A 56,300-nucleotide genomic window follows, 5' to 3' on the forward strand; every position below is an offset into this window, starting at 1 on the left:
GCTTATGTACCTCCTAATATATGCGAACTATTAATTAGCCAATAATTGTCTTATACATTATATCAGCTAGGGTACATGTGAATATAACGGATTATTTGTATAACTTATTTTTAAAATGGATATATTAAAAAAATATACCTAATAATTCCTTGGCGTACGAAATTCTTGTTATGTTGGCAGGACCCCATCGCTATCAAGCTAAGAAAATATAACTACCCCCAGAACAAGATTTTATGCTAATTTGTAATAAAAAAGCTCATTTTTTCGTTTTGGGGCTGATTTGTATTCTTAAGTTGAAGGGGATGTGGGGTAACCCCTATAACAAGATTGAATAATATTATTCAATCTTCTTGGGCGTTTGCAAGTAGAGGTTAATATGTTGTAAAAGCAAAAAAAATAGGGAGGATTGACGAAGCACTTTGTCCGAAACTGGGTGTTTCTGCCCATCCCCCGAAAAGGGGGAATAAGACAAAATATAGCATATTAATATACAAAAGAAAAGACACCCTAAGGTGCCTTCCTCCGACTTGAACCACTTTAATTTTAATAATATGTATTGGACGCCAATCCAAATATTATTTTACCATGTTTAGTTGTTTCGTACATTGAGAAATGTTGTTTAAAGCTATATTTTATTGATACCTTTTTGTTATGTATTTTGCTATATTGTCATAATCCCCATAAATAAAATTCCCATTAATCCCTATAAAATTAAGTTCCTCTAGAATTTTTTCTTTGTTGTTAATGACAACTACTTTATCGGGTACAATCCTTTGTATGCCTTCAATATAAGGATTCTTTATAAATTCTCCACTCTGAAGATAATTTTGATATATAAATAACCCTTGTTGGTTACGTCCTCGTTCAAAAGTCAATATAGGAGCATATTTAAAATTAGGAAGTATATTTAACCATGCACTCTTATTCACTACTGGTCGATAAGATATACCTTGTAATATTTTTTGCAGATAGGCAGTGTAGATAAATACCGGCCAAGAAGGATTTTGTATTTTTTTATCTACTTTTTTAAATCTATCTAATTCTAACAGTTTCATAAAAGAATCAAAGAATGCAGTTTCATATCTACCTTCTTCATAAGGAGGGAACTTATTTATATCCAAGATAGGCATGTACGGCATAGGGAAAATTTTAATATGTTCATGAAAATCAGTATTTAGTTTTTTAAAGTACTTATAAAATAACTCGGGATATTCTGTTTCGAATATTAAAAACGCACTATACATATCTAGGAAGATATCGTCATTATCAGATGCAAGTAGTTCTAATACATTTACATCTTCAAATTTAGTTAAAATATTTGTAATGTCAATAAATTGATCTTTGAATAAATACAAAAATCCCCTTTCTTCATCAAGCTGAACTTTATTTGTATCTTTCGGATTTTTATAATCTTGACATGCGAAATATAGTGCTACTAAGGGTGATGTAGTTACATCAATGAGGTTTGTTGGAATCCCATGATGTTGGGAAAAAGCAGAAAAATGGGTACGTTCATCAGGTGTTAATTTGTACCAAACTTCCTTTTTAAACTCTTTTTGCATATTAAGAAAGGTACTTGCACCTTTAATTCCTTGTTCTGAATTATAACCAGGGTGTGTTGTATTTCTTAAGCCAGAAGAGAAGGTTTCATCATAATTGGTCGGTTCTCCCCTAAATAAATAATTTGTAAATTCCCCGCTAGCTAATAAATCTATATAGGGGTTCAGCCGAGATATGTGTAAAACTAGGTCACAGGGATACATTATTTACCATTAAGCGTTTTTTGAGGATATTGGGACCTACAATATGCGAAAAATGTTTAAATATATTGGTTTTACAAGCAAACAAAGGATATTGCTATGCTACAAGAAACTCGCAACCATAGCACACCACAAATTAAATTAAAATATATTGGCATATAAAGAAGAAAAGGATAATATACTTGATACATTCCGCATCTAATTTTAATTATATGCTTCTTTATTTTTCAAATACATCTCACAATTATATTAATTTTTAACTATTTCAAAAAAATGTTTACCTATTTCTAATGAAAATATGTATTTTAGTATATAGTGTATTGATTTCTATATTGTTTTGGAGTAGCCTCGGTGTATTTTTTGAAAATCTTAGTAAAATAGCTTTGACTATTAAAATTGAGCCAGGTACTGATATCCAATAAAGAATAGTTAGTTAAAGTTAAAAGTTTTTTTGCTTCTTCCACTTTTTCTCGTTGAATATATTCACTTAAAGGCATCCCTACCTCTTTTTTGAATAATGTAGATAAATACATGGGATTCTTGTCGGTAATATAGGCAAGTTGTTTGAGGGATATCTCTTGATATATGTTTTTTAAAATATAATTTTGACAAGTAATAATGGTTTTCGAATAATTTCTCACGCTATATGTTTTTACGTGTTCTGTAAAAATACAAAAAGCTTTTTCTACTAAAACTAATATGGAGTTTACATCATTTAATTTTTCAAGGTTTTGTATGTATAACTCACTAAGTGAAAAAGCGATCTCTGAAGGCAGACCTCCATCTATTGCATATCTAGTAGCTATAGCAATTCCAGCAATCGCTTGATTTTTTCGATTTCTTAACTCACTCGTTACGCAAAAAACTCCAATTTTTTTACGAGGAAATGAATTCCAATATTTTAGTAATTTTTCTTTGTTCCCAGCTTTAATTGCCTCAAACATTTTGGTTGAAATTGATACCTCATTACGCACATAATCATTTTGATGACAAACTGAAATATATAAATCAGGATTTTCCACCTTACAGGTAGTACTTTTAAGATATTTATTTCTTTCCACAACGGTGTTAACGTCAATTTTTTTAAAATAAATCATGTAATACAGTAAAATACTAACATGAATCAAGGTTGATTTTTTTATGATTGGTATTGACTGATAATAATGCATTACTTCTTGTTTACTTGTAATGACATGGAAATCATTCATTATTCTATTTATTATTTTTTCTAATCGTTCTGAGTATACAGCGGGCCCGATGATAAAAGTTCCTTCCATAGCGTCCTTATTTCTCATGTGAATTAAAATGAAATGTTCGAGACAATCAGTTGTTCGAATAACCGGAAAATTAAAAGGATCGTCATCCCAATAAAGCTCATTTAGCTGTTCTTCTACAGAGGAATAAAACGGGTTAGGGACAGCACTTGATATATATTCATGAACAATATTCTTGTTTTCATCTAAAAAACGAACAGGTATCTCGAATGTTTGAAATAACAAATGGCAAATATAATCTTTATTAATCGAATAATTAGTATTTTTCATAATATACACCTCTTAGATAATTATAATTTTAAGAATTATGGTTACTATACAATTTATTTAATGATTATAATTACTAACTTAATCTCGTATAATTACTAAATTTAAGTAAAAATAGTTATAAATTTCTAATTATTTTACCAAAAAATAACTAAAATTTCATGTAATATTTGTAATGCCAGTAAGTATTGATAAAAGGAGGAGTAATAATGGCTATTACAGATATTGAAAAAGCAACTATTGGGAGATCAGTGAAAAAATATAATGCAATCCCTGGTATATCTTTTACATTAGTAAGCCCAAAAGTGAATACAACCAATAACATCAGCATTAAAATGGAGTGAAATTTGAAGTGAGGTACTGCATAATGAAATATAGCGGTTTTCCTACAGTGAGTGATTATAGAAAAAATAAAATTTCTTCTAATAGGAGTCAAGCTAACAAAATGTGAATCTTAAATATACTGGTATTTGATTTTGTTTATCTTAATATATTGTTATTATTAATAAATTCGTATTGTTTTTATAAAAAAACAAATATTAGGGAGTGGATTGGATATGAAAAAGAAAACAATATTATGTAGTATAATAGCTAGTACCTTACTAGGTGGTGGTACTTTGGTTAATACCGCAAGTGCTGCTGAAATCCCTAAAGAAAACAATAATATTGTAAATTATAAGGATATTCGACAACAAGGAGCAATAATAGACATTGATCAAAAAATTGACAATATGCTAAAAGCCATCCCTCTAGATCTTTTTGGTTTTAGCGCTTTTCGTGATGACGAGAGGGAAGAAAAGTTTAATGTAAGTGGAATAAATATAAAAGAAACGAATGCTACAAATATAACACCTTTATTTTTAGGACAAAATACATTTAACAACGCTTCAGATTTAGAACAAACATATAATACTAGTGAGTTTAGTCAATCCATTACTCAAGAAACATCTACCACAACACAGTTAGGATTTAATGCTTCAACAACTGCAGGAGGAAAAGCAGGCATACCTTTTGTAGCTGAGGGTGAAGTATCAGCTACACTTGAATTTAATTATTCTCACACAGGTACAGACACTTCAAGTACAACTAACACTATTACAGCACCTTCACAATCTGTTAAAGTGCCGGCACATAAAATATACAAAGCTGAAGTTTATTTTGAAAAGAAAAAAACTTCAGGTCAAGTAGAAATGTATGCTGACATTCTGACACATGCAAACCAAGGACGTAACCGCATGACTATAGGCGAAGCTCTAGATAAAACAAAAAATAAATATGGCTTAATTAAATCACCTAATGATCCAGATCAAGTTCGTGCAAAAGGAAATGGTCATTTCACTATTGAATATGGTACAAACTTAATAGTAAAAACATATGATATAACATCAGGTCAAAAATCAGCAAAATTAATAGATACAAAAACAATTTCTTTAAAATAAAAAATAATTATTAAAAAGTACGAAGTCTATTAATATTAATAGACTTCGCATCAAACACTAAATAGCAATCTTTGAATTAATAACATTGATAAGAAGACATTGCGTATATTTTTACAGTATTATACTAGCAAAAATAAGAAAGGGTCTGCTCAAACTTAAGCAGACCCTTTTCCTACTTGGAGTACAGACAGCAAAACGGAAAAATTGCACGTTAAATCTTTAAACCTTGATATTCTTTGGTGGGAATGGAATTATTACTGAAAATGATCCAGTAGAACAAGAAAAACGTATTAAGTATAAAGATCTCGTTGCTTATGCAGTCATTTTTCAAGATGGTATTGCTATAACTATGATTTTATGAGACCTCAAAACAGAGGGATATCGATTCTCACGAGAAAATCTGGTGATGTTAAGCCCATATATGACGAAGCATCTAAAACGTTTTGGCGATTATGTGATTGATTTACAAAACATTCCGTAACCAATAGAAGAGAATATAGCTGTATAAAAGATAAACAGGTCAATCGTCGGAAATAAATTCCAGTCTATAACCCATATTTACACGTATCTCGGCTGAACCCCTATATACCCATCCAAGTATTATTTTTCCTAATGAATAATTGGTATATTCTGTCTTAATCCGCCTTTTCGTGGGATGGGCAAAAACACCCAAACTACAATTTTAAGCTGATTATTCTCTTCTTTGCAGGAATTCCTACTAGTGTGAAATTATCCTAGGAGTGATGCGGAATGTGAAATTTCAGTTACCGAATTTTTTAGATTCTAATTCTCTCCAAAATACAACATAACGATGAAGGGCTTCTATGCTTTTTAATCCTAGGTATCGTTGTATTTCTAATGGTTTCATACCTTTCTGTAAAGAGTTTAGTATCCAACGATTCCGTAACATCGTAGCCGTTACATGGATACCTGCGCGCTTTATTTCCTTCTGTAACATTCTTTGTATAGCGATTTTTGTTAATGCTGCAGGCGCATCTTCGCTATAATCCCAACGGAAAGTCTGAGGTGCGAAATCAAATGCGACAAAAAGAGGATCGTTACTCTGGTGTCTTGGCCGGATACTTTCTGGAATGTCATATATATAATCCATAATTAGTTTTTGGTCCTCTTTTAATAACGTAATAGGGCGTTTGTGAGCGCTGGTTTGTCCAGGAGTAATAATACCTTCAGTGAGTTTTAAATCTCGCATGGAAAGTGTACTGATATCCTGGATAGATAAACCATACTGGATCATAAAACGGATTAAAAGTATGTTTCGGTTTAAAATATGTACTCTTCCGGAAGATTGGTATTCACTCAATCCTTCTAAACTTTGTATCGTTTTCATAAGCTTTTTTATTTCTTTATCTGAAGCGAAATTTTTAGCTGTAAGAGGTGTTGGTGTTATATCACTCTTGAGATCAGCTGTAGACCCATGGAATTGTAAGTAATTAATGACCACGCCTTTAATTCTTTTAATGTTACTTGCAGAAGACTTACGCTCTTTTTGTAGCTTGTTTAAGAATTTGTATAGTGCATTTGCATCAAATTGGTAAAAAACATCTTGTGAAGGCTCTGAGAAGCGTTCGCTGATCCAGGCAATGAATAGGGATAAATCGTATTTGTATCGATTTACTGTAGAGTTTTTGCGCCCTGAGGTGAGAAGAAAACTCAAGAAAGCATCAACAGTATCTTGCCAATTCATTTTTCAAACCCCACTTTCATAAAAATCGTGTACCGCAATTATAATATATAAAATAGACACCAGCAATAGGGGTTTCTCGTCTTTGTACTTTGTTGTTTTCATAAGAAGGAATCGTTGCTGTATCCTTTTGAGAGGCTTTACATTCAACAATGCATTCCCTATTCTTCGCTTTTTTCTGTCAAAAAAACGGAAATTTTGCGGTTTCTACGTTAAAACAAAAGCAACACTTATAAATCTTAATTTTTAGTAAAAGTTCTTCCTTAAATCATTAAAAATAAGAACGGAAACAGAAGTATGATTTTAAACCGTTCGATCGTTTTGTAGGTGAAACGTGTGCAAATCTGTGCTAATTCAATAGAAGTAACAAAGGGGATTAGTGACTTCGTATTAACGGTGTTATAATGGTGCTACAATGCATTAATAATGCTGTTATGAAGGGAGGGAATTTCGATGGACTTCGGAAAATTTTCGGGACAAGTTAGTAAGGAATTAGATGTGAATGGAAATACTTTACGTGTTTGGTGTTTAGAACTAGAAAATGCTGGATATAAGTTCGAACGGAATAATCGCCAACAACGGATCTATTATGAACATGATATTGCGATCCTTAAAGAAATGAAGGTTTTAATGGCGGACGGAACAAGAACCTTACAAGAAGCGATATCCATATTATTAGAATCATCTCTTTCTGTAGTCGACGATAATGCACTAACGCATACCGTTAACGATAATGATGGTAGTGAAGTAACGCCATTACAACGCAATAATAACGCCGTTGGAGTTGCTTATGCTCTCTTAGAACAAACAAATGAAAAAGTGGCAGAATTGATAAAACAACAACAAACTATCGCTCTACAAAATCAAGAGATTTTAAATGTTATCCATAAAGACAACGAAGAAAAACAACTAGTTATTCAAGCTGTCTTTGAAAAACAACAACAAATCATCGAACAGCAACAAGATATACATTTACAGAATCAGAGCATAACAAAAATGTATTTAGATGAACGCGAAGAGAAATTGAAGGAAAGACAAGAAAAAAATGAACTGAAAGAACAATTCTCTGTTATGCAAGAAAAAATGAACGAAATGCTAGAGTTCGTTCATCAGCAAAGTGAAGAAAAAAGCAAATCATTCTTTAGTAAGTTTTTCTCCAAAAAATCTAAACTTTAATCTACTTTAAATCACCTTCTGGACCATGACATGAGATGCTCATGCAAACGATTATGAGTTTGCATGTAGTTAAAAAGATGTTGGGTATATAGGTAAAAAACAGTGAGTGTCTGTCAATCAAAGTAAAAAAGCTCCCGTGCAATCGAGAGCTTTTTTACTTATCAACCACTGACTAAATTCATTGTCACAAATCAGATTAAGCTTCCCATAGTTTAAAAGTATTTACAACATTGTTTAATTCGTATTTTTTTACAAAATTCCATAAATAATCGTAAACAGATTGCCCATCTTCAATCGGGGACTCGCCTACAAGAGATGCCATAAGTTCAATTTTCCCCATAATATTATGGAACTTTAGCCAATATCTCTCTCCCGATTCATCCATTTCTAATTTTAAAAAATCGTTGATTAAATCCGTAAAGATACTGTTTATCGACTCTGAAGTGAGTGTAATTGTTTGAAACTCCATTATTATCCCCCTTTTCAATTGTAAATAATGGCGATTCTTAAGTGAATTCGCCGAATAATCTAATAATTATTCCTCAAAAAAATAAGGAATAGCTGGATTCCCTATTTTCTATATATAAAATTTTTTTACTCACAATCAATTTTTAAGCGTATGGATCATCTTCTAAATCTTCAATTTGGCTCCATGCCTTATGTTCCACTTCTCCTTGGGATTCTTTTAGGGAATCCCCTGTCTTCGCTTCTTCTTCGCTTGCTCGAACAACGGATTCCTCTTGAACTTCTGGAATACTTAACGTTGATTTTTCAACAGTTTCTGGAGCAATTACCGGTAATGGCTTCGCTCCATTTTCCATTGCAAAAGTATACTTTCGAGGTAAAATTTCTGAAACATCAACATTTCCAATTTGTTTATAAAGTTGCTGTGTTGCATACAGAAAGAACATTGTAAGGTCACTTTGTTTATTGATAAAATCTAGCATTTCTGGAGAAACGTCTTTTTTCAGATAGACGTTTAATCTATCTCCACTTTTATACAATTTTCGATTCATTATTTTTCACCAGCTGTTGTAGCTAACGCTTTTTCTTTTAACTCTTCAAATCGTGGTGAGCAAGTATATACAAGTAATCCTTTAGCATTTACAAAAATAGGATCTTTCAAGAAAATCACGTTTGTTAAACGTCCTTTTCTCGCCAAGATTTCTTGTAAACTCTCTTTAATGATAGCTGATCCACCACCGTAAATAAACACATATGGATCATCTTTCATATCATCTATTTTGTTAATAAGGTCTGTAGCAACTCTATTAGCTAATCCTATTAAAGCCCCTTTTGAAACCGTTTTGAGCCTGATATGACGTGGGTGTTCAGAATCTAGATATATAGAATTGAATTCCGCAATACTATCGATTGTCTTTTGTTTGTTCTCTTGATTCCAAACAGTCATGATGTCTAATAAAGTTTCTTTCACACCATATGGTAATCCTTTACTTAATTTGTGTTTAAAACTAACACCTTGAGAAACTACTTCTTCTGTAGTACCTGCACCAATATCAAACGATAACAATGTTTTGTTAACAAAATCAACTTCCATTGTCTTTTTCTCATTATCCGACACTTCAACTTTTCGTTTGTTTACCGTTCCATCTACATCATATACAATACTCCATGCTCCCGCTGCTGCTTCCGGTAAACACTTGCAATACTCAACTTCAATATTAACTGTTACCTCACGTCCGCTAGGATGATGGTATGTAACTTTATGACGATCCATGTAGCGATTCGCCAATTGTTGAGCTTTTTCTGGAGTAATAGTTGCAACTGGAAGCGCTACTCCAAGATCATAAGTGACATCAATTTTATCTGTATCAGGTTGGTTTTTCATTGCTCCAATTGCTAATCCGGCTAATGTCACAATAGTAACAAGATCATCATTGGACTTATCGGATTTTTTCTCCATTTCAATACCTGATAGTCCTTCCTCTAACACCATTTCTCCAATTACATATCGTAAACCATTTTCCTTTAATGCTGGAGAGCTGATAGTAATATCTATATTTTTTTCTAACTCCGAAACTGGAATGTCTTCTTCAGTAACAATTCCAGTCGATGGTCCAACATAATGTGAATAAATACTTGGAATAAATAAAGGTTTTTGCCCTTGAATGATTAATTTTAAACCGCTATTACCTGTATCCGCACCTGCTTTTAAAACTGTCATATGTAAAACCTCCTAAAGTATCTTTGTTTTATTTCTTAGTTTCATTATAATACCAATTTTAATACAAGTCAATACAAGTCAATACAAGTCAATACATTTTTTGTATTGACTTGTATTGACTTGTATTGAGGGATATTGAGTTGTATTGACTTTTATTTCATAAATACATATCTAAAACTTTGAAAAGTTCAGCAAAAAAGAGGTTTTATTTTCGTTCGTGCGAGCTCCTAATCATCTCCGCATACTGTTTGTATGCGGATTATTTAAAAAGCGTTAAAAACGAATATAGACACCTTAAAACGTTTGATAGATTTCAACACTTACTTCCATAGTCTTCAATAAAACAAAAAAGTCCTGTGTGATGATTGTTTGCAATTATCACACAGGACTTTTTTAGATTCCAATTTTAACTGTTGGATCATTCAAATCCGCATAAATTTTTCCGAATGGTGCTTCCTTCATTTCATGATACGTTGTGATATAGATATCATAACGTTGTTTTTTAACCATCTGGCCATTTTGTTCAACTTCATATAATGGTGGTTGTGCCGCATCTTTTAGATGCCTTAATAGTTCTTTCTTCCTGGATTCATCTCTTGCTATAAATATCAATTTCCAAAAGTTAACGGGATAATCAAATCCAACATGCACGTCATACGCCTTCAACATTTCTTCTCCCCGTTGAAAGAAATCATTATAACGAAGGACTTTTTTTAACACAACGTCCTTTGAGGCATAAGAACGTTCCATTTCTAACATAAGACCAGCTCGCACCATGTCATTTGTTTTTGGTCCAACTATGGCAATTCCATCCGGCCGTAAAATATCTTTTGGACTTTTAGTATAGCGGTACGTAGCCCTTGCCTCATTGATCCATTCTTTATAATCGTATCGTTCATCCGTTTTTGACGCTAAAGCCATTGAACATTCTATATGACCTAACATAAGACTATGATACACAAATGTCGGAACTCGCTTACTCCATTTACTATTCCAATGTACTTCACCAATTAATTCCTCTGCCATTTCCACACCGTATTTATCTAACGTATAAACACCAAACGGCCTACGACTTTTAGTTTCAACATTTTTAACAGTTGCTGGGACAATCATACTTCTTTTTATATAACCATTGTCCTCTAATCTTTTTAAGCGTTGGTATACAGTAACTTTAGCAAATCCGCTATAACACATCTTCCAAATATACTCAAAATCAACATAGATATGGCGATGTATATCTACAAATAATTTAAAGTCCTCTTCCGAAAATATAACATGCCCCATTACAATCAATTCCCTTCTCTAAAACAAGCTATCTCTTACTATCGGTTGTTTCTCTTCCTGTCCATCTACTAAATTTGGTTCTTGCTCAAATACAGCTACAGGAACTGTTCCTCCTTCATTTGTGGTACTTCCTTCAGCTCTATTCACTCCTTCTTCTAATGTAAAAATAGAGTCTTTACTTAGATTCACATATGGTTGAGGTTGAACTTTTTCTGTATCTGAAGATGAAACTGTGAACGGTAAATCCCAATCACTCTCACGTTCTGAATTTCCTTCTACATCAAATATATATTCTTGCGTCACAATATCTTCATTTGTTCCCATGTCTCCAGTATGCTTATAGTCTTCTTCCTCTAAGACAAGAATAGAACCTTGTGATTGTTCAGCCTTTTGGAGTTGGATTGCTTTTTTCTCTTCTTTCTGTAGCTTGATCGCTGATTTTCCATACAAGAACATACTAATCTCATTATCTATTTCATCCGCATGTTTCCCTCTTTGTTCCAGTTCTTTCATTTTAGCTTTTGTCCATGTATCAGCTTCAGCTTGCTTCTGTTTGTCCCCATATGTTGCTACTTCACCATTTGGTAAATACTTATCAAGTGGTGGAACATTGACAGTACACCATATATCCTGTTCTTGGCCACTTACTACACCTTGTGTCTGAATAGCTACAACACGAGGGGGGAGGTTTTGTAAATAATAGGCACTAAATTGTCCTTGTGTGATTTTTTCCAATTCGTTCGCACCCGATGATCCTTGCTTACAAATAAAGAAATTCGCGCTTATGTCTTTTAAAGCAAGAGTAAGCTCTCTATCTAGCTGATCCATACTTTGTGTAATCATCCATAAAGCTACACCAAGAGAACGTAATTCCGCTATGATCGTAGGTAATATAGGCACTTTCACTTTATGACCTTCATCAATAAAGGTACAGTGTGTTCTATTTACATCTTTTCGTTTCTTAGAAAGCTCATAATACTTGTTCATAATATAATTGACTGTTAAATCAATATCCATCTTACTCATGCCAGAAAGATCAAAGAAAACCAAATGTCCTTCATCCATCCATTTGCAAATGTCTAGGCTAAATCCGGTTTGACCATACATTCGTTTTAAATACACTGTATTTCTAAAGATATCTAAACGATTCAAAATCGCTTGTTTACTATCTTCTAACGTGGTATCCACTTCATTTTTCCAAAAGTTCAGATAGTATTGTGTATCTGGTCCCTCTAAATTTGCAATGACACGTTCCCTAAATAATTCATCACTTAGAAACTTACCTACACTTAAAATCGTGTGTTCTTGCTCTCGATCGCATAAAAGCGTCCCGATAATTGCTTTTAATAATCGTTCTGTTTGTTGCGCATGACCAGGTATTGTATGTTTAATTAGTGTCATAACAGAATCAACAACACTTTGTATATCTTCACCCTCAAAACGGTGCATTAAGTTCAATGCTGGAGGGTGCTCTGTATCCCGGAAACGAATATAATGTATTTTGCTCCAATCAACTTTTTTCCCTTCCTGTTCCGCTTTCAAAAGACGATTTAACATAACAAATGACAATTCTGGTTTTGGATCAAATAAAGTAAATCCATCGGCATTTTCTTTTCCTTCCAGAACTTGATCGATAATACTTTGTAATACACGTGCTGCAATGGTACTTTTCCCTGATCCTGTACCACCTGTAATACTACCGTGTTTACGAAATTGCACGGATGGAATTGCAACTTCACGCTCTGTAAAGTAAGGGTGTTTTAAATACCCAATTGTAAGACCTGTTTGTAAAACTTTTGGTGGTAATAATTCCTCACCACTTTTCAAATACACAATCTTTTCTTCTTTTAAATTGTTAGACTCACTCTTGATATTAGGTAAATGTAAGACATTCAAGAGTTCTGATCCTGTCCACATCATGTTTCCATACTTCGGCTTTGGAACAGCTGGAATGACGTTCTTTCTTTTTTTCTTATAACGTAATTCATTGGTACTGGCCATAATACTTTCCACCATATGACCTAAATGTTTAATCGCGTCAACACCCTCATACTTTTCACTTGCAAACGATACAGCAACCTGAAAAGTAACTTCACTACCAGAAACACGATCTTTTAAAGCCTTCAGCTGTTTATCTTCAAATACGTCTAATCCTTGCCCTTTCTTTTGCTTTCGCAACTCTTTTTCAGCATTTCTAATATTCTTTTTTAATTTATAACCATTGTCTGGAGAAAACGAAACATCTACCCATGTTTCTTCTGCAATGTTATTCATCAGCTGAAAAAGTATATCTTTTTTATATGTCGCTAAAGGGAGCATGGCTTTCCAGTCTTTTTTTACAAAAACAAGACGACCACCTACAGCTTTTTTTGAGGGGAAAGGGACTTCCTCCATGCTTTGCGGGTATATTTCAGCATGTGTATATCTACTTTGAAACGCATTAATAATTTGTTTAATCCCATCTTTTGGTCCACCTACATAGATACGAACTTTGGAGAGTTCATCCTCTTTTGGTCTGTACATCATCATTCGGTACCAATCGCGCCCCTTACATAATCTTTGTAATGGTTTTCGCTTAGATCGATGAACTTCTTGAATCATTTGGTTTAATGCATCCACATCCTTCGATTGAAAATCTGATTCATGTGGAATGATTAACGCATATTGATAATTTTTTCTTTCTAATCGTGTCAAAGTTATTTTTCGAATGATGTTTAAAACAAAAAGTACAATCATACTCCAAAATAAAATCTTGAATCCGAAAACAAGATCCGGAATAAATTCTTTGACCTTTAAAATAATTTTGTCTCGAAAATAATATGCACCACCAGCTACTACAACTAAACCAAGTTCAATTGGATGTTTCTTGATTAAAGTATCCAAGGTCTTTTCTAATTCTCGTGAAAATTTGTCTTGTGACATATGGGGTCTCCTCCTTGCTTTGATGATATGGAGGGACGGACAGTATGCAGGAGTAATAGAGTGTTTGGGTAGTAGGGGAATAGAGTCCATATAGAGTGACAATATACATAGAGCTATACCGTGAAATGCGAATGAACAGACGATACGGCCATATATAGGATGACATGAATAGACAGATACCCGCCGCCCCCACATATGCAGTTTTAAAGATTTCTTTGGCTTGTTATAGTTTATGATACTTCGTAGTCATAACTAAAACAAGAAGAGTTTGGAAAATTATACGTATTTTTAACAATTTTCATTGTATTCGCTTACATCCCTGATAAATATGACATAAAGCCGACTTTTTCGGAACATAATATCCCATAATTGAAGCAAAATCTTATATGGACTTATTATATGTTATTTATGATCCATTTATGGATTATTGAATGAGTTATTATGTGTTTTTTTATACACACTAGATTTTTAAATTGATAGATATGTATATATTTTTACGTAATACAGATGGTGAACAAATAAATAGGTTTTTACGCCCAATGTTCGGTTTTAGAAAGATAAAAGAAAATGGCCAAGAATTTTGTAAGATGATCTATTCATTAAAATTTCTTCATTTTTTTAAGTATAAAGAACAATTATAAGTATGAATTTCAATACTAAAAATAAAATAGATCAAATACATATATAAAGTAATCAAATAAATATATAGACGCATGACGAAATCTGAAATCCATTGGGGGAGTAAGAGGAGTGGACCGTACTTAAAAATTATATCGAAATATTAACAACACACAAAAAATCAACCCAATAATTAACAATACACAAAGTTAATTACATGTTATTCTTCATACTCACAAAAGAGTTATCCACTTATCCACAATACACAATCACTGTATCGTATTCTGGAAAAAGTGGATACAACAAAAAAACAGTAGAGATTGAAGCAGATCTCCACTGTTTTTTTGTTCTTAAACTAGAAATAGAGTTTTATATATAACGCAGCCATGACAAATAGCCTTGTCCTTTTAGATTTTTTTGAACAAGGCTCATAATATATTTGTTTTTTAAAATTAACTATGACGTAATGCGTCCGGTACGTCTATGTCATTAGATATTAGATTTCCGATGATTTCAAGACGTGTATCATCATCTAAGTATCTCTCATTCCATTCTGTGAGAGATTCACGCAATTTTGCGCGTATAAATCCACCAATAGAGTTTATTTTTTTCTTCGTTTTCACTACATACTCCTGGAATTGATCCAATGCGTAGGTCATGGAGTATGTCATTAAGTTTTTTTGTAGTTTAGGGTTGTACACAAATGCAGCAATTTTTGATATTTCATTCTTAAATGCAACATGAATATCTTTACGATCTTTGCTTGTTAAAGATACATGAGCTGTATTAAGGCGAGATATTGCTTCTTTACGCATTTTTGCTTCAGCTTGTCTGAATTTTGCACGGTCATTTTCAACAACACAAGCTGGATTCATTCTAACTTCAAAATTTATAATTACAATTTGTTGTATTTTCTTACGAATTCTCGTTATACGTGCTTCCCGTGGGTTTCGTACTTTCTCTGAAATAACTTTAAAATCAAAAATAGGTGCAATAATATCTAAATACTGGCGAACCTTTTTTGCACTTCGACCAAGACGAACTTTTAAAGTCTTCATAGCACGAGTTAATGTGTAATCTTCAACAGAATATTTATTTCTATCTTTGTCCAGGGCACGTGTAAAAGCATTAATTAAATTTAAAAGCTCAATAATGCCTTTATTATCCCGATGTGTTACTAATTCTTTTAAAATAGAAGTCTCTAATAAATAATTAGGAAGACGGCAATATGATAGTTTTTGTGTTTTGTCTGTAGATTCTTTTGCGGTACGATTTAACCTATCATAGTTACAAATTTTATAATGAGGAATCTTCCCACCAACAAGAATTTCTTCCACTAATCCTTCAGTTTGTAAAATTTGAAAGCCAGTATGAATAGTAGAATAGGGAATACCAGATGCCTTTTCTAGCTCTTTTAATACAAAATTTCTAGGTAATATCCCTAAATCATCTACTTTGAAATGAAGTAATATGTAAGTAGCTAAAGCAGAAGCGGGCAAAGCATAGTCTTTGAGTTTGCTATTATCAGTTAGAAACTTACGACTTTCATCAAAAAACTTTGGCCCATGCATGAGGAATTGCTGTTCTTTTTTCTTTTTTTCTGTGAATTTCATATTTGTTCTGTGTGCTATTTGATCTACATCGATGCCACTTGTGAAATCTGTAGCAACTACGTTTTCAAATCCTAACATAGAAAAAACCTCCTATAATTTCCACCGGAAAAAAAGAGGTTTTTGTTCACTTTATATATACGGTATGATATACTTTAGGTATCAATTATATAAGTGAAAAAACCCTCCTACCGTTTTAGGAGTTTTTAATTGGGAAGTCGCCAAACTTTGAACCAATTAAAAACTAATGCCGGTGGGTTTTTTTATTTTATAAAAAATATTTTGTTTTTCTTTAAAAATAGTTTCTCTTTATATATTAAATGGTTAGCAAAAGAATATCAATCCCTTTAAGCGTGTTTTGTTATCCTCTTTGTGAAAAGCCTTCAATTTCTTATATAGAATTGAAGGCTTTTTTCAAAAAAAACTTGAGAAATATAGAATCGCATATACAATTGTGGGAGCTTTATACATAAATAGTAATTATTTGTGTTAAAATGAGACTAATTACTGGTAATATAAAGCATACAATGGGGTGTAATGCAATTAATAGGCAATTCTCATCATTTTTAATACATTATAGTATAAACATGTTAAAAAATACTATTTAAAAGATATATTGATAGTTAATGTGATTAAAATTTTTTAATTGAATTAATGGTGAGACGTAGGTCTAGGGGGTAAGGAGGGAACGTTACATTGAGAGACTTAATGCAAACTTTGTTAGAAATCAAGAGAGATAAAAAAATAAGTAGTAGAGAACTTGCTAAAAGCATTGGGAGTAGTAAGACGACTATTGATAATGGACTTCGGGGTAAAACAGATGAATTTAAGTTTGAAGTTTTTTTAAAGTTAGTCCATTCTCTTTGTGATAGTTCAAGTGAACAAAGAGAACTGATACATAGGTATATTCTCGCGTGTAAAACACCTTTAAACATTAGAAAAGCGCTTTGTTATTGCCATGCTATGGGTGAATATGAATTATTAAATGAGATAATTCAAAAGCATAGTGATAAAAAAGAGATAAAAAAATATATAGATGTTTATAAAATTCAAAATAAGAGGAATCAGAATATTGCGAGAGGTAAAAGCCTTCTTGATGAGATAGAAGAACAAGATTTCTCTTCTGATACAGATTGCCAAGTGTGCTTGAAAGTTTTAAATATGGAAGCAATGTATGATATACAGAATTATAATGCTATTATTCCAATTGCAGAACGTACAAAGACTTTGCTGGATGAATTAAATTCAGGGTATATAAAATCTTGTTTAGAAATGAAATATAAAGAGCGTTTAGCTTATATATATTTATTAAAAAATGATTTAAAAAAATGTCGTGATGTGTGTATGGAAATTATAAATTCAGAAATGGATATTACTATTATTAAGGCTACAGCATGGTGTTGCTTAGGTGAGAGTTATACGTTTGAAGATCCATTGAAAAGTGCAAAGTATATAAAGAAAGCAATAGCTTTGTGTGAAGAATGTGAAGTGCCGAAAAAGGTTCAAAAGTTTCGTGCGTTTCATACTACCTTAGCTCATTTGTATATTGAAAATGGCATGAGTTTAGATGAAATTCGATTTGATTTAATACATATATCAGAAAAGGCCTATTTTGAATGTATGCATGGGGATTATAATAAGGGGATAAAATTATATGAGCAGATGAAAATCGAATTTAAAGAATTTTCGGCCTTTCAACAATATTCTTATTCTAAGGTCAATAATGATATAATAGGTTTGAAAAAAGCTTTAGAGTCATTTGAGCTAATGGGGAATATTTTTTATGCACAATACGTTAAGAAAGAGCTACTAAAAGAAGAGGTGACCGTACATGAATAAGTTCGTTGCCGTGTTGTTATCCACGGTAGTAATCTGTACATTAATTTTTCAAAGTGATTTACTAGGCTCAAAACAAAATAAATCAGCAAATGCAAGCCAGACAATGGTGTGCAAAATGACTGACCCTGGAGGCGGTTAATCCCGTTTTCCTGAAAAAGACGCTACTAATCAGTAGCGTCTTTCGTGCTTTAATGGGGTGGTTCATTATTAATAATGAAAGAAATTTCGTGCCAAAATAATAATAATAATATGTATTCAATATAAAAACTGGGGGTAATTGTATGCAAATTAATGAAAAATGGTTCTATGAAATGATTGATAAAAATAATCAAATTTTAGATATTTATCGTGAACTATTAGTTCTTTTACAAAATACTAATGAAAACAAATCATAGCTCTTATTTATCTTTTAATTTATTTCTAGTTTCAATTCTATGTGTTAAATATTTTGCGTACTCTATCAATTCATTTTCAAGAAATGCTTTATCCTTATCCGGCACGTTTTTATAACTCTCATATAAATCTTGTGCTAGACGATCCACGATAACCTTTCTATCTTCAATTTTTAGGGCTTCATTATCACTAATTTTATGATTTAGGAGTCTGTCAGTGCTAACATTAAAATAAATAGACAACTTTTGTAACATTTCAAAACTTGGTTCTTTACGTCCATGTTCCCAATTGGAAACAGTGCTACTGGCAACGCCTAAATCTTGCCCTAATTCTTTCATGTTTAACCCTTTAAGTGTTCTTAAAAGTCTCACGTTTTCTCCGAAATAATTTGGTATCATCTATATCACTCCTAATAGTATTTTATACCATAAAATAATTCTTGAAATTAATACTAAATTCACCGAAGGGATAAAAAATTATCCTTTTGGGGTTGTTTTTCGGCAGAATGCCGAATATAATGTAATTAAGGAGGTGAAAAAAATGGTAACAGAAAGTAAAACAAACCTACGTAAATGTAGAGAATCTAAAGGTTTTACAATTGCTGATGTTTCAAATGGAATACAAATTCCGAAAGGTACACTATACGACATTGAAATTGGGCGTCGTGGTATTAAAGTAGAAAAAGCTAAAAAGTTGGCAGACTTTTTAGGTGTACCAATCGAAAGTTTGTTTAATCCTACTTATTATTATGCCTGTAATGATACAGGATAATTGCTTGGTTTATGTATTTGTATTAGATTAAATTAGCAAAAAACCCTCTAATTATGTATTGTAAATGAAAACTCGGCAATTTGCCGAATAATATTCATAAAAATGCATAGTTAAATTATATATTCAAAATTCAGAATATTCTTTATATTTGTGGGGGTATTAGTAGTTTTACATGATCCTTGAAAATTAAATAAATATCAGAGGTGAACCAATGATTACAGCCATTCAACGTAGCAAACCTTATTTGAGCGTTTTAACCGTTCTTATGCTGTTGTTATCTATGTTCATACCGAATGTTGCTAGTGCGGATGTAGAAACCGCTGTTATGAATGCGGACGGCAGCCGTGTACAAATGTGGCATGAAAAGTATAACAATAAAGGTTGGGTCTATAATAAAGATCGCAAAATGTATGTTGAAACAGATTTGATTAAGATTGATGAATTCAACATTGCATATTGCTTAGAAATGATGTACACATCTCCGAATGGTCATGAACTTGAGCCAAAAGGGCGTCTAAGTGATGAACATTATAGGGTATTAACAAATGGGTATCCGAATAAGTCAAATGCTGAACTGGGAACAAGCAGCTGGCAAGAATCACATTTTGCAACCCAGGTAGCGCTTTGGATAGTAAATGGAGATTTACGTTATGATGGGATAGAGTTTAAGAATCCTAGAATTAAAACAGCTGTAGATAAAATTTTAAATGGTGCACGTAATGGTACAGAAATACAAGATTTGAGATTTGAAGTAACACCAGATCATCTTGTAGCAAACTCACAAGATGGATATAAACAAGCTGGTCCATTTGAAGTAAAAACAAATGGTAAAGGGAAGTTTGTTGTTGAAGCAGCCAATGCACCAGCAGGTACACACTTTGTTGATGCAGCAGGGAATGCAAAGAACGAATTTGAGACAGGAGAAAAATTCTTTGTTCGTGTTTCTGCGGATGCACCAACTGGCCAGTTTAATATCAAAGTAACTGGTAATCTAACAAAAACAGAAACTCTTTGGTATAAATCTCATAATCAAGGAATACAACACACAATGAATCTTGTTGTGTTAGAACAACATCCAATACGTGAAAATGCTCAAGTTTCTTGGATATCTGAGGGAATTATCGAGATCCACAAAACGGATGGAAACGGTAAAAACTTAGGTGGCGCTAAATTTAATGTCATGAATGCAAATGGTGATGTTGTTCGTCAAATCATAACTGACGATCAAGGAAGAGGAAGAGCGGAAGGTTTATGGTTTGAGGAATATACAGTAGTTGAAGTGGAAGCGCCTAAAGGCTATCTAAAAGATCCAACACCGAAAAAAGTAAAGGTGAATTCTAAAACACCTGTTTTGGATTTTGTTAACAAATTAGCAGAAGGTGAAGTAATCGTTAAAAAACTTGACGGTGATAACAAACCACTTGCGGGTGTAGAGTTCCAGATTTTAAATGAGAAAAATGAGGTAGTTCATACTTTAACAACAGATAACAATGGAATGGCTCAGGTAAAGAATCTTCCTTATGGGAAATATAAAATTGTTGAGAGTAAAGCTTTACCAGGCTATATTTCAGATAAAACGCCAAGAGAGTTTGTGATGAATGAAGATAAAGATTCTCATGAATTCCAATTCATTAATAACAAGATGAAAGGGTCTGTACAAATTTTCAAAACAGACGATCATAACAAACCACTTGCGGGTGTAGAATTTACACTATTTAAAGACGGCAAGGAGTATAAGAAAGTAACGACAAATAAGGAAGGTATTGCGGTTGTTGATAACTTACCTTATGGAAACTACGTTGTAAAAGAAACAAAAGGTCTTGAAGGATATATTCCTAGTAGTAAAGAGGAAAAATTCGAAGTAAAAGGAACAGATGACAAGTTTAAGTTTGTTTATGTGAATAAACAAATAAAAGGTTCTGCGAAAGTTACGAAGAACGATGACGCTGAAAAACCACTCGCTGGTGTAGAATTCAAGGTCTATAAAGATGGTAAAGAATATAAGACTATTGTTACGAATGACAAAGGCATCGCTGAATTAAAAGATTTACCTTATGGTAACTATACTGTAAAGGAATCTAAAGGATTAGAAGGGTATGTAACGGATAAAACAGAGAAACCTTTTGAAATCAAGCAAGACGGTGCTGTGTTTGAAGTAACGATAATGAATAAAAAAATTAAAGGTAGCATCGAAATTCATAAAAAAGACGACAGCAAGAAGCCACTTGCTGGAGTAGAATTTACGGTTTACGATGCAAAAACGAATAAAGCTGTTACGTCTGTTAAAACAGACGCAAAAGGAATTGCAGCTGTGAAAGATTTACCTTACGGAAAATACTATTTTCAGGAAACAAAAGGTCTTGAAGGATATGTGTATGATACAGGTAAAACAGACTTTGACATTAAAACATTAAACCAAAAACAGAAATATGATGTTGTAAATAAATTAATCAAAGGGAAAGTGCAAGTGACCAAAGTAAGCGATGAAAAGAAACCTCTTCAGGGAGTAGAATTTACAATTTACTCCGCAAAAGATAAAAAAGAAGTCGCTAAAATGGTAACAGATAAAAACGGGGTAGCTGTTTCAAAAGAGCTTCCTTATGGTGAGTATTACCTACTTGAAACAAAAACGGTAACAGGTCACGTGAAAGGCACGGAGAAACGCGAATTTAAAGTAAATAAAGATGGTCAATTGTTGAAGTACGATGTAATCAACAAAAAAATTAAGGGGAACATCGAAATCTTAAAAATCGATGAAGAATCGAAAAAGCCACTTGAAGGTGTAGAATTCGGTGTTTACGACCAAAATAACAAGGTAATAAAAATTGTGAAAACAGGAAAAGATGGCAAAACAAAAGTAGAAGGTTTAAGCTACGGCCACTACTACTTTAAAGAGCTGAAAACGATTGAAGGTTATGTAATCAATTCACAAAAGTTTGATTTCATGATTGAAGATCATGGGAAGACACTACCATTTGAAGTAACGAATAAATTTATCAAAGGAAATGTGAAACTTCTTAAAGTAGATGCAGAAAATCCGGAAGTAACAATTGAGGGCGCTGTATTTGAATTGAGAGGTTCTACAGATGAAGTTTTAGGTGAATATACTTCAAATAAAGATGGTGTAATCCAAATCGAAAATTTAGTATTTGGAAGCTATAAGTTAGTGGAAACGAAAGCTCCAAAAGGATTTGTTCTTGATTCAAAAGAAATTCCATTTGCAGTTAGTGAAGATGGACAGACGATTGAATTACAAAAAGAGAATCATAAAATATATGGGTCTTTAGAAATCACAAAAGTTGATATGGTAGACGGTATGGAATTACCAGGTGCTAAATTTGAAGTTTTTGAAAAAGAAACAGGTAAGAAAATAGTTGAAAAAGTGACTGATGAAAAAGGTAAGGCCATATTCGAAAAATTGCCTGCTGGTGACTACATGTTTAAAGAAACATTAGCGCCAGATGGTTATGTGCTATATGAAGCTGAAGTTGATTTTACAATTAAAGAGAATGGTGAGATCATTCGTCATACAATTGAAAATGAAAAAATCACAGGGTCTTTAGAAATCACAAAAGTTGATATGGCAGATGGTACGGAATTACCAGGCGCTAAATTCGAGTTATTCGATGAGAATAATAAGAAAATAGCTGAAAAAGTGACCGATGAAAAAGGTAAAGCAGTATTCCCGATGCTTCCGAAAGGGAAGTATAAGTTTAAGGAAACTGTAGCGCCAAATGGCTATGTGTTACATGAAGCTGAAGTGGAATTTGAAATTACAGAACATAACCAGATTATCCGTCACACAATTGAGAATGAAAAGGTGCCAACTCCAGAACAACCGAAAGAAGAGAAGCCAGCACCTAAACAACCAGAACAGCCTAAGCCAGAATTAACACCAGAACAACCAAAGCCAAAGGAAAAACATGTAATGGCAGCTACAGGTGGAGCGAAAACAGTTGGTCCATTAGTTGGATTAGGATTGATTGCTCTTGCAGGTGGATTATATGTACTTAAAAGACGGAATAAAGAGGCAGAAAAGAAAGCAGAGTAATCAAAGTTTATATAAGGAAGGAAAGGGAGCTATTTTAGAACTAGATAGTTCCCTTTTTCGTAGGGACAGTCAATGTAAGGAGAGGATGTCGGTGTTAGGAAAATACCGGTATATAGTTACTTTGCTTGTATTAATTCCTCTTTTACTCATAGCTTGTGCATTACAAGTATTAGGGGAGGAATATGGGGATGAATGACATTGTTATAGAAGTGTTTTTGAAAATGTTACTTATTTATTTGATAGGTTGTATTGGTGCTAGCTTTTTATGGAAAGTAAAAACCGATTAATTGGAAAGGAAAGATTATATGTACCTTTCACAAAAAGAAATTTTGATGCAGCGGATAGCAGAAAATGATATTCGTATTGAGGAAAGTTTTAAACAAGCTGTTTTGTGTGTCGAACATGGCGGTGTAACGAAATATAGCTTTAACAAACGTGTAGAGAATGGGAAAGAAATCGGAGTGGGTGGTGTTATTACAATTCCTCAATTTTGTGAGGAAAATGACACCGTACAAGCAATTGATTTAGCTTGGGCATTAGCTGGATATGAAATGTTCGTAAACCCAGGAAGAAAGAACAAATTAATATTAGAACTCTTCGGAAGAAATTCTTACCTGTATCAAAAGGCACTATGGGAAAAAGCTGAAGAAATTTGCATACGTGAAGGCTTTATGGATTCATACCTTCAATGGTATTGGAAAGGGAGGTCCGAAGTAACGTGTTCGAAAGAAAAAGAAAGTTTCCGTCAAGAATTTGAAGATCGTCGAAATCTTCTTTTACAAAAACGAAAAGAACACTCTTTAAATGAATTTATGTCTAGTTTTGGCTTCATTAAGCAACTTGTAAGAAGCTATTTTATTCTATTGTTCCTCCTATTGTTTGGAGCACTTTTAGATAAGAATGGTATGTCTGTACCACTTTTTGAAGGTTTAGGCGAAATGACATTTCTACAAATTGTAGCGATGACTAATATGCCGTATTCTTTGTATCTAATCTTGTTGTGTGGATTGCATATTACAAAACGAGTGTGGGGTAATGAAAAATTATGAAGAGAATTAGGCATTCCATTGATGATCCCTTAGCTTTTGCAAAAGGATGTAAATATGCTCTTACTCTCGCATTTCTATTTTGGCAAGTAATTGGTGTTATGTGTTATGTAGCTATAAAACTAGTTTTATAGGTTAGGAACGTTAATAGAAAGGGGAATATTTATGGCAAAGGTAACATTGAAAATTGAAGAAACATTGAAGTTTGCTGATGAAGTTGTTGTAGATGTACCAGAAACATTAACAGAAGATCAACTTCAGGACGTTTTAAATAAAGTGGAACAAGAATGTGGGGATGCTTCATCAAAAGATGTTGCATTCAACTTGAAGGAGAAATATGGTTTTCAAATTGTTGGGCAAAGCTATAGTTTTCCAGACGCACCATCCAGTCATGAGTTGGAGATTGTAGCGGCTAATTATGAAAGTGAAAATAGCGCTAAGAAACAAAATGAGGTGTAAACATGGATAAGTTAAATGAAAGAATACTCGTCGATAAAATTTTAGATCAGTTTGAATTGGCGATCACTTCAGTAGCAAATAAGTTTGCAAAGCAATCCATTGATAAAGAGGCAGCTCAAAAAGAATTAGAAGTATTGAAAGGTTTAAGTCAGGGCGTTTTTAACATACTTCATCCAATTCATGCAGAAAAAACAATGAGTGTATATGGATTGTTCGAAAAGGTAGAAAAGGTACTGGATCTGGATGGTGAAACGCTAGATAACCTTGTGAAAGGAGAAGGTATGTGACTTCAATCTCGTTGTATTTGAAGTATTTGTTGTATTCTCAATTTCCTTATGTTGAAGGCGTCTTATTTGCGTGTTTCTTAGCATCCACACTCAGTATGGTAAAAACAAAAATGAAAAGATTCTTTTCTGTATTAGTAGTAATTACAGTCGTTTTGGCTGTTTACTTTATCCTGAAGTTGGCTAAATTCCTGGTTTAATCCTTATTTGTAAATGTACCAGGAGTATTGAAAGTGAGTTGAAGTAAAGATGTTTAAGTTTGTTGCTTCATTCATGGTTACAGTTTTTGTACTTGTAACGTATTCGGATTGGATATTTGCAAATGTTCCAGGGGCACAAGAAGCGTGGGAATGGACAAAGATTAAAGTCACAGGAATATACCAGAGTTACGGAATGGGTGGCGTTGCAGCCTTACTTATAGTCGTACTAGGTGTAATTAGTTTAGTAAGGGATGAAGAGGAAGGAAGGTGATAGGGTGAACGTCTTAGAGAGTATACGTAATTTTAAGGGGAAAACAGCTGAAATCATAGCCGAAAATAAACCCCATCGACGTCAAAAAGAGAAACGTACATTGCCTGTTGTTAAAAAAACAAACTTTGCAAAGGGCATTATATGGACTGTAATCATTTGTGTAAGCGCCAGTGGTGTTTTGGGCTTCATGCGTGCTCAAAACGCTCTAGGGAAGTCTAAGGGTGCTCAAGTAGCTGTAGCACAAATGAAAGAGGATATCATGAAGCAAAAAGAAGATGTGTATACAAGTCCTAAATTGGAAATGTACGCAAATAGATTTGTTGATGTGTATATCAATGTTCCGAAAGAAAATCGTGAAAAAAGACAAGAAGAACTTTCAAAACTATATGCAAAAGGTTTGAAAGTAGATGAACAAAAAGACTTTTCTGGTTATAGAAAATTAAATAACAAAGTTTTATACGATGTGAAATATAAGAAAGACTACGCTGTATTACAGTATAAGGTTGCCTATGAAAACATCAAAATTGATAAGGTAGAAGAATCACACCAACCTGATCCGGCGCAACCACCAATCCAACAGATGGTAGAAAAAGAACATAAGGTGGCGCATAACGCTATCTTGAATATACCAATTGGGGCAAAGGAAGGGAAATATGCTGTAGTTGAAAATCCTTATATGACAGCACCAGAAGAATTACAAGCAAAACGTTTAGATGCTGTTAATAACCCACTGGTAGATGAAGAAGAAATTGAGTTTGTGAAAAAAGACAAGTTAGAAAGATGGCTGAAAGAATTCTTTGCAAAATATGCGGATAGTAAGTCTGAAGACATGAAATATATGATGAAAGAACCAAAAGGCTTAAATGGTATTCAACAGTTTGTAAGAATTGATGATACAAAAGTGTATGCAGCGAAGCAAGAGGATGTATATATCGTTAAAACAAATGCAATTTTCAAAGAAAAAGAACTGGATTTAGAAAATAAAGAGGTTTATACATTAAAAGTTAAGTTGAAAGATGATAAATATTTCATAGAAAAAATGGAATACACATTAGGAGGAAATGAGTAATGTTGAATTCACAATTTATATTAGGAGCGGGATTACCAACTTTATCAAGATTTACGCAATGGGCATCTCAAGAGGGCGGAAACGCAGTTGTAATCATTTGTATTGCAATTTGTGTCGTCTGCTTATTTAGACAAAAATGGGGTAAGATGATTGGTTTCTTAGTTGTAGCAGCCTTCACGTTTGTAACAGTTGGAAATCCAAAAGGGATGTTAGGTTCGTTTAAAGGAATCATTGACATGTTCTTTGGTGGTTAATATGGCAGAAAAGGAAAATTACAATTTAAAACAGGTTTTTACACACCCCATTACAATTTATAAATTTGGGCGTTACACGTTACCGTTTGGTGTTCCGTTAGTTAGGCTTGTTGTGTCACTTGTGATTTTTCTCATCATGTTGATATTTAATAAATTCTTTATGGCCATTGGATCAATGGTTTCTGGATTATGGATTATTCTGTATACAGGTATCCCCTATCTTTTAGGGGGATACCTGGTACAGAAAAAGTATGATGGGAAGAAAATTGCGTATTATTTATATGATTTTAGTAATTACTTCTTTGGTGTATATCTTCCGAAAAGAAGATTTTGCAATGATGAAGTTGTAGAGTATATCGATCAAAAAGAAATTAGAATTGAGCCAATTTATATTGAAATAGAAGAACGTATAAACGAGGTTAAGAAGCGTCCTAATAGACGCATGCCACAAAAAGGAGAGTGAAATGAATGCAATTAAGAAGTCCATTTCGTGATGCCCATAAAAACCTCATGTTGACTGCTAAAGGAGATGTAATAGGGTTTTATAAGGCAACTCCTATTATGATTCCTGCAGCGGATTATGAGAAGGCAGAGGACTACAAAGCAAGTTTCGCAAGACTATTTGCTGAACTGCAAAAATATGAAGATATTCATTTGGAAATGTATCCATTGGATATGAATTTAAAAGAACGATTTGCAAGTTTAGAAAAAGATTTTGATCCTCAAACAAAGGATATTGCGAATTACTACAGTAACGAAACAATACAACTTTTAGAAGCAGAATTAGGTTCGGTAACAAAATATGAATTTATTTTAACAGTTAGGATTCGGAGTCATTTGCTATATGGAAGTGAAGATGTTACAGAGATTATAAAAAATGCTTTTGGTTCTGTGACGGACACGTTTGTGAATCTTTTAGGATGGGAAAAAACCATTTCTAAAGAGTTTTATGATCGGTTTGAAGAGTTGGAAAAAGAAGTGTTTCAAAAAGTACAGTCATACGGATTTAAACGTTTGACGAAAGATGAAGTGATTTATGTAAATAGATATAATTTCTTACGTGATATTCACCACTTAGTAGAAGAAGAAAAGAAAAAACGAGGAATTACGAATGTCACAGATTGTATCATTGATCCAACGGAAATGGGGTTTTTGAAGCTACAGAATGGCGATGGTAAGTGCATTATTGCGAATGTCGTTGTAGACGAATTTCCGATGAATATGGACGGTACACATCTATTTCATAGAGCGCAACAACTTCCTTTTCCTGTAGAGGTTCATGTGAAGGCGAAATATGTTGAAAAACATACTGCACTAAGAAAAATAAACATGGTGAAACAGCGGTTTAAAGAAACGGATAATGATCGATATGAAGCAGGAGAAGATCAAGATGATCATTTATCAAGTGGTTCATACGTCCTGAATAGAACGAAAAATCAGATTTCTAATGATAAATCCTATTTTATGAAGTGGGTTGCGGTTATTGTTGTACATGGGAAAACGAAAGCGCTTTGTAAAGAAAGAGCGCAAGCGGTGATTCGTCATATGAAGAGTGGCGATATAGAGTGTGTCAAACCCGTTGCCGATCAATTACAGCTGTTCTATAAGTTTTTACATGGTCAGCCTTTAGAATTTGAAAAGAATTGGGTCCAGTGGACAACGCATCATTCTTTCGCAGAAAACTTATTTGCCGTTTCAAATGAGATGGGGACAAAAACTGGTTTTTACTTTGGAAGAGTAGACAAATATATTACAACAGCTGTAGAACGAGAGCAATCTGTTGCAGAGAGTCGTGACATTGTATTGTTCCATCCGTTTATAGCGAATGAAGGGATAGCAGGAGCCGTTACAGATAGTCCCCATATTGCGGTTACTGGAGAAACAGGGAAAGGGAAATCATTCTTGGTTAAACTCCTGTTTATGTATCTAACATTTCTAGATGTGAAGCTACTATATGTTGATCCAAAGTCAGAACTACAAAAATGGTTTGAAAGAGCGATTAACGACCCGTATATTCAAGAGAATTTCCCGCTTTTCGTAGAGCATTTAAAAACGTTCCATTATGTTACACTAGATGTAAAGGACCCTGCCAACTGGGGGACTTTAGACCCGATTTGCTTCTTAGAGGGAGCTGAAGCAAAAGACTTAGCACAAGGGATTGTAGAACAAATTTATGATATGAGTGGGAAAGATAACGTTAAAACCGCCCTTTTAAAGTCATTAACTAATGTCATTGAGAGCCGCGCGCAAGGAGAAAAGGTTGGATTTATGCATGTTATCGAAAAACTACGAAAGAACAATGAAAAAGAGATTAGTGATGCTGGAGATTTGCTATATGAATTAACGCAAAATAGTGTACTTCAATTGATTTTCTCATATGGTGAGACAGAAGCAATGAATTTAAACCACAAGGTTAATATTCTTCAAATTGAAGGGCTGGATCTTCCGCAACAAGATGATGACCCTAAATATTATACCGATAGTGAGAGAAAGAGTTTGTGTCTGATGTTGCCACTTGCTAAATTCTGTGAAAAGTTCGGTAGTAAAGATAAATCAGAAAGAACCGCAGAAATCTTTGATGAAGCATGGATGATTACAAGTGCACGTGGAGGAAAGAAGTTAACGAAATCCATGCGCCGTGTAGGACGATCTTATAAAAATGCGCTTATTCTTGTAACGCAGTCTGTAGGTGATGTACAAACAGAAGATGATAGAGGAAACTTCGGTGTAACGTTTGCCTTTGATGAAAAAAGTGAGCGAGAAGATATTTTGAAATATTTGAATCTTGAAAACACTCAAATACATCGTGATATGTTGAAAAACTTGATGAAAGGTCAGTGTATCTTCAGTGATTTTTATGGGCGAGTTGGGAAAATTGCGGTAGATTGCTTATTCGACGAATGGGCAGAAGCCTTTAAAACAGTTGAGAAATCACATTCGGCGATGGCTGAGGAGGCAATGATGTAAATGAAGCGTAAGATGATGATTTTTTCACTTGGTATATCAATTTTTATTGGTGGCTGTTCTAATACCTATGATAAAGCAATTGACAAGGTGTTGAGTTTAGAAACCGCAGATATAAAAGATGCAAAAAGAGATATTGAGAAAGTAGAACGTGATAAAACATGCACGAAAGTATATCAAGATGGGAAAATTATTGAGATTGCGTATAAAATCAGAAAAGATCATACACTTGAAAAATATTATATTCAATCTGGAGACACATATAAATGGTTACCGTATTATGCAACGAAAGGGAAATTGTCTCCAGGAGAAAAACCTGTATATGAAGAAAATTGTGAATGAAAGAGAGAGAGGAATTAATGAAGCATAAAATTAAAATATGGATAGCTTTGTTAACTATAATCTGTGTTACATTCATTCCGTTTCGTGTTATGGCTGACGATTCTGACGAAAAAGTCAGCCCTAAACACGTAGAATCTGGTGGTGTTAAGTTAGATGGGAAAGTATTTGATTATGAACAATACGAAGCTGTAACACATATAAAAGATTCTTGGAACCCATTTTCTAGTGAAACCCTGGATCGGGGATTGAATGCAATTGCAAATATGTTTTTTAGCTTAACTAAAATGATTGCGGGTTTAATCGATACAGCGATTGAAAAATTATATAGCTTGTCTCTAGTTGATCAGGCAGCTGATAAAATTGGGAAAGTATCTAGTTTAGTATATAACAATTTGTTCGAATCTTTAGGGATTTTATTAATAACAGTTGCAGTGATACAAATTTTTATCTATTACAGTGTAGGTAAAAGCGGGATGAAAGCTGGAAGAGCGACGCTACAATTACTAGCTGTAATCGCTGTAGCAACGATTTGGTTTGCGAATGCAGGTTATTATTTGAAAACTCTGAATGGTCTCAGTAATGAAGTGCAAGCTACTATTATGAAAGCAGGAACGCCTTTAGCGGATCAAAAAATCAAAAAAGGTGAAGAATTAAATGGTTCATTAGCGATTTTACGTAATTCATACTTTAATTTGGTAGTGAAGAAAAGTTACTTGGTTATGAACTATGGTACACCGGACGAAAAAGCAATAACAGGAGATGATAAAAAGGGAGAAAATCGAATTAACGATTTATTACAATATAGGGTAAGTAAAGATGGATATAAAAAACGAGCTGAAATAGCTGAAAAAGAAGCGGATAAATTAAAGAATCTGTATATGGCACCTAGTACAGTATCAACGAAAATAGGGGTCGCAGTTTGTGCCTTTGCATTCTCTTTGATATTAGGGATTCCACTGTTAGTCTTAGCGTTTTTAAATGTAGGAGTGCAAATTCTTGTATTGGCATTTTCAACAATACTGGGTGTCTCGCTCTTACTAGCATTGTTACCGAGGTTGGCGAACAGTGGTTGGCATAACTTCGAACGAATGGTAGGACTATTCTTTGTGAAAGCTTTTGTTGGAATCGCTATCTTATTCATTTTCGTACTTGTTCAATTGATGGAAGGTTTTATTCCACCAACAACACCTGATATGTATATGTTAAACATTGTTGCAACCGCAGCTTGTATGTTTATTGTGTTTAAATATCGAGACAAGATTATTCAAGTTGCGACTGGTGGGAAAGTGTCTACAGTTGATGGAGGTATGATGAAACAAGCCTATGAAAAAGGTGTGAAGAAACCTGCTGGAAAAATAACGAGTTTAACAAGAAAAGGACTGGAAAAGGTTGCAGGTCCGGCTGGTAAATTGTTGCGGAAAAGTGGTCAAGGACGTAATCAACAAGGAAATAGACAAGGTGGAAATGAAATAACGAGTTTAGGAAGAAGTACACAGCCACCTAGAGTAGAAAAACCTGATCCAAGAGTAATAGATGTCACGATAAATCGATATGTGGATGGTTCACCACCAACAGAGCAATCTACGGAAGGTACAGGTAGAACGAAACAAAATAGACCGGAAGGTGGAAATGCTAGTGTGGGAGGTAAGGAGAATCTGAAAAAGCAATCTTCAGAGGAAGAAAAAGAAAGAACGCCGCAACCAATTGAAAGTGAAGCAGAAGCACCAGAAGGAGTGGACAGCACGATAGAAGGGAAAGAACATGGTTCTCCTGAAGTTTCGGAACAAGACCAAGAAAGAGCGCCGCAACCAATTGAAAGTGAAGCAGAAGCACCAGAAGGAGCGGGCAGCACGATAGAAGGGAAAGAACATGGTTCTCCTGAAGTTTCGGAACAAGACCAAGAAAGAACGCCGCAACCAATTGAAAGTGAAGCAGAAGCACCAGAAGGAGCGGACAGCACGATAGAAGGGAAAGAGCATGGTTCTTCTGAAATTCGAGAGCAAGATCAAGAAAGAACACCCCAACCAATTGAAAGTGAAGCGGAAGCACCAGAAGGAGCGGACAGCACGATAGAAGGGAAAGAACATGGTTCTCCTGAAGTTTCGGAACAAGATCAAGAAAGAACGCCCCAACCAATTGAAAGTGAAGCGGAAGCACCGGAAGGAGCAGACAGCACGATAGAAGGGAAAGAGCATGGTTCTTCTGAAATTCGAGAACAAGATCAAGAAAGAGCGCCACAACCAATGGATAGCGAAACACAAGCGCCACAAGGGGCAGACAGTACGATTGAAGGAAAGGATGCTCATACACCACAAATTTCAGAAGCAGGACCAGAATTAGAAAGAACAAGAGAGAATCCGGAACAGAAAGAAGGTTCTTCAGTACCATCGGCAGTGCCAAGTACAGTTGGTGGAAAAGAGGGTCATACAAGACAGAAGCTTTCTGAACCGGAAAAAACGAGTGGTCAAGAGAATCAACCAGAAAAAGAAGTGAAAGAAAAGAAAGAGAATCAACAGGTAGTAAAGACTAATGAACCAGCTAAACAAGCCGCAAACGAAAAACGCCAGGAGAAACAAAGGCATACTCAAGAGACAAATATGAAAGAAAGCATAAGTAAAGGGCGTCGGCATGAGGAAGTACAGGAGCAACAACAGCGTATAAAAGATATGCGAACAGAAAAGCCAGCAAGTATAAAAGTACCTAGAAATAGAAATACAGCTGGCGGAAAGCAGTAAGGGGGAAGTGATATGAAAAAGATGGTATTCATGTTCATTGGACTTCCTATTCTGGTAATGTTTGCTTTCGCCTTCTTTTTTATCGCTATTTTGCAAGAACCGAAACCACCGGCGACGGGGGGCGATGCCCCCTTGATGGGTGGCACGATTTGTAGACCAGGTGGAAAAACATTAGTGGCAGACGATTTAAACCCGCATTTGGGTGGTGTATTTACCGGTAAAGGGCAGGCATTTATTGATGCTGGTACACAAAATAATATTGATCCGGTTTTATTAACCGCTATAGCTAAGTTGGAAACTGGAAATGGTACAAGTAATGCAGTTAAAAAATATAACAATCCAGGGGGATTGATGAATCCGGCAAGTACCAATATGACAGGGTTTATTCAATTCGCAACGTTAGAAGAAGGTATAAGTGGAATGGCTCGTAATCTATATAAAAACTATATTGGAATGGGGATTACAACGATTGAAGCGATTGGCGCGAAGTATGCGCCGCCGGGCGCAGCCAATGATCCGCATGGCACAAATGGGTTGTGGCCAACTTTAGTTACAAAGTTTGTTCAGCAACTAGGAGGTCTTACATTTAACTGTACACCGGCGGAGAGTGGGAATGTTGGAAGTGTTGGCGATCCTAGCTCGCATGGATTTGTTTTACCGATTCCAGGGAATCCGCTTGTAACGAGCCCATATGGGCCGCGCTGGGGCACAATTCATAAAGGAACCGATTACGCATGTACAAGAGGGCAGACAGCAATTGGTGCGGCAAAAGCGGGTCGAGTTGGATTTGCGGCATTTGGTGCTAGTGGCTCTGGATTTGGCGGGTATGGCAATTTAGTAGTTCTAGAGCATGAAGGAGGTTTATGGACGTTATATGGTCATATGGATGCACTTTCGGTTCAACAAGGGCAAATGGTCCAGTCAGGTCAACAACTTGGTGTGTGCGGGGCGACAGGGCAAGTAACAGGGCCGCATTTACATTTTGAGGTAAAAACATCATTTAAGTTTGGTCAAGTTGATCCAGCACCCTACATGCCGTAATAAGGAGGGAATAAAATGAAACAAGTCGTACAAGGTGGAGCCATTGTTGTTTTGATAATTACAAGTGGCTGGTTATGGAATAGTAACAGCAATTTAAAAAGTGAATCGCTTGAACAGAAAGCTAAGCTAGTAGCTCAAATAAAAGAATTAAAGAATCAAAATCAAGACTTAGAGGAACGAGTGAAATTGCTAAGTGAGAATACACAGGAAAAAGGACAAGAGGTTGCAAAGCACTTTGTCGAGACATTACTTACGTATGATAGTAAAGATAAGGAGCAAGAAGGATTAAAGAAATTAAAAAAGATGGTGAAAAGTGAAGCGGAACAAAAGCTTTTCCAAACAGACGAAGATGCTCATAAGCGTATTGATGATTCAGCTATTCATTACACAACAAAGGCAAATGTAAAAGAGACATATTACACTAGATCGGCAGAAAATAAGGCAGATGTAACAGTGGAATATGAATATGTCATGAATATAGAAGGTGAAGAGAAAAAAGAAAATCACAGTATGAAATTAAAATTAGTACTAGAGGATGATGGTTGGTTTGTAGAAGATTATGATTTTGCAATTAAAAATGGAACAGAAGGCCCTTAAAGGCTCAGAAGTTCAAAAGGAGGAAAGTATGGATGAAAAAATTTGATTTGAAAAGCGTGGAGGTACGCGTGCGGGAAATGCGAATAGAAGCAACAACAGCTTGTGAAGCGATGGAAAAGTTCAAGAGATTAAAACCAGGTAAAAATGAAAAGGTTGATAGCGAAATAGAAGTTCAAGAAGTCCAAGAAGATGAATGTGTAAAAATTTGAATGTAAAAAATATACACACTGGAAACGCTGGTTTTTAAAGGTTTCTTGTAGTGATGTAATATATTTTTTGGAAAAATTGTTGTAACTTACAACAATATGTGTTAATTTTGTTGTAAGTTACAACAAGTTATTAAACTTATGAAGATTGGTCTATCTCTTATCTCAGGATTAAGCAAGTAGAAAAAATGAAATTAGAAAGGAGAGAGCTGTTTTGGGTATAAATATTCCACATTATTTATATGTAGGTGGATATTCGAAAGAGAAAGTCTTAAATGCTCAAGAAAAGGCGAAAAAGATATTTGATAAACAAGAGCATTCGGAATTGGTGAGTCCACTGAAAAATGTATCGTTTTCTGTATTTTGTGATAGTGGTCATGCAAGGTGGGAAAATGAAGAAGAATATATGGAAGCGAGAAGATCATACATTCAATATCTTGTAGAGGTGGATATTAAATTTGTAGAAATAGCAGCAAAAGAATTAATTTCTTAAATGAAATAGTCAATCTAAATGTGAAAACGCCCTGACATGAAGGGTCAGAGCGTTTTGGGTAATTGATGTTGAACATGGTTGCTGTTCAATGTACTCGAAAAAGTCATTTTAACACCGAATGATATCTAAGTCTATATGAAACGAAAAATAAAAGGAATCACCATATTTACAAAAAATAAAGGAGGAAACGAAATGAATTTAAATAATGTTAATGTTCTTGGTAGAAATGTTAATGGAGAATTTGAAGGGAAAAGGAATTACCCTGGAGAGAGTTTGTTACCAGGTGCTTTATTAGAAAATAGAAGTAGTAAAAAGTCTTTTATTACAAATATGAAAACCTTACAGCAAAGGGCAATCGAGTCTAATCAGTCTGCAATAGAAAATTTAGCTAACTATAAAACGAATAATGAGGATGTTAAACAAGCAATCAGATTTTACATTGCAGAGTTGGAAGAAATAAACGAGGAACTTAGCAAGCCGATTGTATTGAAAATGTCGTAATACAATTTGAATTTGGTATAAAAGTTCGGAATTCGTGTAAAAGCATTATTTGGAAAGAAATGGAGTAATGCGAAATGTCTATTGAGAATCAAAAAATATCTGAAGAAAAAGAACGGGAAAGAAAGTCTAAAAGGTACGAACGTATTTTTATCATTTCTTTTCTTACAACTATACTTTTTATTATCGGAAGTATAGTTGCTGTAGGATGTACAGGTTTTAAATACATTGAGTACTTGGTTGTAGTAATTATAGTCAGTATAGCTATTACCAATGATACGCAAAAAGCATATAAGAAATCTCATATTCCAAGTGCTAAAAATATTGAGTGAACTTTATACAATTTGAATTTTGTTTGGGAGGTAAAGATATATGGAGAAAAAGGAACTAACAGGTTTGAATGAACAATTAAATAAAATTTATGCGTCTATCCTTTTTTTTACAATATCCATTGTTGCCACTACACTTATAGATTATTTGATTGAGAAAACATTTATTCTTCCCAGCTGGTTTATAGTTGTTATTTATGCGGTTCCCTGGATTTTATTATTAATACAGATTTTATTAATTATTAGAGTTATAAAAATTAAAAGAGCTATGAGGAATTTATAACAAAATTGTTATTTAGTAGAGTTTCATCAAATTTGAATTTTATTAAGAAGGAGATGGAAATCATGAGAGAACGTGAAAATTGGGATGTATTATGTGAGGTTTGTGATAAAACGATTGAACGTGGAGTAGCAACAGAATCTGGTGATAATTACTGTGACTCGTGTTACAACAAATTATCATACAAATACAGGGCTAAATAAATTTGGAAAAGTGGAATAAAAACTACTAGGGGATCCATTGAATGTTCGAGATTTAATATAAAATCCTAATTTAAGAGAAAGGGAGAATAAAAGATGAAAACAATTAAGATTTTAGGTATGGGTGAAGTAGAAGCAGAGAAAAATGGAGTTTCTAGAGAAGAGTATTATAAAGCACTGGCCAACGTTTCGAACTGGCATGGATTAGCGCCGTATAAGGTAGATGAAGCTATCGGGGTTATGAAAAAGAGTTTGCATACTTGTCCAAAGTGTAATGCTTTTCTTCATGAAACTAACACAGATGGTAGAGCGCCAAGAACAGATACTAATAAGTTATTACCGTTTGAACAAGGGGGATATTGTTGCCAAGAGTGTGTAAAGAAGAAGGATTTAAGATATTTTGAATTTACTAAACATGAGTATTACGCGCTTGTAGTAATTAAAGAAAAAAATGAGGTTGCTGCACTAGAAAAATCGTTTGAATTATATGTGAAAGTTGTAGCTGGCGACAGTGTTAGACAGATTAAAAAAGAGGGATTTCCTGTAGAGATAGCGCATGAGCAGGCATGGGCTAAGTATATTAAAAATCATGGGAAGTCCGAAGTGAAAGAGAAAACTCACGAATTGTATAAACGATTTTATGATTGTGAAAATGAAGTTTTATTAATAGATGGGTGTTTAGGATGATCTTGAGACAAAGCATTATTTAATCAGATTTGAAAAAGGAGCGATGATAAATGATTAAGTTTGATGGAAAAGATGTACAAGTCGACAAGGAAATACAAAAGCAAGAAGGTATAAAAAGAATTGAGATTGTTTTAACGGAAAAAGGGGATGTACGCACTTTATCGTTAGAGCGTTATGCATTTGCTTGTTCAGGGGATAAGGGGCATACAGCGGAAGAGAATTTAATTCATGAAAGAACATACGGGAATCATTTGAGTTTAGAAGGAGCTGTTGAACATTTTTTCGATAGTTTTCCGGAAGAATGGAGGGGTATTGTAGATGATAAGGCTGAGAGTCTCGATGGAATAGAAGGTGCTTATGAAGGCGAGGTAATGATGGGAAATGGATTGAAATTAAAAGTGGAAATATTCTTTGCTGAGGATATAAAAGAATGTGATGACCCTTGGATATGTAAAGCGTATAAGGCATCTAAATAAAATTCTGAATGTTCAAACTTTAATTAAAGGGGGATTAGTAGTGGCGACAAGAATTTTTACAGTCAAGCATAGAACAGAGACAGAAAAAGGAATTAGAAAATTAATTAGAAAAGGAGTATCTGGATTACCAGGTTTTGAAAAGCAATTAGGTGTTTTAGATTTTTGTTGGGATATGGAAGTGATTGAAAACCCAAAAGAAAAACAATATATTCTTATGATTTCTGGATGTACAAGTGGAGTAACTGATTATGATAATGATGATCTTGAGGAAATTACAAAAGAGCAATTAAATACAATTTTGCCAATTGGAAAGGTATTGTTGTTTGCTGGTACGCATGAATTGGTTGAAAAAGCGGGATATAAGTTGGATAAAAGACACGGTAGTTTTTATGAAGTAAGGCTTGTTTCGTGATGGGAATCTATAAAAACATACCATTTAGTAGGTGTGTAGTTTTTATCTATTAAAGGGCTGTAAATCCGTAAACATTAGAAATTCTTATATAGATGTGTAGATGTTTATACTTTAATAAGTTGACAGTGAGGAAAAAGGCGAGAATGTATAAAAGTACAACAAAAAATATGGGTTTAAATAAATTACTCCCTCTTTTTATCAATTCACAGACTGTATAAATTCTAGGGATAATAACAGAAAAAACATATGATATAATAATATCTTATTTTTAAGATATGCATTTTTAAATATTTCTAGTCAATGTTTATAACTACATTGAGTGGAATGATTTCGTTTAAATATAAAGGAATGTTTTTTGAAAAACAAATGAGGGGAATTCGAAATGAAAGGGCGGATTTTCTAATGATGAAGGATATAAACATTACAGCATTAAGAGAAATAGTTGAGAAAAAAAGACAGGAAATGGTATGGTTAACGCAAAAATATAGACTTACATCGCCTGAGGTGGTACGAGCTAGTCAAGAGTTAGATAGATTACTAAATGTGTTAGGTAATAGAGAAAAAGTTTTGCAGGGTAATATAGCGTAATTGTTATAGAACCTTATATTCCCCCCTTAGTTTTTAAGGGGGGAATATAAGATTTTTTTGTATGTTTGACCTTGTCGATAAGCAGGGGATTCGGTTAGTATTCCTGTAATCTATGAGATTGCTAAATGCTTGAAATGACATGTAATTCCAATTTTGCTATGATTTTAATGTATATGAATAAAAGAATTGGAGGCGTTTGGATGGGGAGAAGTAAGTCGATGAGAGATGCATACTATAGAAGTTATGCAAATCCAAATAAGAAAATAGAAGTGAATTGTCATGATGTCACAAAGGATATGAAAAATCACGGGTCCTTTTATTGTATGGAGTGTGAGACACAAATGGTTCATGCAGGAGGAGAAAGCCCTTACTATAGATTACCTTCAAAAGATGCGGAGCATGATATGGACTGTGATAATTATCTTCCGGTTGATGAAACGTCAGGGCGGATTAGAAAGTTAGGGAAAAAGCTAAAAGTTCAATTAAAACCACCGTCTTTCCACGATAAAGAAAAAAGAAGTAATGATAAAGTTGGCATAAAAGGTGAGAAAGCGGCATCTAAAAATGTAAATCCGGTTAAATCGGGTCCGGTTAAAACGATAGAAGATCCTAACAAAGAAAAAACAGTTACCCTGGACAGTGCAGCAGATTTGCTTTATCACACTTCTTTTGATCGTCCTCACGATCATCGAAAGAATGTAATAAGAGAGTTGCTTCAAAATAAACAATTTTATTATCGCGGTACATATGATGCGTTACAGAAAGATTTTGAAGAGGGAATAGTAAGTCCTATAGTTTTTATTAAAGGACGGTTACACAAAAAACAATTTTTCACATTTGATGAATACGGGTATTTTGATATACAAGACCATTACAAGGATTATGGACCAATAGAGTTAAGGGTAGATTTAAACGGTGTCCCAGAACTGGAAAAACGTTTTAAGAAATTGACTTGGTTTATTAGAAGTGGAAAACAGTCTACAGAAGTAGTTGGAGTAATGGGGAAAGTTATTGGAGTTGAAGTGAAAGAGGATAAAACCTATATACACATTAGATGTTATGACATTGATGTAGAGCCTAAAGATTAAGTGATGAAAGATAAAAGAACATTCCGCAGTGTGTTAATGAGTCATTAGAAGAGAGGTTACAGTTTATTATTCTTCTAAAAATGTTGTACCTTACAACTGTATATGCTAAAATTGTTGTAAGGTACAACAACGTTTAGTGGTTGTGCTAAAGGAGGATTTTTATGGCGAAAACAACGAGATTAGTTCTAGAACATTTTCCGCAACTAGAAAAACATATACATGCGTATGAAAATTTATTTACAAGTCAACAAGCTTTTGAATCTTTAAATACAGAGGAGGAACGAGTGTTTTTAGAAATGATTTGGTTTTTTGAAAAACCAGAAGAAAATTCATTTGATATGAGGTTGTTATATAAATATTTAAATGATGAAAGATTAGTATTCGGCTTAGATTTATTGTCGCATTATTTTAAATATGACACCTATCTAATACGTAATGTAGACCATTCTTTGATATTGTCGGCAGAAGATTACGTAACGCAAAGTGAGTTTGGAAGATTATTGCAAGGGGAGGGGTTGAATTATAATCAACGAAAAATTGCCATGTACCGTAAACGTGGGAAATTTGTAAAAGAAGATGTAACTGTAGCGGGGGTTCCGTATTGGTCTAAGGATACAGTGCAAAAATATATTGATGAATTGCTAAGGAAAAATGTTATAGGGTATAAGGAAGATAAAACAGCAAGTTATACTGTTGATACACCTGTAGAATATGAAGAAGATAATAAAGGAGAAAAGAAGTAATTTAATGTTGTAGGAAGGGAGAAGGAGAAATGTTCGATCAATCAAAAAAATGTAATGTTAAAGGGTGCTCTGATAAAAAAGGGGAATTTATTTTATGGGATGAGGGTATGCCGTGGAGACATCTTCCGGAAGAAGAAGTTAATAAAATGACAGAAGTGTTCAAAAGTTTTTATGATATGCAGAATCCGAATAGACAACCCCGTGTTTACAAACAAAATTTAGCTAATTTTGACGTGCCAATCGTAACTAGAAAACCAAAGGAGTAATTGTATGGTTGTGGGTAGTTGCTTTTCTCTTTGGTGGGACGGTTTTATAAACTAGAGGGCTAACTAGGAGGGAATTATGAAATTTAAAAAAACGATTAGCAGTATATTAGTTGTTGTAGCGTTAATTGTTGGGTATAAACTAGATATAGTGGATTTTGCGGCAGCAAATGGAAGAACAGCGAGTGAAGTGAAAGAGGTTTTAAATGGAAGTGCAACAGGGGAAGTGAAAGAAGTTTTGCAACTGCCTTCTGACAGGTTCCCTGAAACAGCAGAACACATAAAAGATGCAATCAAAAATGGGAAAACGGATATCTGTACAATAGATCGTAAGGGTGCTTCAGAGAGAAGAAAACAGTCTTTAGCAAATGTACCTGTAAAGAAAGGATACGACCGCGACGAGTACCCGATGGCGATGTGTCAGGAAGGTGGAACAGGTGCTGATATTCGCTATATATCACCAGCTGATAATCGTGGGGCGGGATCTTATGTAGGTAGTAAAGTAAGTGATTTACCAGATGGAACAAAATTTAAAATTGTAGTGAAATAGAGGACAGACTTAATATGTTAGGTCTGTCTCTTTTTTTATTGACGCTTTATTTTTTTGGATGTAAGATTTAGTTGGTTAAATAAACCAAAATTGTAAGCGGAATGCGGTGTCTATTAAAACGAAAAGTGTTTGGGTACATATGGGGTGAAAGATTTCCTCCGCATCTATAGACTAAACAGTATTAAATTTGTATATTTGGATATTGTCCGCTGAACGTATAGGAGGAAAATGAATGCAGAAAAAAGTTAGACCTGTAGTAATTTCTATTTTAGGAGCTAGTTTATTGTTAGTAGGATGTAGTGGTGGGGAAGAAAAGGGTGCTGTAGCAAAGGCAAGTGATAAACCTTTAGAAAAACAAACTATCCATTTGCCATACATTACTGAAATCCCAACGATGGATGTTACAAAAGCTACAGATGGAGAATCTATGAATGTGATGCGTAATGTCTTTGAGGGGTTGTATACGTTTGGAAAAGGCAATAACCTTGTTCCTGGTGTGGCTAGGTCTTATGACGTTAGCGAAGATAAAAAAACGTACACGTTTCATCTGAGAGAGGATGCGAAGTGGTCTAATGGAACCCCTGTGACGGCAAAAGATTTTGAGTTTTCTTGGAAACGTGCAGTAAATCCAGATACCGCAGCGGAATATGCTTTTCTATTCTTTGATATAAAAAATGCAGAAGAAATCAATAAAAAAGAGTTGCCAGTAGAGCAATTAAGTGTGAAAGCTATTGATGATAAAACATTAGAAGTCCAATTGAAAAAGCCAGTACCTTATTTTGTGAGTTTAACAGCGTTTCCTACTTTTTTACCGATTAATCAAAGCTATTTTGAAGAACAAGGAAAACAATATGGTTTAGAAGCGAAACACATTATTTATAATGGGGCGTTTAAATTAGATAAGTGGAAGCATGAACAAAGTTTTCAATTACAAAAGAATCCGACTTATTGGGATGCTAAAACAGTGAAAATAGATGAGATTCATTTTGATATAGTGAAGGATAAAGCTACAGAGGTAAACTTATATGAAAGTGGCCAGATTGATCGTGTGGGGCTAACGGGTGAGTTTATCGATAAATATAAAGGTAGTAAGGAGTTCAAGCAAAGAGAAGAAGTGGCGGTTCAATTTTTACGATTAAATCAAAAAAATGAAGTGTTAAAAAATAAGTATGCGCGTCTAGCAATCAGTGAAGCAATGAATAAAAAGGGATTTGTAGAAACCTTGTTGAATAATGGATCTCGTCCGGCTTATGGATTGATTCCGGAAAACTTTGTAACGAGTCCAGAGGGTAAGGATTTCCGGAAGGAAAATGGAATTCTGGTAAATGATGATGTGAAAACAGCGAAAGAGAATTGGAAGAAGGCAAAACAGGAGTTAGGAAAAGAGAAAGTGACACTTGAAGTATTAACAAGTGATAATGCAGTTGCGAAGAAAAATGCAGAATACTTAAAGGGAGAACTAGAAAAGAATTTAGAAGGATTAACAGTGAATGTGAAGGCGCAGCCACGTCAGCAACAAATAAAATTATTGCTAAGTAGTGATTATGATATAGGTGTAGATGTATGGAGCCCAGATATTGCTGATCCGATTACATTTTTAGATTTATTCACGACAGACAGTACCTATAACTTTGATAAGTATTCAAATAAAGAGTACGATGACTTGATTTATAAAGTGAAAAACGATTTAGCAATTGATGAAAATGCACGATGGGAAGCTATGGAACAAGCGGAAAAAATCTTGTTGCAAGATGGAGCTGTAGCACCGTTCTATCAAATGGGGCGTTCGTACTTACAACGTTCCTCAATCAAAGGTATTGTGACGAATGATTTCGGCGGCGAAATTAACTTTAAATGGGCAGAAATAAAAAAATAAACGAGAAGATGAAAAGAGACAAGTTTTTAATAACATGTCTCTTTTTGATGATTATATAGTTTTGTAGCAAGATAAATAGAAAGCTTTTTTTGTTATTCATTCATAATTTTTTGTTCGCGATGTTCACAGAAAGAACACTGTCTTTCGTATAGAGCTGTGGACATTTCCGACCATGCGATGATGTTTCCGTCGTTAGGGCATTCTGACATGTACATGTCATTGTTAAGCATATCTAGTCCTAATGCTTTTAATTGTGATTCACTTAGAGCGGAAATATCTTTATCGATTGCTAGTTTTGCAGCACCGATGGCAGCTGGGTGAATTAAATTTTCTGTTTTTACGAGTTCCTCTAGATAGTCATAGAGGCCGTCGCTACCTGGATTTTCATTTTTGTAATCAGAGGCATCGCTTTTTAATCGTTCAATTAATAAACCTAATTCTGTGTTCGTTACCATAAAATAAACCTCCTAAATAATTCTATGCTCACGAAAATTATAACAAAATTTTCAAGGGGAGTATCAATTGAATATTCAACTTCGATTATTGGAAGTGAATTAGAAAGATAAGGTAAAACGTAAGGGGGAGTGAAAATGATAATAAGTATTATAGCGTGATTATGCTGCCTTGGTGAAGTGATCTGTAAGTATTGAATTCTTTTTTGTTATTATGTATACTAACTTTGAGTTTTTCTTATAGTAGGCAATTTTTCTTTCTATACAACAATCTAATTTTTTATTGTATGTTGTTATAAACAGGCTCTTATGTATTTTTACATAAGAGCCTGTTTGCATGTGTATCACTCTTTTATGTACAATAGAAGAAAAACATCTTATGAGATGGGGAGAGGAAAACCCATGTCCAACCAACAATTAGTGAATTTACGCATTGATTTCGCTTTTAAACAATTATTTGGTACAAGTGGAAATGAAGATATTCTAATTGCTTTTTTAAACGCAATGTTACGAGATTCTTTAGAATCACCGATTGTTTCGTTACAATTAGAAGATCCACACTTGCAACGAGAACATGAAGAAGATAAATTATCCATATTAGATATTTTAGTTACATTAGATACAGGTACAAAAGTAAATATTGAAATTCAGTTGAACAACGCTCACAACATGATTAAACGCAGTTTATATTACTGGGGAAGGCTGTACACATCCCAACTTCAAAAGGGAATGCCATATAGTTCTCTTCATAAAACAATTACGATTAATTTGTTGAATTTCGTTATGTTTCCTGAATATGAAGCATTTCATACAACAGGAATCCTATGGAATCAACAACAACAGAAGATATTGAGTGATGATATTGAAGTCCATATTGTGGAGATTCCAAAACTTATGCAACAGTGGCGGAATGAACAAGTAAATCCCTGGGAAGATTCATTTGTTCGTTGGTTATTATTACTTCCAGCGAATGAAGATGAACGATTAACCCAAACATTGGAGGATATTGCCATGAATCAAGATCCGATTTTACAAAAAGCAATGAATAAATGGGAGCGTATGAGTCAAGATTCTTCTTTCCGACAAGCGTATGAAGCAAGGGAAAAAGCTTTGATGGATGAGGCTGCAAAGTTTGCTCATGCAGAGCAGCAAGGAATTAAAAAAGGAATGGAAAAAGGGATAGAAGAAGGGAAAATGCAACTTATTCGTGGTATGCACAAAAATGGAATGCCAATAGAAGATATTGCAAAGTTTACAAATTTACACATAGAAGAAATACGAAGCATTTTACAAGTCTAAATGACTAAAAAATAACACCTACATTGTAGGTGTTATTTTTTAATGGCCACCGCCACCAGGGATATAATAGATTCCTGTCCCTGGATCAAGAAGATAATTGCTTGTATTTTTATTACTATAGTTAAAGTTCAATTTTATCATCTCCTTATAGAATGATCTTCACTACGTAATAAAATTATTGTTTAACAGGCTTTTCACAATATTTTTTTGCAATGGCACTTGCCATATCTATCGCACGTTGTAATACTGCCTGTTTAGATTTAGAATCTACAAGATCGAAACCAAATTCTTCGATAATCTCCCAATCATTAATTGCAACCAAACGGTATTTTTGAGGGATCAATTCATTTTCTGAAATTAAATGAAATGCGTATGATTCATCAAAACATAATAACTCAATTTTAAAGGTATTTAGTGTACTAGATTGACGGAACTGATAATACTCGACTGGATATAAATAATCCCCAGAATGATTATAATTGAAATCTTTAGAAAAGTTCAGTTCAAACACACCTTTCTGAATTTTTTTATAATTAAATTTTATAACATCCAAACAGAAAAATCTACATGGACATAAAGGAGCGAGTTATTAATCAAAATATATTTTATAAGTGATTGGATATCGCTTGTGTTGTTCAAAACTTAAAAGTTTTGAATAAGTAAGGGTGGTGTGATAAAATCAGTACATAGACCTGCATCAAAACTTATGGTCGAAAGTAACTGTAGAAAAGGTGAGATTTTGGTTAAATATGGATATGCTAGGGTAAGTACTTTGAACCAAGATTTGGAGGCTCAAATTCAAACGCTGACAAAAGAAGGTTGTGAGGAAGTTTACTCTGAAAAGTTTACAGGTACAAAATTTGATCGGCCAAAATTTCAAGAACTACTTTCAGTGCTAGAAACTGGCGATACACTTGTTGTAACGAAATTAGATCGTTTTGCACGTTCGGCTGAAAATGCTATTCAAACGATTAGAATGCTGTTTGAAAAAGGAGTAAAGGTTCATATACTCAATATGGGGGTAGTGGAAGATACACCCACGGGGAGATTGATGTTTAATATCATGAGTTCGTTTGCTGAATTTGAAAGGGATATGATTGTAGAACGTACGCAAGAAGGGAAAGCGATTGCGAAGTTGAATCCGGATTTTAAAGAAGGACGACCGAAGAAATATAATAAGAAGCAAATAGAACATGCACTTGATTTACTGAAAACGAAATCTTATAGGCAAGTAGAAGAAATGACAGGAATTAGTGTGAGTACCTTGCAGCGAGAAAAAAGGAAACGATCAGCAGAGAAAGAAAAAGAGTAATAATGTGTTTGTTGGAAAACGATAATTTAATTGATGCTAGGGGAATTTGTTATGAGTAAAAAATTCTGCTTAACTGAGGAAGAGGAAAAACAATTTAATCAATTTCTTGAAACGGATGAATTTGCAGAAGCGTTAGCGATTGCTTGGAGGTTTGGATCAAAACGGAAGGATAGCTTTACTATAAGAAATAAGCAAAAGTGGATTCCTGAACGCTTTCATCAATTAATCATTAGAAGTAACACAGTAAGATATAATGAGAGGTTGCGTGAAGAAAAAAGTGGTTTTTGGGAGGTAGGTATAAACATTAATCATCCATTTTTACAAAGAATAAAAGAAATGGGATGGACGCCAATTACAAAAGGAAATCGAGTATTTCCAAAAGGAAATTTTAATGAAAAGGTATTTGTTAGTATGTATATTCGCTTGCTGCATGAAATTGGTACTATGAGAGGGAAATATAAAAAAGGAATATATGTCCGACCTCGTTTGCGTATACATGGTTCTGTTGATGTATTAAATAACATTGTGCGTGTGTTACATAATGAGTTAGATGTTGGAATGAAGTGTATACAATCAGATCATAAAATACCGCAGGCGAAATTAGTTTATTATCAATCAAAGAAAGAAATCCCCAAGATTTTAGAATTTGCAGGAGCTGTAGAATCATTAGAAGAATTTCATCAATTAGAGTTAGGGTATGAAATTGAAAAAGCTTTAATAAAGGTATAAGTATAAGGTATTTACAATAACAGCAACTTTAAAGGAGGCACTAAATAGCATGAGGAAATTGAAACTGAATTCTGATACGTTTATATGGACATTTGGAATTGTTTTCTCTTTAGGTTATTCGTTTTGGGCATCTGGAAGGCCAGGTGATGAAGCTATAAGTGGATTAAAGACAATGTTTTCTTGGATGATGTTAACGTTTTTGGGGGTATTTATTATTTGGTGGCTTATATATTTATATTCTAATATTGTCCGAAAATATAAAAAATGACTGTTTACGAAGTGTCTAGGGCTTATCAAAAGGAGTGAAGTTATGCTATCTATTTTCCGGACGCTTGACATTCGATATTTGATTAATAGTTATGTGTGGGCGATTTTAATATTTTTCTTTTTGCAATGGACCGTACCAATGCATGAGATATACTTGAATGTTTTATTTGCAATTTCTGCTGTGTTTTTCCCTCTCACCAGGTTTCTGTTGCATGAAATCAAAAACGTTTTCTTTGGAGATATAGAAATTCAAATGACAATGAAAGTATGGGGATTGTATTTAGTTATTAAATTTTTTGTTTTTGTAGGATTTTATATTTTCACTTTAGTTTTTGCACCTTTGGGTTTTATGATTTTGTTGCTTCAACGATGGATCGCGGCGAGGTAAGTGAATATATTGTGATGTAAATCGTGTCGTTTATAGGGGGAAGTGGGAGACTTATTCAAATTAGAATAAGTCTTATTTGTTGTTTGGAGCGAAAAAAGTGCAAATCCTGCATTTTTTATAAAATGAAGTCGCCGAGATTGCGATTTTAAGGCGATTATTTTTTGATTTATGTATATTCCATCATTAAATCGCTTAAAATGCTCAATAAAAAAACACTTATTTTCAAGTACGTCAGGGAGAATGGAAATGATGAAAAATTTTGATTAAGGATAGTTAACCACAAACTTGTTGCATGATTTGAATTGAAATATCCTTGTTCCGCTTTAAGTGTATCTAGTTTCTGCTGATCTTGTTCTTGCAAATTTGATAAATGATCTATACGTCTGTTCATGTCTTTAATTATTTCTACGATACACCTTGGGGTCTTATGCAAAAAAATCATTCCTCCTTATTATACATTTCTTTGAAAATGATTTTTACATCCAAAAATCATTGTAATCAACTTTCTTTCCAGTTAATTTTCTTAAAGCTTTTATAATCTTACTTCCATTTTTTAATGATGGTTGAAAAGCATCTCCCTGGCATATTCTACTGATTGTACCCCTGTTAACTCCACTTTCCCTCACTATGTCTTGCTGTGAAAGCCCATTTTTATCAAGAAATTTGCCGAAACGTGACCGTGGTTTTCCTAGCCCAAACATCTTTTTTCTCTCCCTTAATTTCTTAATTGGTAACCATCTTGTCCAAAAATCAAACTTTCTATACTTCAGAAAACATTGAATAATGACCAAGCTATGCATAATAAGATGTATCAAGGTCGCTATCAAAATAGCTACCAAATTAATTAACTAAATGGCTATCAAAGTAATGCTATCAAGGTTTTAGGTTAAAAAAGCTACATGTAACCAGGTACTTAAAAGTTGTTTATAAAGGAGAGAGATGGATGAACAGCAAGATGACAACTGAAGAAACTTGTGAGTATTGTAAATGTCTCTTATCAGATTGGTTGTTTTGGAGATTCAATGGCAAGAAGTATTGTTCGGAATCTTGCGCAGAATACGATAAAGAGTAAAGGGGGAAGGTTCATGTTTGCACGTAAACAAGTAATCCCTTTTCGTTCCTTTTTGGATGGAACATACAAAAATAGAGAGCAACAAATACAAAAGTATAATTCTATTAGCCCATTGGCCTTTTTCCATATGTCAGATCAAATGATTAATACCTATATTGCAACAGGTGCAATAGGGGTTGTTTTAATTGGTTCGGTTTTATTAGAAAAATACCTGGTGCGGAAGGATTATATAGTAGCAGCTAAGTTTGTCAGTGATGGGGTTTTTCATGGGACACGAATAATTGGAATTTGTTTGATTGGTTACTTGCTTATTAGAACAGTCATAATGTTTTAGGAGGGGCTTATGAGGACTATAAAAGATTGGATGTATAAACGAAATCTAAAGTATCGACTTATAGAGGTATTTGAAAAAAGCGGTTTGTATACAGAACATCAAACGCGAGGTGGAAAAATGCCAATCTATCCCCAAATACATGATATCAACTATTCGAACGAAAGAACGCGATATGTATTTACAATTCCCAATGGATTAGACCCGCTTCAAATTGAGAAGAAGTGGTTTTGTTTTCAACAAATATTCGGACCAAATGTTGAGGTTGAGGGGAATATTAAAAAATTTGTATTGAATGTATTTCATACAAATGCTGGAATGCAGCCATATAGTTATAGTTATAAAATGTGGGAGCCATTATTAAAAAAATATCGTCTTCCTATAGTAGTAGGACGCGATCAATTCGGGAGCGTAATTGTATATGACATGGTGGATTCAAATACACCACACCTTTTAATTGCAGGGGAAACAGGAAGCGGTAAGAGTAGTATGGTACGGGTTGTACTATCTACACTTATTCAAATTATGCCTGCTGATAAATTACATTTGTATCTGGGAGACTTAAAAAATTCTGAATTTCATTTCTTACGGAGAGTACAGCACGTAAAACAAGTTTGTATGGAAGAAATGGAAATGGAAATTATGCTTCAAAAAGTTTGGAATGAGATAAGAGAACGAAGAAAAATCATGGAAGAATACGAAGTGGATCACATTGATGAATATAACAAATTGAATCCTGGTAATCAAAAGCCATATATCCTACTTGCTATTGATGAAGTGGCCATGTTGCAAGATGAAAAATCGTCTATGACTATAATCGAAAAAATATCAGCTGTCGGCCGATCGCTTGGAGTGTATCTTATGCTTAGTATGCAGAGACCAGATGCAAAGGTACTAGACGGTAAGTTAAAGCTAAATATGACGGTACGAATGGGATTTAAATGTGCTGATTCAATTAATAGCAATATTGTAGGTACACCTGGTTCAGAGCATTTGGAGCAATCTGGCCAAATGATTTTAAAGCTAAATGGATTAAAGAAAGTGCAAGCCCCGTATTTAGAATTGAGTAAGGCAAAAAAAATTGTTGAACCACATCGTATTTTAAAAGAGAATATAAAGCTTTACAATTCATTACAAGAAGAGACTCCTGTGTTTGGGGTGCTAGACTATGAAGAATAGAGATAAGGCAATCTTAAGTGATTTGAAACGTTTTAGATGTATGTCTAGGGATGATATTATTGATTTGCATTTTCAGGGGCTAAAAAACGGGGTGACTTGCTGTAACACAGTCATGAAAAGGTTAAGAAGGGATGGGCATGTCGATGTGGATGTGTCACGGCAGCCATACATTTATTTCCCGCAACCAAATACATTGCGAAAGACAAGTCAAAAGATTCCTCACTTCCTTTCGATTATAGACGTATATAAGCAACTTATAAAATATGAAAAGCCAAAATTATTTAAAGTGGAGCCGAAATATGGGAAAGGATTTATGGAACCAGATACATTTGTAATCTGGCGTAGATCCCCTTTTTTTATTGAGGTACAGAGATCCGTCTACAGTCACAAAATGATGGAAAGTAAAATAAAGCGATATGAATTATATTTTCATAGTGATAAGTGGAAGGAACAATCCTGGCAGCCTAAAGATACAAAAATTTTCCCTTCTATATTGATAATAACCGAGAAAATATATGAAGTCTCAAGTGTAAACTTCCGTATTTTTCAAATGGATTCTATAGATAATTTTTTAGAGCAGCTGAAGCCGAAAAAACATATCAAAATTCAAGTGGGTTCAAAACAATTATGACGAAAACAATGCCTATTTTAAATGTGTTTTTGTTCAAAAATTCAAAAAATAAATAAAAAGACTTGCAAGTCTAAAGGTAGTGTGAGAAAATAGACTTGTAAGGATGAATGATGACGAAAGGGGGAAGGGAAGATGTTAAATATTGAAGAGGGGATGAAAGGATTATTGGTTTGTGATACTTCAATGGAGGTTAAAGATGAACAGGTTTTTGCTGAAGTTATTAGTCTTCAACAAAGAAAAAAGGAAAAAGAAATAAAAAAATTAACTTCAGAACAAAAATTTAAGCTCCTTGCAATGAAAGTTATATGTAGCATATCTAAAGAGGATCTGGAAGGGATTTTTGAAAGGGGGTTATCAATAGATCAATTATTTACAGGGGTAGCAAATAGGTACTATAAAAATGAAAAAGCCATCCGCCGGTAAACAGATGACTGATATAGAAGGGAATGGATCAGATTCCCTTCTCCAATTATAACATAATAAAGGAGATAAAAAATATATGAACGAATTAGGGATTGCAAGATTTAAAGCTAATGTACAAGTAGGAGATACAATTTCTGTTAGTACGAGTGAAATTGGCTATGATGAAGAAAAATTGTCATATCATGGGGAAGTTGTAGAGATTAGAGATAAAGATTTTGTTATCTGTGAATCAGGAATTGAATACATCATTTCATATAAAAAAATCTATTGGCATTCTGCGGAATGAAAACACGGATATTTTTAAATTCCGGAAGCTAATATTGTTCGTTTTTAAGAAAGGAAAAGCAGCTGTTGTAGAAGGATTTCCTGGAGAAAAAACGGCAAACACGAATATTAATATGCGAAAGGTGGAAAAAGAAATGAAAATCTTTATATCTGATTGGCTTTCCCTTACAAGAGAGACAAAAATTAAATTACTTCGTCTTGCAATTTTGGAAACAAAACATCCCTCATTAAGAAAGTTTATGAATACAGGTTTATAATTGTTTATATAAGGGAGGGGGGACCCTCCTATTTTGAATTTAAATAAAGAGTGAAGGTGAAGTAATATGAAAGAAATTGAGAACTATATGTCGCCAGCTGAAGCAGCATATAAATGGGGCATTAAAAGAGACACATTAAAGAATAAATATAGCCCTTCTATGCTAAATGAAGAACAGAAAAGAGAATTGCAGGGAATGATTGATGAAGGATTGGTTAAATTCTTTTTACCTCCAAATGGTACAAGGAAAGACTGGATTATATCAAGGGCCGCAATGTTTAAATGGTTTGGAAATCCTAAAGTTGAAAATAAATAGTTGATTTTAAGAAAACATAAAAAAAACATACAGTCATTTCTAAGCATGACTGTATGTTTTTTTTATTAATAGAAAGGTTTTTTAGTATAATTTATCAAATTATAGAATATTTTGTAAAAATGTGTTTATATTCGATTCCATATATTGTATTATTGTTGTGAGAGATACCAGGCTAACTAGTGGAATATACATAATATCTCTGCTTTTTATATTATAAATAAATATGAATAGGAGAATGATAGTATGTTTAAAAAAAATCTAGGTAAATTAGGTGTAAGTGCTCTTGCTTTTGGAATTATGATCCCTTCAACAGCTGCGTTTGCAGAAGAATCAACTCCGGCTCCGGCTGTAAAGTATGAACAAAATAATGTAGCTAGTGAAACACAAAATCAAGAATTGAGTGTTGAAGTGTATGATAAAAACGATAACTTAGTTAAAGTTTATACAAAAGAAGAAATTGAAGCGTTTAATGCGCAATTCTCTGCTAATCCTATAGCGGCTTTCCAATATATTGATAATGTAAGTCCGTTAGCTTTAAATACAACATCTTTTGGTAAAGCACAATTTAGTAGTTCATTATGGATTAGAGGTGGAGCAACATTTAAAAAACCTCAGAGTGTTGCAGTAGAATCCCCTGGTACTACAAATGGCCTAGGGATTTATGTATATCATGAAGGATCTCAACAGGGAAGATATAAAGTAAATGGTTCCTTTACTGGGGGATTAAATATACCAATCGGTCATCTTACAAAAGATTATACTTATTATAGTCTTAAACTCGCTAATATGAGTGAATATGGTGGTACAATTACTTTAAGCGGCGGCACTGTTTTCCATCAATAAGATGATAAGCTAAAAGTTCTATTTACATGAAAGAAGAAATTTAAATATTGATTCCTCACAAATTATATATTAACAAAAGAAAACACTCATTTGAGTGTTTTCTTTTGTTAATAATTGTACGCTAAGACTACAAACCTTTACTATTACAGCATTCTTTAATGCTTAATATGTGTTCAGAAAGGTAAAGAGATTTTATTTATTTCCTGAACAAGACTGAAGTTTGGTCTTGTTTTTTTATTTGAATTTTTCTAAAAAAAGGAATATCCTTCATTATAAGAGATTCTAGGGAGGGCATAATATTGAATAATATAGGTAAAGAAATTCGTGAATTTAGAAAGACGTATAATCTAGCCAAAAAAGAGCTATGTAAAGGGATATGTCCAGTATCCCATTTAAATCTTATAGAAAATAATAAAGTTGAAGCCAAACCCGAAGTAATACAATTACTTTTAGAGCGAATAGAGGAATTTAAGTCTAATATTGAAATTAAGAATGATACGGTTCCGAATGAAAATATAGGAGAATTCTTTTTCAATGAGCGATTAAAGCATGGGATTACACAAGAAACCCTATGCTATGGAATATGTACGGTATCTTATTTAAGTAAAATTGAAAATAATAAACTGGCTCCAAGTTGGAATATTAAAAATTCGTTATATAAGAGATTAGAAGAAATTAAAAATAATACTAAAACAGTAGATTTAGAAATACTTGAATTAGAAAAGTTATATGATACTATGATTTCTTTTTTTGATAAGGGAAAAATTAATGAAGCTAAAAAGATGTTACATCGAGGATTGCGATCTACAAAAAATAAATATCCTAAATTATACTGTTTATTTTCCTATCAAAATCATTTGTATTTCGACCATGAAAATTTAAAAAGTTTTCTTGAAACAACAGCCATTCCTTTTTTCGAAAACGAGAAAGACAATAAACAATTATCCATATTTTATATTAATTTAGCGACCTGTTATCAAGAGGAAAATCAATTCGAAAAAGCTTGTCTATATTACAAAAAAGGCATCTCTTGTATAAAGATTGTTAAAAGTTTAAATATCATATCATCTCAAAAAAATGTTCAATTACAATTTTAACTTAGCAAATCTTTAGCGTACGAAAGTCATGTTTTGTTTGGCGAGACTCCTAATAGTTCTTTCATGGGGGGAAATACCTATTTTGCATCATGTGAAAGGAAGGAAATAAAAATCTATATCAAATTTTGATATAATAGAAAGAATATTTCATATAAAAATAGAATTACCGTAACATGATGAATACAACAGATTAAGAAAAATTGAGGAGGTTATTAAATGGGTAAGGGGAAAATTTTATGTGTGCCTTTATTATCACTCGCTTTATTGTGTTCCTGTCAGAGTGATGCAGAGGAACCAAAGAGTGAAGGTTCAAAAGTCATGGAGGCCGTTAACAAAACTGTAAATAAAAAATCTTTTGTTAGTGCTGCTATATGGGACGAGAATACAAGAAGATTAGATATAGAAATTGCTGATACTGAAGATTCATCTAAAGTAAAAAAAGAAATTAATAATCGATTGAAAAACCAAGGGATTAAGCCATATACAATCAATATAAAAGAACGAGATATGAAGATTGTGGAGAAAGAAAAAAGATGGAATAAAGTTACCGGTTCTATCTTGGGAAATATATTTACTAAAAATGAGTATAAGGGTTCTGAGATCCATCAAATGAATATTGAAGCTGAACAGCCATATGTTTTGACTATAAATACAAAAATTAGTAATGCTGATCCAGCAGCCAAAGACTTTGGGAAGAAATTAGAAAAAGAAATTACTGATCTGTTTAAAACAGAAGAAGTAAGCAAATGGATTGGAAATGATTCATACAAGATCGAAATTTATAGTAATGATAAACAAAAGATTAACTTATAAGATAAGAAATTGTATAAAAAACCAAGGAAATAGGCTATTTTTCATACAGTAGCAAAAATAAAAGTTTTTTATCTAGCACAGAGTAAATATTATCGCCGAGATTGTGATTTTAAGACGATTATTTTTTCTTTCATGTATAATCCATCGTTAAATGCCTTCTAGAGCTTAATAGGGAAACAACAAAAGAGTATTTCTTGTAGTGAAAAACAAGTAATGCTCTTTTTGTGTATGATGCAAAGTATAAGGATGAATTTTAATCATCTTCACCTAACAGAGTTAACTCACAATCTCCACATTTAATATTTACATGTGGCTTGGTGGATCGGACAATAAGATTGCATTTTGGACACGTCCATTTCCATGTGGTTTTCTTTGCTGCTGTTTGGAATTCTTCCATTTCTGGCTCAATGTTCATTTCTGGATCGCTTAGACCGGGTTCTTCGGGCTGTAGGTAACGGGGCATACGTCTAGATATGGTGAAAACGGATTGGTCTATATCCATTTTAGAAATAATGTCTTTTGTTTCTTGTGAAAGCTTTGCAAATGACCATCCGTACTTAGGATCTGGTTTATCGTTTTCATACTCAAACCCACTTTTTATAGCGCGTTCTTTAAAGTGTTTGTTATGATAGGTTTCATTTCTTGAACAGTCCTGGATATCGTGAACATTATTATACAAGTGCACCATTTCATGCATAAGAGTATCCATTGTTTCAAAGAAGTCGTAGTTTACATATTCTGCACTTATGTTGATTTCATATAGTTTAATTTCCCCTTTTTTATCGCTCCAAATGGGACGAACAGAACACCAACCCATACTTAACTTATTATGGCGTGACGTTTGAATTGTAATAGCTGGTGTGGGTAGTTTGTTTTCGAAAAACCTTTCGTTAAGTAGCTCAAAAGCTTTATGTAGTTCATGGGTAACTGCCTTAATAGTAGACATAGCTTCCTCCTTTTGAATAATATTATTCAAAAAATATCACTACAATGATTATAAGGGGTAGCACCACACATCCATCAACTTAAGAAAAGCAAATACCCCATGCCCATCAAGCTGAAATTCTGAGACATCTCCATAACGAGAATTTTACCTTTTTACAATTATTTATGAGAATTCGACTCATTTTTTTCGTTTTGGGGGACAATTAATTTCTTAAGTTGATGGTGATGTGGCGATACCCCATTAAAAAGACACCCAAAGATGCCTTCCTCCGACATGAACTATCCTGTATTAATGCCGTTCCGATTAGTATATAAAATTATAAAAATAATTTGATATACTTCCGTGTACCCTAGTTGATATAATGTATAAGGCAATTATTGGTTAATTAAAGATACATATATATTAGGAGGTACATAAGA

General features: G+C 33.7%; 65 protein-coding genes and 2 pseudogenes. 52 read left to right on the forward strand and 15 right to left on the reverse strand.

All coding sequences use genetic code 11. The features are described 5' to 3' along the window. Positions 1-632 precede the first annotated feature (632 nt). Positions 633-1,763: an FRG domain-containing protein gene (locus tag MR143_RS28755; protein WP_242281120.1), complete on the reverse strand. Its 1,131-nt coding sequence runs from the start codon at positions 1,761-1,763 to the stop codon at positions 633-635. A 13-nt stretch (positions 1,764-1,776) separates the two neighbouring features. Between MR143_RS28755 and MR143_RS28760 the strand changes: the two are divergent. Continuing rightward, positions 1,777-1,962 (forward strand): annotated as a pseudogene (locus MR143_RS28760) (hypothetical protein); the annotation flags it as partial. 103 nt (positions 1,963-2,065) lie between these two features. Here MR143_RS28760 and MR143_RS28765 read toward each other — a convergent pair. Then, complete coding sequence (locus MR143_RS28765) at positions 2,066-3,304, reverse strand: helix-turn-helix domain-containing protein (RefSeq protein WP_242281121.1); 1,239 nt, start codon at positions 3,302-3,304, stop codon at positions 2,066-2,068. 206 nt (positions 3,305-3,510) lie between these two features. On the opposite strand from MR143_RS28765, the gene MR143_RS33080 reads away from it, so the two are divergent. The 3 genes and pseudogenes from MR143_RS33080 to MR143_RS33580 all read left to right on the forward strand — a co-directional run. After that, the gene (locus MR143_RS33080) at positions 3,511-3,645 is read left to right on the forward strand and encodes a hypothetical protein (protein ID WP_277932554.1); all 135 of its coding nucleotides are present in this window, start codon (positions 3,511-3,513) and stop codon (positions 3,643-3,645) included. A gap of 213 nt (positions 3,646-3,858) precedes the next feature. Next, positions 3,859-4,740 carry an ETX/MTX2 family pore-forming toxin gene (locus tag MR143_RS28770; protein WP_242281122.1) on the forward strand — a complete coding sequence of 294 codons (882 nt, stop codon included), beginning with the start codon at positions 3,859-3,861 and terminating at the stop codon, positions 4,738-4,740. A 229-nt stretch (positions 4,741-4,969) separates the two neighbouring features. Then, positions 4,970-5,221: pseudogene (locus MR143_RS33580) on the forward strand (Tn3 family transposase); the annotation flags it as partial. Positions 5,222-5,500: 279 nt separating this feature from the next. Here MR143_RS33580 and MR143_RS28775 read toward each other — a convergent pair. Beyond that, positions 5,501-6,445 carry a tyrosine-type recombinase/integrase gene (locus tag MR143_RS28775; protein ID WP_242281123.1) on the reverse strand — a complete coding sequence of 315 codons (945 nt, stop codon included), beginning with the start codon at positions 6,443-6,445 and terminating at the stop codon, positions 5,501-5,503. Between the two features lie 450 nt (positions 6,446-6,895). Between MR143_RS28775 and MR143_RS28780 the strand changes: the two genes are divergently transcribed. Further along, positions 6,896-7,618 (forward strand): MerR family transcriptional regulator, encoded by a 723-nt coding sequence (locus tag MR143_RS28780; protein WP_242281124.1) that lies wholly within the window; start codon positions 6,896-6,898, stop codon positions 7,616-7,618. 196 nt (positions 7,619-7,814) lie between these two features. On the opposite strand, the gene MR143_RS28785 is transcribed toward MR143_RS28780, so the two are convergent. The 6 genes from MR143_RS28785 to MR143_RS28810 form a co-directional block, all read right to left on the reverse strand. Continuing rightward, on the reverse strand, positions 7,815-8,087 hold the full coding sequence (locus tag MR143_RS28785) for a hypothetical protein (protein WP_242281125.1): 273 nt from the start codon (positions 8,085-8,087) through the stop codon (positions 7,815-7,817). A gap of 142 nt (positions 8,088-8,229) precedes the next feature. Then, positions 8,230-8,634, reverse strand: coding sequence for a hypothetical protein (locus MR143_RS28790; protein WP_242281126.1), 405 nt, complete (start codon positions 8,632-8,634; stop codon positions 8,230-8,232). After that, on the reverse strand, positions 8,634-9,803 hold the full coding sequence (locus MR143_RS28795; RefSeq protein ID WP_242281127.1) for a ParM/StbA family protein: 1,170 nt from the start codon (positions 9,801-9,803) through the stop codon (positions 8,634-8,636). The genes MR143_RS28790 and MR143_RS28795 overlap by 1 nt, the downstream gene beginning before the upstream one ends. A 393-nt stretch (positions 9,804-10,196) precedes the next feature. Beyond that, positions 10,197-11,087 (reverse strand): replication-relaxation family protein, encoded by an 891-nt coding sequence (locus MR143_RS28800; protein WP_242281128.1) that lies wholly within the window; start codon positions 11,085-11,087, stop codon positions 10,197-10,199. A gap of 18 nt (positions 11,088-11,105) precedes the next feature. Continuing rightward, a complete protein-coding gene (locus MR143_RS28805; RefSeq protein ID WP_242281129.1) occupies positions 11,106-14,009 on the reverse strand; it encodes a helicase HerA domain-containing protein in 2,904 nt (967 codons plus the stop codon). A gap of 1,070 nt (positions 14,010-15,079) precedes the next feature. Continuing rightward, on the reverse strand, positions 15,080-16,318 hold the full coding sequence (locus tag MR143_RS28810; RefSeq protein WP_242281130.1) for a hypothetical protein: 1,239 nt from the start codon (positions 16,316-16,318) through the stop codon (positions 15,080-15,082). Between the two features lie 129 nt (positions 16,319-16,447). Here MR143_RS28810 and MR143_RS28815 point away from each other — a divergent pair, with 129 nt between their 5' ends. The 3 genes from MR143_RS28815 (at position 16,448) to MR143_RS28825 (ending at position 18,215) form a co-directional block, all read left to right on the forward strand. Beyond that, positions 16,448-16,588, forward strand: a complete 141-nt coding sequence (locus tag MR143_RS28815) for a hypothetical protein (RefSeq protein ID WP_165365588.1) — start codon at positions 16,448-16,450, stop codon at positions 16,586-16,588. 357 nt (positions 16,589-16,945) lie between these two features. Further along, positions 16,946-18,076: an AimR family lysis-lysogeny pheromone receptor gene (locus MR143_RS28820; protein WP_242281168.1), complete on the forward strand. Its 1,131-nt coding sequence runs from the start codon at positions 16,946-16,948 to the stop codon at positions 18,074-18,076. Next, complete coding sequence (locus MR143_RS28825) at positions 18,069-18,215, forward strand: hypothetical protein (RefSeq protein ID WP_165365589.1); 147 nt, start codon at positions 18,069-18,071, stop codon at positions 18,213-18,215. Before MR143_RS28820 ends, MR143_RS28825 begins: the two co-directional genes overlap by 8 nt. 259 nt (positions 18,216-18,474) lie before the next feature. Here the strand turns inward: MR143_RS28825 and MR143_RS28830 are convergent, their stop codons facing one another. Next, complete coding sequence (locus MR143_RS28830; RefSeq protein ID WP_130067648.1) at positions 18,475-18,867, reverse strand: helix-turn-helix domain-containing protein; 393 nt, start codon at positions 18,865-18,867, stop codon at positions 18,475-18,477. 142 nt (positions 18,868-19,009) lie between these two features. On the opposite strand from MR143_RS28830, the gene MR143_RS28835 reads away from it, so the two are divergent. The 29 genes from MR143_RS28835 to MR143_RS28975 all read left to right on the forward strand — a co-directional run bounded on the left by MR143_RS28835 (position 19,010) and on the right by MR143_RS28975 (position 43,242). After that, positions 19,010-19,240, forward strand: coding sequence for a helix-turn-helix domain-containing protein (locus MR143_RS28835; protein ID WP_130067649.1), 231 nt, complete (start codon positions 19,010-19,012; stop codon positions 19,238-19,240). A gap of 211 nt (positions 19,241-19,451) precedes the next feature. After that, positions 19,452-23,291 carry a SpaA isopeptide-forming pilin-related protein gene (locus MR143_RS28840; RefSeq protein WP_242281131.1) on the forward strand — a complete coding sequence of 1,280 codons (3,840 nt, stop codon included), beginning with the start codon at positions 19,452-19,454 and terminating at the stop codon, positions 23,289-23,291. 305 nt (positions 23,292-23,596) lie between these two features. Then, a complete protein-coding gene (locus MR143_RS28845; protein WP_242281132.1) occupies positions 23,597-24,340 on the forward strand; it encodes a hypothetical protein in 744 nt (247 codons plus the stop codon). 162 nt (positions 24,341-24,502) lie between these two features. Further along, positions 24,503-24,796, forward strand: a complete 294-nt coding sequence (locus tag MR143_RS28850) for a hypothetical protein (RefSeq protein ID WP_242281133.1) — start codon at positions 24,503-24,505, stop codon at positions 24,794-24,796. Between the two features lie 2 nt (positions 24,797-24,798). Next, a complete protein-coding gene (locus MR143_RS28855; protein ID WP_130067653.1) occupies positions 24,799-25,083 on the forward strand; it encodes a hypothetical protein in 285 nt (94 codons plus the stop codon). A gap of 246 nt (positions 25,084-25,329) precedes the next feature. Continuing rightward, a complete protein-coding gene (locus MR143_RS28860) occupies positions 25,330-25,551 on the forward strand; it encodes a hypothetical protein (protein ID WP_242281134.1) in 222 nt (73 codons plus the stop codon). A gap of 4 nt (positions 25,552-25,555) precedes the next feature. Further along, positions 25,556-26,620: a conjugal transfer protein gene (locus tag MR143_RS28865; RefSeq protein ID WP_165365590.1), complete on the forward strand. Its 1,065-nt coding sequence runs from the start codon at positions 25,556-25,558 to the stop codon at positions 26,618-26,620. Continuing rightward, complete coding sequence (locus MR143_RS28870) at positions 26,620-26,874, forward strand: TcpD family membrane protein (RefSeq protein ID WP_242281135.1); 255 nt, start codon at positions 26,620-26,622, stop codon at positions 26,872-26,874. The genes MR143_RS28865 and MR143_RS28870 overlap by 1 nt, the downstream gene beginning before the upstream one ends. Before the next feature lies 1 nt (position 26,875). Beyond that, positions 26,876-27,337: a conjugal transfer protein gene (locus MR143_RS28875; RefSeq protein WP_242281136.1), complete on the forward strand. Its 462-nt coding sequence runs from the start codon at positions 26,876-26,878 to the stop codon at positions 27,335-27,337. 5 nt (positions 27,338-27,342) lie between these two features. Beyond that, positions 27,343-29,841 (forward strand): ATP-binding protein, encoded by a 2,499-nt coding sequence (locus MR143_RS28880; RefSeq protein WP_242281137.1) that lies wholly within the window; start codon positions 27,343-27,345, stop codon positions 29,839-29,841. Beyond that, positions 29,842-30,180, forward strand: coding sequence for a cystatin-like fold lipoprotein (locus MR143_RS28885; protein WP_130067659.1), 339 nt, complete (start codon positions 29,842-29,844; stop codon positions 30,178-30,180). A 17-nt stretch (positions 30,181-30,197) separates the two neighbouring features. After that, positions 30,198-32,915 carry a CD3337/EF1877 family mobilome membrane protein gene (locus MR143_RS28890; RefSeq protein ID WP_242281138.1) on the forward strand — a complete coding sequence of 906 codons (2,718 nt, stop codon included), beginning with the start codon at positions 30,198-30,200 and terminating at the stop codon, positions 32,913-32,915. Between the two features lie 57 nt (positions 32,916-32,972). Beyond that, the gene (locus tag MR143_RS28895) at positions 32,973-33,956 is read left to right on the forward strand and encodes a peptidoglycan DD-metalloendopeptidase family protein (RefSeq protein ID WP_374267639.1); all 984 of its coding nucleotides are present in this window, start codon (positions 32,973-32,975) and stop codon (positions 33,954-33,956) included. A 15-nt stretch (positions 33,957-33,971) separates the two neighbouring features. After that, positions 33,972-34,553, forward strand: coding sequence for a hypothetical protein (locus MR143_RS28900; RefSeq protein WP_242281139.1), 582 nt, complete (start codon positions 33,972-33,974; stop codon positions 34,551-34,553). Positions 34,554-34,585: 32 nt separating this feature from the next. Beyond that, positions 34,586-34,762: a hypothetical protein gene (locus MR143_RS28905; RefSeq protein ID WP_242281140.1), complete on the forward strand. Its 177-nt coding sequence runs from the start codon at positions 34,586-34,588 to the stop codon at positions 34,760-34,762. Between the two features lie 211 nt (positions 34,763-34,973). Beyond that, entirely contained in the window at positions 34,974-35,252 is a 279-nt protein-coding gene (locus MR143_RS28910) for a hypothetical protein (RefSeq protein WP_242281141.1), read from the forward strand. Between the two features lie 192 nt (positions 35,253-35,444). Further along, positions 35,445-35,753, forward strand: a complete 309-nt coding sequence (locus MR143_RS28915) for a hypothetical protein (RefSeq protein ID WP_242281142.1) — start codon at positions 35,445-35,447, stop codon at positions 35,751-35,753. 74 nt (positions 35,754-35,827) lie between these two features. After that, complete coding sequence (locus MR143_RS28920) at positions 35,828-36,082, forward strand: hypothetical protein (protein ID WP_242281143.1); 255 nt, start codon at positions 35,828-35,830, stop codon at positions 36,080-36,082. 40 nt (positions 36,083-36,122) lie between these two features. Continuing rightward, positions 36,123-36,362: a hypothetical protein gene (locus tag MR143_RS28925; RefSeq protein WP_098502029.1), complete on the forward strand. Its 240-nt coding sequence runs from the start codon at positions 36,123-36,125 to the stop codon at positions 36,360-36,362. A gap of 62 nt (positions 36,363-36,424) precedes the next feature. Further along, positions 36,425-36,562 (forward strand): hypothetical protein, encoded by a 138-nt coding sequence (locus MR143_RS28930; RefSeq protein ID WP_242281144.1) that lies wholly within the window; start codon positions 36,425-36,427, stop codon positions 36,560-36,562. A gap of 93 nt (positions 36,563-36,655) precedes the next feature. Continuing rightward, positions 36,656-37,246 carry a hypothetical protein gene (locus tag MR143_RS28935; RefSeq protein ID WP_242281145.1) on the forward strand — a complete coding sequence of 197 codons (591 nt, stop codon included), beginning with the start codon at positions 36,656-36,658 and terminating at the stop codon, positions 37,244-37,246. 50 nt (positions 37,247-37,296) lie between these two features. Continuing rightward, entirely contained in the window at positions 37,297-37,722 is a 426-nt protein-coding gene (locus tag MR143_RS33310; protein WP_308218775.1) for a hypothetical protein, read from the forward strand. Positions 37,723-37,762: 40 nt separating this feature from the next. After that, positions 37,763-38,134, forward strand: coding sequence for a hypothetical protein (locus MR143_RS28945; protein ID WP_242281146.1), 372 nt, complete (start codon positions 37,763-37,765; stop codon positions 38,132-38,134). 402 nt (positions 38,135-38,536) lie between these two features. Continuing rightward, complete coding sequence (locus MR143_RS28950) at positions 38,537-38,722, forward strand: aspartyl-phosphate phosphatase Spo0E family protein (RefSeq protein ID WP_242281147.1); 186 nt, start codon at positions 38,537-38,539, stop codon at positions 38,720-38,722. Between the two features lie 200 nt (positions 38,723-38,922). Further along, complete coding sequence (locus MR143_RS28955) at positions 38,923-39,810, forward strand: hypothetical protein (RefSeq protein WP_242281148.1); 888 nt, start codon at positions 38,923-38,925, stop codon at positions 39,808-39,810. Between the two features lie 161 nt (positions 39,811-39,971). Next, positions 39,972-40,553, forward strand: coding sequence for a hypothetical protein (locus MR143_RS28960; protein WP_242281149.1), 582 nt, complete (start codon positions 39,972-39,974; stop codon positions 40,551-40,553). A gap of 29 nt (positions 40,554-40,582) precedes the next feature. Further along, positions 40,583-40,819, forward strand: coding sequence for a hypothetical protein (locus tag MR143_RS28965; protein WP_242281150.1), 237 nt, complete (start codon positions 40,583-40,585; stop codon positions 40,817-40,819). A 76-nt stretch (positions 40,820-40,895) separates the two neighbouring features. After that, on the forward strand, positions 40,896-41,366 hold the full coding sequence (locus MR143_RS28970; protein WP_242281151.1) for a NucA/NucB deoxyribonuclease domain-containing protein: 471 nt from the start codon (positions 40,896-40,898) through the stop codon (positions 41,364-41,366). A 232-nt stretch (positions 41,367-41,598) separates the two neighbouring features. Next, positions 41,599-43,242 carry a peptide ABC transporter substrate-binding protein gene (locus tag MR143_RS28975; protein WP_242281152.1) on the forward strand — a complete coding sequence of 548 codons (1,644 nt, stop codon included), beginning with the start codon at positions 41,599-41,601 and terminating at the stop codon, positions 43,240-43,242. 92 nt (positions 43,243-43,334) lie between these two features. Here MR143_RS28975 and MR143_RS28980 read toward each other — a convergent pair whose 3' ends face one another. Beyond that, on the reverse strand, positions 43,335-43,697 hold the full coding sequence (locus MR143_RS28980) for a hypothetical protein (protein ID WP_130067670.1): 363 nt from the start codon (positions 43,695-43,697) through the stop codon (positions 43,335-43,337). 399 nt (positions 43,698-44,096) lie between these two features. Between MR143_RS28980 and MR143_RS28985 the strand changes: the two genes are divergently transcribed. Then, on the forward strand, positions 44,097-44,993 hold the full coding sequence (locus MR143_RS28985) for an Rpn family recombination-promoting nuclease/putative transposase (RefSeq protein WP_439846251.1): 897 nt from the start codon (positions 44,097-44,099) through the stop codon (positions 44,991-44,993). Between the two features lie 175 nt (positions 44,994-45,168). Here MR143_RS28985 and MR143_RS28990 read toward each other — a convergent pair whose 3' ends face one another. Then, complete coding sequence (locus MR143_RS28990) at positions 45,169-45,504, reverse strand: hypothetical protein (protein ID WP_242281171.1); 336 nt, start codon at positions 45,502-45,504, stop codon at positions 45,169-45,171. Between the two features lie 195 nt (positions 45,505-45,699). Between MR143_RS28990 and MR143_RS28995 the strand changes: the two genes are divergently transcribed. The 3 genes from MR143_RS28995 to MR143_RS29005 are packed head-to-tail and all read left to right on the forward strand — an operon-like array spanning position 45,700 to position 47,302. Continuing rightward, positions 45,700-46,305 (forward strand): recombinase family protein, encoded by a 606-nt coding sequence (locus MR143_RS28995; RefSeq protein WP_242281172.1) that lies wholly within the window; start codon positions 45,700-45,702, stop codon positions 46,303-46,305. 51 nt (positions 46,306-46,356) lie between these two features. Beyond that, on the forward strand, positions 46,357-47,034 hold the full coding sequence (locus MR143_RS29000) for a hypothetical protein (protein WP_242281154.1): 678 nt from the start codon (positions 46,357-46,359) through the stop codon (positions 47,032-47,034). Positions 47,035-47,083: 49 nt separating this feature from the next. Beyond that, the gene (locus MR143_RS29005) at positions 47,084-47,302 is read left to right on the forward strand and encodes a hypothetical protein (protein ID WP_242281155.1); all 219 of its coding nucleotides are present in this window, start codon (positions 47,084-47,086) and stop codon (positions 47,300-47,302) included. A 553-nt stretch (positions 47,303-47,855) separates the two neighbouring features. On the opposite strand, the gene MR143_RS29010 is transcribed toward MR143_RS29005, so the two are convergent. Both MR143_RS29010 and MR143_RS29015 read right to left on the reverse strand, forming a co-directional pair. After that, complete coding sequence (locus tag MR143_RS29010; RefSeq protein WP_242281156.1) at positions 47,856-48,122, reverse strand: hypothetical protein; 267 nt, start codon at positions 48,120-48,122, stop codon at positions 47,856-47,858. 43 nt (positions 48,123-48,165) lie between these two features. Beyond that, positions 48,166-48,390, reverse strand: coding sequence for a helix-turn-helix transcriptional regulator (locus MR143_RS29015; protein ID WP_130067683.1), 225 nt, complete (start codon positions 48,388-48,390; stop codon positions 48,166-48,168). Positions 48,391-48,632: 242 nt separating this feature from the next. Between MR143_RS29015 and MR143_RS29020 the strand changes: the two genes are divergently transcribed. The 11 genes from MR143_RS29020 (at position 48,633) to MR143_RS29070 (ending at position 54,935) form a co-directional block, all read left to right on the forward strand. Next, positions 48,633-48,761, forward strand: coding sequence for a hypothetical protein (locus MR143_RS29020; RefSeq protein ID WP_242281157.1), 129 nt, complete (start codon positions 48,633-48,635; stop codon positions 48,759-48,761). A 13-nt stretch (positions 48,762-48,774) separates the two neighbouring features. Beyond that, positions 48,775-49,095 (forward strand): hypothetical protein, encoded by a 321-nt coding sequence (locus MR143_RS29025; RefSeq protein ID WP_242281158.1) that lies wholly within the window; start codon positions 48,775-48,777, stop codon positions 49,093-49,095. A 9-nt stretch (positions 49,096-49,104) separates the two neighbouring features. Continuing rightward, on the forward strand, positions 49,105-50,271 hold the full coding sequence (locus MR143_RS29030; RefSeq protein WP_242281159.1) for an FtsK/SpoIIIE domain-containing protein: 1,167 nt from the start codon (positions 49,105-49,107) through the stop codon (positions 50,269-50,271). Then, positions 50,261-50,902, forward strand: coding sequence for a replication-relaxation family protein (locus tag MR143_RS29035; protein WP_242281160.1), 642 nt, complete (start codon positions 50,261-50,263; stop codon positions 50,900-50,902). The genes MR143_RS29030 and MR143_RS29035 overlap by 11 nt, the downstream gene beginning before the upstream one ends. 132 nt (positions 50,903-51,034) lie before the next feature. Next, positions 51,035-51,325 carry a hypothetical protein gene (locus MR143_RS29040; protein WP_242281161.1) on the forward strand — a complete coding sequence of 97 codons (291 nt, stop codon included), beginning with the start codon at positions 51,035-51,037 and terminating at the stop codon, positions 51,323-51,325. A 76-nt stretch (positions 51,326-51,401) separates the two neighbouring features. Next, on the forward strand, positions 51,402-51,611 hold the full coding sequence (locus MR143_RS29045; protein WP_242281162.1) for a hypothetical protein: 210 nt from the start codon (positions 51,402-51,404) through the stop codon (positions 51,609-51,611). A 34-nt stretch (positions 51,612-51,645) separates the two neighbouring features. Continuing rightward, positions 51,646-51,867, forward strand: a complete 222-nt coding sequence (locus tag MR143_RS29050; RefSeq protein WP_242281173.1) for a hypothetical protein — start codon at positions 51,646-51,648, stop codon at positions 51,865-51,867. A gap of 66 nt (positions 51,868-51,933) precedes the next feature. Further along, entirely contained in the window at positions 51,934-52,182 is a 249-nt protein-coding gene (locus tag MR143_RS29055) for a helix-turn-helix domain-containing protein (RefSeq protein WP_242281163.1), read from the forward strand. A gap of 243 nt (positions 52,183-52,425) precedes the next feature. Next, entirely contained in the window at positions 52,426-53,025 is a 600-nt protein-coding gene (locus MR143_RS29060; protein WP_242281164.1) for a hypothetical protein, read from the forward strand. A gap of 299 nt (positions 53,026-53,324) precedes the next feature. Further along, positions 53,325-54,122 carry an XRE family transcriptional regulator gene (locus MR143_RS29065; RefSeq protein WP_242281165.1) on the forward strand — a complete coding sequence of 266 codons (798 nt, stop codon included), beginning with the start codon at positions 53,325-53,327 and terminating at the stop codon, positions 54,120-54,122. A gap of 216 nt (positions 54,123-54,338) precedes the next feature. Next, the gene (locus MR143_RS29070; protein WP_242281166.1) at positions 54,339-54,935 is read left to right on the forward strand and encodes a DUF4030 domain-containing protein; all 597 of its coding nucleotides are present in this window, start codon (positions 54,339-54,341) and stop codon (positions 54,933-54,935) included. A 253-nt stretch (positions 54,936-55,188) separates the two neighbouring features. Here MR143_RS29070 and MR143_RS29075 read toward each other — a convergent pair whose 3' ends face one another. Next, positions 55,189-55,881 carry a SprT-like domain-containing protein gene (locus MR143_RS29075; protein ID WP_242281167.1) on the reverse strand — a complete coding sequence of 231 codons (693 nt, stop codon included), beginning with the start codon at positions 55,879-55,881 and terminating at the stop codon, positions 55,189-55,191. Between the last annotated feature and the right edge of the window lie 419 nt (positions 55,882-56,300).

It is taken from the genome of Bacillus cereus group sp. BfR-BA-01347 (assembly GCF_022663835.1).
GTDB lineage: Bacteria > Bacillota > Bacilli > Bacillales > Bacillaceae_G > Bacillus_A > Bacillus_A thuringiensis_K.

Coding starts and splice junctions, on each gene's coding strand:
- MR143_RS28900 (WP_242281139.1), top strand. CDS start 33,972: ATGAAACAAGTCGTACAAGGTGGAGCCATTGTTGTTTTGATAATTACA.
- MR143_RS28780 (WP_242281124.1), top strand. CDS start 6,896: ATGGACTTCGGAAAATTTTCGGGACAAGTTAGTAAGGAATTAGATGTG.
- MR143_RS28835 (WP_130067649.1), top strand. CDS start 19,010: ATGGTAACAGAAAGTAAAACAAACCTACGTAAATGTAGAGAATCTAAA.
- MR143_RS28970 (WP_242281151.1), top strand. CDS start 40,896: ATGAAATTTAAAAAAACGATTAGCAGTATATTAGTTGTTGTAGCGTTA.
- MR143_RS28765 (WP_242281121.1), bottom strand. CDS start 3,304: ATGAAAAATACTAATTATTCGATTAATAAAGATTATATTTGCCATTTG.
- MR143_RS28830 (WP_130067648.1), bottom strand. CDS start 18,867: ATGATACCAAATTATTTCGGAGAAAACGTGAGACTTTTAAGAACACTT.
- MR143_RS28960 (WP_242281149.1), top strand. CDS start 39,972: ATGGCGAAAACAACGAGATTAGTTCTAGAACATTTTCCGCAACTAGAA.
- MR143_RS28880 (WP_242281137.1), top strand. CDS start 27,343: ATGCAATTAAGAAGTCCATTTCGTGATGCCCATAAAAACCTCATGTTG.
- MR143_RS28935 (WP_242281145.1), top strand. CDS start 36,656: ATGAAAACAATTAAGATTTTAGGTATGGGTGAAGTAGAAGCAGAGAAA.
- MR143_RS28805 (WP_242281129.1), bottom strand. CDS start 14,009: ATGTCACAAGACAAATTTTCACGAGAATTAGAAAAGACCTTGGATACT.
- MR143_RS29015 (WP_130067683.1), bottom strand. CDS start 48,390: ATGTTTGGGCTAGGAAAACCACGGTCACGTTTCGGCAAATTTCTTGAT.
- MR143_RS28995 (WP_242281172.1), top strand. CDS start 45,700: ATGGTCGAAAGTAACTGTAGAAAAGGTGAGATTTTGGTTAAATATGGA.
- MR143_RS28890 (WP_242281138.1), top strand. CDS start 30,198: ATGAAGCATAAAATTAAAATATGGATAGCTTTGTTAACTATAATCTGT.
- MR143_RS33310 (WP_308218775.1), top strand. CDS start 37,297: ATGATTAAGTTTGATGGAAAAGATGTACAAGTCGACAAGGAAATACAA.
- MR143_RS28770 (WP_242281122.1), top strand. CDS start 3,859: ATGAAAAAGAAAACAATATTATGTAGTATAATAGCTAGTACCTTACTA.
- MR143_RS28785 (WP_242281125.1), bottom strand. CDS start 8,087: ATGGAGTTTCAAACAATTACACTCACTTCAGAGTCGATAAACAGTATC.
- MR143_RS28915 (WP_242281142.1), top strand. CDS start 35,445: ATGAATTTAAATAATGTTAATGTTCTTGGTAGAAATGTTAATGGAGAA.
- MR143_RS29005 (WP_242281155.1), top strand. CDS start 47,084: ATGAGGAAATTGAAACTGAATTCTGATACGTTTATATGGACATTTGGA.
- MR143_RS33080 (WP_277932554.1), top strand. CDS start 3,511: ATGGCTATTACAGATATTGAAAAAGCAACTATTGGGAGATCAGTGAAA.
- MR143_RS28955 (WP_242281148.1), top strand. CDS start 38,923: ATGGGGAGAAGTAAGTCGATGAGAGATGCATACTATAGAAGTTATGCA.
- MR143_RS28975 (WP_242281152.1), top strand. CDS start 41,599: ATGCAGAAAAAAGTTAGACCTGTAGTAATTTCTATTTTAGGAGCTAGT.
- MR143_RS28965 (WP_242281150.1), top strand. CDS start 40,583: ATGTTCGATCAATCAAAAAAATGTAATGTTAAAGGGTGCTCTGATAAA.
- MR143_RS28855 (WP_130067653.1), top strand. CDS start 24,799: ATGGATAAGTTAAATGAAAGAATACTCGTCGATAAAATTTTAGATCAG.
- MR143_RS29045 (WP_242281162.1), top strand. CDS start 51,402: ATGAACGAATTAGGGATTGCAAGATTTAAAGCTAATGTACAAGTAGGA.
- MR143_RS28870 (WP_242281135.1), top strand. CDS start 26,620: ATGTTGAATTCACAATTTATATTAGGAGCGGGATTACCAACTTTATCA.
- MR143_RS28925 (WP_098502029.1), top strand. CDS start 36,123: ATGGAGAAAAAGGAACTAACAGGTTTGAATGAACAATTAAATAAAATT.
- MR143_RS28985 (WP_439846251.1), top strand. CDS start 44,097: ATGTCCAACCAACAATTAGTGAATTTACGCATTGATTTCGCTTTTAAA.
- MR143_RS28920 (WP_242281143.1), top strand. CDS start 35,828: ATGTCTATTGAGAATCAAAAAATATCTGAAGAAAAAGAACGGGAAAGA.
- MR143_RS28810 (WP_242281130.1), bottom strand. CDS start 16,318: ATGTTAGGATTTGAAAACGTAGTTGCTACAGATTTCACAAGTGGCATC.
- MR143_RS29040 (WP_242281161.1), top strand. CDS start 51,035: ATGTTAAATATTGAAGAGGGGATGAAAGGATTATTGGTTTGTGATACT.
- MR143_RS29020 (WP_242281157.1), top strand. CDS start 48,633: ATGAACAGCAAGATGACAACTGAAGAAACTTGTGAGTATTGTAAATGT.
- MR143_RS28895 (WP_374267639.1), top strand. CDS start 32,973: ATGTTTGCTTTCGCCTTCTTTTTTATCGCTATTTTGCAAGAACCGAAA.
- MR143_RS28800 (WP_242281128.1), bottom strand. CDS start 11,087: ATGGGGCATGTTATATTTTCGGAAGAGGACTTTAAATTATTTGTAGAT.
- MR143_RS28775 (WP_242281123.1), bottom strand. CDS start 6,445: ATGAATTGGCAAGATACTGTTGATGCTTTCTTGAGTTTTCTTCTCACC.
- MR143_RS28860 (WP_242281134.1), top strand. CDS start 25,330: ATGTTTAAGTTTGTTGCTTCATTCATGGTTACAGTTTTTGTACTTGTA.
- MR143_RS29000 (WP_242281154.1), top strand. CDS start 46,357: ATGAGTAAAAAATTCTGCTTAACTGAGGAAGAGGAAAAACAATTTAAT.
- MR143_RS29025 (WP_242281158.1), top strand. CDS start 48,775: ATGTTTGCACGTAAACAAGTAATCCCTTTTCGTTCCTTTTTGGATGGA.
- MR143_RS29035 (WP_242281160.1), top strand. CDS start 50,261: ATGAAGAATAGAGATAAGGCAATCTTAAGTGATTTGAAACGTTTTAGA.
- MR143_RS29070 (WP_242281166.1), top strand. CDS start 54,339: ATGGGTAAGGGGAAAATTTTATGTGTGCCTTTATTATCACTCGCTTTA.
- MR143_RS28790 (WP_242281126.1), bottom strand. CDS start 8,634: ATGAATCGAAAATTGTATAAAAGTGGAGATAGATTAAACGTCTATCTG.
- MR143_RS28825 (WP_165365589.1), top strand. CDS start 18,069: ATGAATAAGTTCGTTGCCGTGTTGTTATCCACGGTAGTAATCTGTACA.
- MR143_RS28905 (WP_242281140.1), top strand. CDS start 34,586: ATGAAAAAATTTGATTTGAAAAGCGTGGAGGTACGCGTGCGGGAAATG.
- MR143_RS28755 (WP_242281120.1), bottom strand. CDS start 1,763: ATGTATCCCTGTGACCTAGTTTTACACATATCTCGGCTGAACCCCTAT.
- MR143_RS28950 (WP_242281147.1), top strand. CDS start 38,537: ATGATGAAGGATATAAACATTACAGCATTAAGAGAAATAGTTGAGAAA.
- MR143_RS28820 (WP_242281168.1), top strand. CDS start 16,946: ATGCAAACTTTGTTAGAAATCAAGAGAGATAAAAAAATAAGTAGTAGA.
- MR143_RS28875 (WP_242281136.1), top strand. CDS start 26,876: ATGGCAGAAAAGGAAAATTACAATTTAAAACAGGTTTTTACACACCCC.
- MR143_RS28930 (WP_242281144.1), top strand. CDS start 36,425: ATGAGAGAACGTGAAAATTGGGATGTATTATGTGAGGTTTGTGATAAA.
- MR143_RS29075 (WP_242281167.1), bottom strand. CDS start 55,881: ATGTCTACTATTAAGGCAGTTACCCATGAACTACATAAAGCTTTTGAG.
- MR143_RS28980 (WP_130067670.1), bottom strand. CDS start 43,697: ATGGTAACGAACACAGAATTAGGTTTATTAATTGAACGATTAAAAAGC.
- MR143_RS28840 (WP_242281131.1), top strand. CDS start 19,452: ATGATTACAGCCATTCAACGTAGCAAACCTTATTTGAGCGTTTTAACC.
- MR143_RS28850 (WP_242281133.1), top strand. CDS start 24,503: ATGGCAAAGGTAACATTGAAAATTGAAGAAACATTGAAGTTTGCTGAT.
- MR143_RS29030 (WP_242281159.1), top strand. CDS start 49,105: ATGAGGACTATAAAAGATTGGATGTATAAACGAAATCTAAAGTATCGA.
- MR143_RS29060 (WP_242281164.1), top strand. CDS start 52,426: ATGTTTAAAAAAAATCTAGGTAAATTAGGTGTAAGTGCTCTTGCTTTT.
- MR143_RS28795 (WP_242281127.1), bottom strand. CDS start 9,803: ATGACAGTTTTAAAAGCAGGTGCGGATACAGGTAATAGCGGTTTAAAA.
- MR143_RS28845 (WP_242281132.1), top strand. CDS start 23,597: ATGTACCTTTCACAAAAAGAAATTTTGATGCAGCGGATAGCAGAAAAT.
- MR143_RS28885 (WP_130067659.1), top strand. CDS start 29,842: ATGAAGCGTAAGATGATGATTTTTTCACTTGGTATATCAATTTTTATT.
- MR143_RS29055 (WP_242281163.1), top strand. CDS start 51,934: ATGAAAGAAATTGAGAACTATATGTCGCCAGCTGAAGCAGCATATAAA.